Consider the following 56,657-nt stretch of genomic DNA (forward strand, 5'->3'; position numbering starts at 1 on the left):
ACCGGCATTCGCTCCCGTCGACGCCGCGGTCATAGATGTGGCCGCCGACGCGGCATTCGAAGACGGTCTCCGCGATCGGCACGGCGAGCAGGTTGTGCTCGCGGGGTTTGAACGCGCCGAAGCGCTCGGTGAAGGTCCGGAACGCACGCTCGAGCGGCGCCTCGACCGTGACCTCGTGCCGAATCGTGTTCGACGGCAGTGCATTCATGTGTCGCCCCGTTCTGGATTTTCGACAAGTTCCTTGAAGCCGGCCAGCGCCCGCGTCCAAAATCTGTCGAGCTCGGCGCGCATCGCGTCGAGGCCCGACGGGTCCAGGTGGTAGACGCGGCGGGTGCCGTCCGGGCGGTCGTGGACCAGACCAGCCCGCTTGAGGACCTTGAGGTGTTGGGACACCGCGGGCCGGCTCACGGGCAGGTCACGGGCGAGCTCGCCGACCGCGCACGGCCCGTGGGCCAGCCGCTCCACGATCGAACGCCGCGTGCCGTCCGCCATCGCCTCCCAGGCATCGCCAACTCGGTAAGTGGCCACGAACCGTAAGTTACCACTTACCGATCGCCTCGTCGAGACTACGGTTGTTGACGCAAAGTGCGGGTGGAAGCGTCAACTAGCGTAGTCTCGGCGCAGATCAGGTCGACAGGCTGACGCACACCCCGACCGCGCCCGCGCCGAGATGGATCGCCAGCACCGGCCCCATGTCGGCAACGGTGAGCGTCTCGATCTGCGGCAGCCGTTCGGTGAGCGCCGCCCCGATCGCGTCGGCGGCGTCGTGGTTGTCGACGTGGTGCACAGCGATGGCCGCGCGACGGTCGCCGACGACATCGGCCACCTGATCCACCAGCGCGGCGTGCGCCTTCGACGCGGTCCGGATGCGTTGCGCGAGTTCGAGTCTGCCGTCGACGTCGATGCGCAGGAGCGGTTTCAGTGCCAGCGCCGTGCCCAGCCAGGACGACGTCGCGCCGATCCGGCCGCTGCGCCGCAAATTGTCCAGCCTGTGCACCACGATGAACGCCGAACCGCGCGGCACCGTCGCACGCGCGGCCGCCTCCACCGCGTCGAGGTCCGCGCCGGTGCCCGCGCACCGCGCCGCCGCCAGTGCGACGAATCCGACACCCATCGCCGCCGACCGCGAGTTGATCACGCGTACAGCCGATCCGAACTCGCGCGCCGCGGTCACCGCCGAGCTGAAGGTGCTCGACAGCGCCGCCGACAGATGGACCGCGACGATCCCGTCGCCCTCGCTGTCGGCGAGCGCGCGCCGGTAGACCTTGGCGAGTTCCCCCGGCGCGGCACCGGCGGTCGTGACGTGGGCACGCTCGTGGATGTCGTTGGGGATCGTGTCGACCCCGTCGCGCAGATCGTTCTCATCGACCAGCACGTGCAGCGGCACCTGCCGGATGTTCCAGCGCGCCAACTCCTCGGCGGGCAGCCGGCAGGAGGCGTCGGTCACCACCACCACGGCCATGGTCAGCTATCCGGGAGGTCCTGTGGCACACCGGCTTCGGTGAGCGCCTTGAGCATGAGGTCCGCGACGGCCTGATGCGCCTCGAAGTTCCAGTGAATGCCGTCGGGGTTTCCGCGGCCACCGAGCACCTCGTCGGCGACGGCGGCCTCGAGGTCGACCAGCGGGACGCCGTGTTCGGACGCCCATTCGGTGATCGCCCGCACGGTGCCCGCCCTGCCGTGGTGGGCCTTGCCGTAGGTCTCGGCGATGTGCACCGACGGCAACGACGCGACGATCGGGATGCCCGGACGGTTGAAGTCGATCGCCCCGCGGGTCATCTCGAGGTACTCGGCACTCAGATGCGGGGGTAGCGCCGGCCGTGCGACCGGGGACAGCCGCGGCTGCACCCAGCCGTATCCGTCGCGCACCCACCGCCGCAGCCACGGCGGCCGCACGTAGCGGATCAGTTCGCGCAGCGCGGTCGGCAACGGCGACGGCAGCGAATCCATCCCGCCGGTGGCGAAGACCACCGCACCGGCGCGCGGCAGCGCCGCCCATGCCCGCGGATCCTGGGTGGCCGCCCACCACACATCGCGGCACGTCCAGCCGATGCGCCCGATCAGCTCCAGATCCCAGCCGAGTTGTGTGGCAACGAGATTCGGCCAGATCCGGGGATCGTTTGAGGGCAGTCCGCCGGTCGGGCCGTAGTAGGCCAGCGAATCGGCGAAGACCAGCAGCGTCCGCCTAGAGGACGTCATGGCCGACCTGCGCGGACGCGTTCCACACGTCGAGCCGCCAGCGGATGTCGTCGAGTCCGGCGTCGGGCTGCGAATGTCCCGACAGCTGCACCCAGCTCGCGTTGCCCATCCCGCCGAGCACCGGCCAGTTGTCCACCGGCAAGCCCAGCAGATCCGCGGTCAGCGCGGCGATGAGACCGCCATGCGCGACCAGCACGATCGGCCGGTCCGGTTCCAGACCGTCGGCGTCCGAACCCCAATCGCCCTGTCCGGCAACGAGTTCAGCGACCAACGGTCGGCTGCGGGCGGCCACGTCGACGCGGCTCTCGCCTCCGTGCGGCGCCCACCGCGCATCGTCGCGCCAGGCCAACCGAGCCCCGGGGGCGACCTCGTCGACCTCGAGGTGGGTCATCCCCTGCCAGTCACCCAGATGCGTCTCGCGCAGGCGGGTGTCGACCGACACCGGCAACCCCGCGCGCTCGCCCAGTGCGACGGCGGTGTCCAGCGCACGCCGCAGATCCGAGGACACGATGAGCAGCGGCTGCCGTTTGGCCAGGGCCTCGGCCGCGACGACGGCCTGCTCCCGGCCGAGTTCGGACAGTTCGGTGTCGAGCTGGCCTTGCATCCGCCGGCCCGCGTTGAACTCGGTCTGCCCGTGCCGGAGCAGCACCAGCCGCCGCACCCTCACGGGGCGTCCAGTTCCACCGGTACCGTCGGGCAGTCCCGCCACAGCCGGTCCAGTGCGTAGAAGTTGCGCTCGTCGGTGTGCTGGATGTGGACCACGATGTCGACGTAGTCGAGCAGCGTCCAGCGGCCCTCGCGGGTGCCCTCCCGGCGGGCCGGTTTGTGGCCGGCCAGCCGCATCTTCTCCTCCACCTCGTCGACGATCGCGTTGACCTGGCGTTCGTTGCTCGCCGAGGCGATCACGAAGCAGTCGGTGATGACGAGCTGGCCGGAGACGTCGATGACCACGACGTCGTCGGCGAGTTTGGCCGACGCCGCGCGTGCGGCCACGGTCGCCATCTGGATGGCTTCGTCGGTGGCGGTCATGGGGATGTCCTCAGCTTTCGAACGGTAGGTAGAGCCGGCGTTTGGTGACGTACTGCACGACCCCGTCGGGCACCAGGTACCAGATCGGCCGGGCCTCGGATGCGCGCTTGCGGCAGTCGCTCGACGAGATCGCCAGTGCCGGCACCTCTACCAACGACAGCGCATCGTCGGGGAGTTCCCGCAGCGCGGCCGAGATGTGGCTGCCGTCGAGCTCGTAGCCCGGTCGGCTGACCCCGACGAACCGGGCGACGGAGAACATGTCCTCCCAGTTCTGCCACGACAGGATCGAGCCCAGCGCGTCGGCGCCGGTGATGAAGTAGAGGTCGGCGTCGGGATTGGCCGCGTGCAGATCCTGCAGCGTGTCCTTGGTGTAGGTCGGGCCGCCGCGGTCGATGTCGACCCGGCTGACCGAGAACCGGGGGTTGGACGCGGTGGCGATCACCGTCATCAGGTACCGGTCCTCGGGTGCGGTGACCCGGCGGTCATGCTTCTGCCAGGGCTGGCCGGTCGGCACGAACACGACCTCGTCGAGCTCGAACAGATCTGCCACCTCACTGGCGGCAACCAGGTGCCCGTGGTGAATGGGATCGAACGTCCCGCCCATCACGCCCAGCCTGCGTCGCGGTTGCACGAACAGCGAGCTTACGGCAGCGCGGCGCCGGTCAGACCGGTGTGCGGTCGACCGTGAGCACCTCGGAGACCTCGAAGGCAGCGCGGTCGGCGCGGTAGACGTCGCGCGCGTATTCCACGCAGCGGCCGGTCTCGTCCTCGGTGGTGCGGGTCAGCAGCGTGCCCGCCGACCCGGCCCGCACCGCGAGCTGCGAGCTCGAGGCGTCGTCGAGCACGATCGACTCGAGTACCGCCGTCGAACGCGCCAGCCGGATCCCGTAGCGGTCGCGCAACACCGCCCACAGCGACCCCTCCTCCGGGGTGTCGAGAATCCCCGGGGTGAGGTCGGCGGGCAGGAACGTCGTCTCGAGTGCGACGGGGGCGTCGTCGACACTGCGCAGCCGGTGGAAGACGTGCACCGCGGCCCCGTCGGCCAACCCGAGCGCGAGCTGCACCGCCGGCGTGGGGTGCTGACGTTCGGCCCACAGCAGGCGGGCGGCGGGGCGGCGCCCGAGCCGGGACACCTCCTCGGAGAAGCTGCCGATGTGGAACCGCACCCGGGGTTCGGCGACGAACGTGCCGCGCGGCGGTTTGCGGTAGACCACACCCTCGCTCTCGAGCAGGGACAGCGCCTGACGGGCGGTCATCCGGCTGACGCTGTGCTGCTCGGCGAGTTCGCGCTCCGAGGGCAGCAGCGTGTGCGGTCCGAGCTGTTCGGTGGCGATCCGGTCGCGTACCTCCGCCGCGATCGCCAGGTAGCGCGGCTGGTCGCCGCCCTGCGACGGAGCTCTCCTCGCGGCGGCAGGCATGGGAGAAGCGTAGCGCCCGTGGTCCCGGCCACGCCGGTGTGAAGGTTCGGTTACCTGGGTTGACGATGACGTGTGTCACATTCATACTTCGGTTCAACCACATGGTCTATACCAACTGGAGGAGCTATGTCCGGCACGGTCCCCTCCGGCGGTGACGCCGCCGACCTTGCGCAGTTCGGCTACGCACAATCCCTGGAGCGCCGCACCGGCCGCTTCGCATCGTTCGCGGTCGCGTTCGCGTTCGTCTCGATCGCGACCGGCATCTTCACCACCTACGGATCGGTGCTGAACTCCTCGGGTCCCGTCGGCATCTGGACGTGGCCGATCGCGGTCGTCGGCCAGTTGGCCGTCGCGTTCGTCCTCGGCGCGCTGGCCTCCCGGATCCCGGTGACCGGGTACCACTACCAGTGGATGTCGCGGCTGGCGAACCCGATCCTGGGGTGGATCATCGGCTGGATCTCGTTCACGTTCCTGGCCATCGTGGTGTGCGCGGTCGACTACACCATCGCCTCGACGATCCTGCCGGTCCTGCTGCACTACGAGAGCACGGCGACGATCGCGTGGCTGATCACCGCCGCGGTGCTGGTGCTGCAGTTCCTGCTCGTGGCGCTGTCGACGCCGTGGGCGGAACGGGTGAACAACAGCTTCGTCACGCTGGAACTGATCGGCATGGTCGCGCTGACGGTGCTGCTCCTGGTGGTCGCCGCGATCCGCGGCGACATGGACTTCGGCAATTTGTTCAGCAAGGGCGCCGTCCCGGCCGAAGGGTTCTGGAGCTTCGGCGACTGGACCTCGGCGGGCCCGTGGATGCTCGGCTTCCTGCTCGGCGCGTTCACCATCGTCGGTTTCGAGTCGGCCGCCAACCTCGCCGAGGAGACCCACGATCCCGAGCGGGTGGTGCCGCGCGCGATGTGCCAGGCGGTCCTCGCCTCCGGCGTGCTGGGGTTCCTGTTCATCGTCGCGGTCACACTGGCCGCCGGTGACCCGATCGCATTGGCCGAGTCCGGCACGCCGATCGCCGACGTCATCGAGAACACCCTCGGATCGGTGGTGGCCACACTGCTGCTGCTGATGGTGGTACTCGCGATCTTCGCGTGCGGTCTGGTCATCATGATCACCGGCGTGCGGCTCACCTGGGCGATGTCGCGGGACAGGCGGTTCCCCGGCTGGCAGCTGTGGGGTCAGGTGTCGCCGAAGTTCCACACCCCGCTGAAGGCCGCGGTGCTCTACTTCGTCGTCGCACAACTGATCCTCGCGGTTTTCCAGCGTTCGGAGACCGCGCTTTTCACGCTGTTCGGGGCGGCCACGCTGCTGCCCGCGGTGATGTACGCCTCCACCGTCGTGCTCTACCTGCTCAAGCGGAAGTCGTTGCCGGTCAACGGGAAATTCGACCTGGGAGCGTGGGAGATACCAGTGGTGGCGGTCGCGGTGGTCTGGTTGGTCTTCGAGTTGGCGCTGTTCCGCGACTCGAGTTTCAAGGAGGCGTGGACATACGTCATCGTCATGGTCGTGATCGGTGCGGTGTACCTGGGCTACCTGTTGGCGACCCGTGGGCGGCACGGGCTGTCGATGCCCGACATGCACTCGATCGACGCCGAACTCGACCGTGAGGCCGCGAAGGACTGATGACCCACCTGCTCGCCATCGACCAGGGCACGTCGGGCACCAAGGCGATCGTCGCCGACGCATCGGGGGCCGTCGTCTCGGTCGCCGAGGTGGGGCTGCGGCCGCAGTACCTCGCCGGCGGGGCCGTCGAACAGGATCCGGAGGTCCTCTGGCAGTCGGTGGTCGACGCGGGCCGGCAGGCGGTCGCGCAGGCCGGGGTTCCCGTGGCGGCGGTCGCGCTGGCCAACCAGGGCGAGACGGTGCTGGCCTGGGACCGGGACACCGGGCGCCCGCTCACCCCGGCGATCGTGTGGCAGGACCGCAGGGCCGAATCGGTGTGCGCACCCCTGGCCGGCTCGGCGGACCGGATCGCACACAGGACCGGGCTGGTGCTCGACCCGTATTTCTCGGCGCCCAAGATGGCGTGGCTGCGGGCGAATCTGACCCGCGGCGGGGTCGTCACCACCACCGACACCTGGTTGGTGCACCGGTTGTGCGGCGCGTTCGTCACCGACGCCTCCACGGCCAGCCGCTCCCTGCTCACCGCGCTCGACGCCCACACCTGGGACGACGAGCTCCTGGACCTGTTCGGCCTCACCGGCGAGGCCCTGCCCACGATCACCGACTGCGACGAGATGGTCGGCGAGACGGACGTTTTCGGGCCGACGATGCCGGTGGCCGGATTGATCGTCGATCAGCAGGCCGCGCTGCTGGCCGAAAGCTGTCTGGAGCCGGGCGCGGCCAAGTGCACCTACGGCACCGGCGCGTTCCTGCTGGCCCAGCTCGGTGACCGCCCCGCGCTGTCATCGTCGGGGCTGACGACGTCGGTGGCGTGGCGGTTGCGCGGGCGGACCGCCTACTGCGCCGACGGGCAGGTCTACACCGCGGCATCGGCGGTGCGGTGGGCGGTCGAGCTCGGGCTGGTGCCCGCCGCCGACCAACTCGACAGTGCTGCAGCCGAATCCAGCGACGGCGTGCTGTGTGTCCCCGCGCTGGCGGGGTTGGCCGCGCCGTGGTGGGATTCGGCGGCGACGGCGTCCTTCACCGGGATGACTTTGTCCAGCGGGCGGGGTCAGCTGGTGCGGGCGCTGCTGGAGGGCATCGCCGCCCAGGTGACCGCGCTGGCCGACCTGGTGGGCACCGACCTCGGGCGCCCGCTGCACCGATTGCGGGTCGACGGCGGACTGACCCGGTCGGCGGTGCTGATGCAGGCGCAGGCCGACCTCGCGCAGGTTCCGGTCGACGTCTACCCTTCCCTGCACGCCACCGCACTGGGCGCCGCCGCATGTGCCCGCCTGGCGCTCGATCCCGCGCTGACCCCGGCGCAGGCCGTCGGCACCTGGACGCCCACCCAGACCTACGAACCCCGATGGTCGGCCGACCGCGCCGCCGACTACCTCGGCCGGTGGCGGCGCGCGGCCGAATCGACCCTGCACAACCAAGGAGAGACCAAGTGAGCACCCCCGACGTCAGTGACGTCGTCGTGGTCGGCGCCGGCATCGTGGGCAGTGCGATCGCCCGCGCGCTGGCGGGCACCCGTTCGTCGGTGACCCTGCTGGAGGCCCGCGCCGACGTCGGCGACGGCACCAGCAAGGCCAATACGGCGTTGCTGCACACCGGATTCGACGCGAAACCGGGCACCCTCGAGTCGACGCTCGTGGCGCGCGGCTACGAACTCCTGGGCAAGTACGCCGAGCAGACCGGTATCCCCGTCGAACGGACCGGAGCACTGCTGGTCGCCTGGACCGACGAGGAACGCGACGCGCTGCCCGGGCTACGGGACAAGGCCCTGCGCAACGGCTACACCGAATGCGAGATCGTCGACGCCGCACGGGTGTACGACCTGGTGCCCGACCTCGGACCCGGTGCGCTGGCCGGGCTCACCGTTCCCGGCGAGTCGCTCATCTGCACCTGGACCACCAACCTCGCGCTGGCCACCGACGCCGTCCAGCGCGGTGTCCGCCTCATCCGCAATGCCCGTGTGCTGCAGGTTGATTCTGTCGACGGTCACACCACCCTGCGGACGACGGCGGGTGACGTGCACGGCCGCTGGGTGATCAACGCCGCGGGCCTGGGCGCCGACCACCTCGACGAACAGTTCGGCCACCACCGGTTCACGGTCACCCCCCGCCGCGGGGAACTGCTCGTCTTCGACAAGCTGGCCCGGCCGATGGTGCCGCTGATCGTGCTCGCGGTGCCCTCGTCGCGGGGTAAGGGCGTGCTGGTCAGCCCGACCATCTACGGCAACGTGATGGTGGGACCCACCTCGGAGAACCTCACCGACCGCACCGCCACCAACACGAGCGAGGAGGGGTTCGAGTTCCTCATCGACAAGGGACGGGCGTTGATGCCCAAGCTGTTCGACGAGGAGGTGACCGCGAGCTACGCGGGGCTGCGCGCGGCGATCGACTCCGACGACTACCTGATCGACCTCGACGCACCGCACCGCTACGTCCTCGTCGGCGGTATCCGCTCGACCGGTCTGACGTCCGGGATGGCGATCGCCGAGTACGTCACCGAGCTGCTCGCGGGCACCGACCTCGACCTCACCCCGCGCGAGGATCTGCCCGATCCGCCGCGCATGCCCAACATCGGTGAGATCGGGATACGCCCCTACCAGGACGCCGACCGCATCGCCGCCGACCCGGCCTACGGGCGGATCGTGTGCTTCTGCGAACGCGTCACCGCCGGGGAGATTCGCGATGCGTTCGCCTCGCCGATCCCGCCCGCCGACCTCGACGGGCTGCGTCGGCGCACCCGGGTGATGAACGGCCGCTGCCAGGGCTTCTACTGTGGCGCGCACACCCAGACGCTGCTGGAGTCGCGGGCGGCGGTCCGATGACCCCGCCGACGCAGAAGGTGCCCGTGGTGATCATCGGCGGCGGTCCGGCGGGTCTGACCGCGGCCGCGGCGCTCGCCCCGCACGTCGACACCCTCGTCCTGGAACGCGAAGCGCAGACCGGTGGCATCCCCCGCCACAGCGACCATCCCGGCTACGGGATGCGGGATCTGCGGCGGTTCATCTCGGGACCGGCCTACGCCCGCCGGCTCACCGCGCAGGCACTCGACGCGGGCGCGATGCTCGAGACCGAGGCGATGGTGACCGGTTGGGCCGGTGAGCGACTGCTCGAGGTCACCACACCGCGCGGGGTGCGGACGGTGTCGGCCGACGCGGTCGTGCTCGCCACCGGCGCGCGGGAACGCCCGCGCCCGGCCCGGCTGATCCCCGGGGACCGGCCCGACGGGGTGTACACCACCGGGCAACTGCAGAACCTCGTCCACATGCATCACGCGTCGGTCGGCACGCGCGCGGTGGTCGTCGGCGCCGAACTCGTGAGCTGGTCGGCGGTGCTCACGCTGCGGGAGGCGGGCTGCGCCACGGTCGCCATGGTGACCAGGTATCCGAAAGGCGAGGCGTACGCGGCCTTCCGGCTGCCGGGCCGCGCGCTGATGGACGGGCCGGTGCTCACCCGCAGCCGGCTGGTCAGCATCCACGGCAAGGACCGGGTGGACGGCGTGACGGTCGAGGATCTGGGCACCGGCGCACGCACGACGATCGACTGCGACACCGTGGTGTTCACCGGGGATTGGATCCCCGACCACGAACTCGCCCGCACCGGTGGGCTGGTGATGGACGCGGGCACGCGCGGTCCCGTCGTGGATGCGGCGCTGCGCACCAGCGCTCCCGGCGTCTTCGCGGCGGGCAACCTGCTGCACCCGGTCGACACCGCCGACGGCGCCGCACTCGACGGCCGCCACGTGGCCGCCGCGGTCCGCACGTGGCTGCGGCAACGCGACGCACCGGCGGCCGGTGTGCGCATCCGCACCGAGGCGCCCTTCAGGTGGGTCGCCCCGCAACTGGTCTCGCCGAGTGGCGGGACGTCCGCCCGTGGCGATCTGCTGTTCTGGGTCGACGAGTATCGGCGGCTGCCGAAACTGCGCGCGGTACAGGACGGCCGCACGCTGGCGACGGCGCGCACCGCCTGGCCCGCGGCACCGGGCCGCGTCTACCGTGCACCGTGGTCACTGGTCGCCGACGCCGATCCGCACGGCGGCGACGTGACGGTGTCGTTCGCCTGACTTTCCGGCCGCGAGCAGACACAGATTCGTGTGATCCGGCGTGGATTCACGCGAATCTGTGTCTGGTCGCGCTTGTACTGACCTAGACGGGAAGCAGCTGGTCGATCACCGCGGCCAGCTGTTTGGCCGAGCGGCACTCGTGCATGGTGATGATGTCCTCGTACCGCGGCGTCGCCGAGTCGCCGCTGCCCCACAGGTGCCTGGGCTCGGGGTTGAGCCAGTGCGCGTGGCGGCTGGCGTTGACCATCCGCGCCAGCAGATCGGTCTCCGGGTTGCGGTAGTTGTTGCGACCGTCGCCGAGGATCAGCAGCGAACTGCGTGGCGACAACGCGGCCGGGTACTTGTGCATGAACGACACGAACGCGTTGCCGTAGTCGGAGTGGCCGTCGCGGGTGTACACCCCGGCCTCGCGGGTGATGCGCTGGACGGCGACCGCGAGATCGGCCTCGGGACCGAACATCTCGGTGACCTCGTCGGTGGTGTCGATGAACGCGAAGACGCGAACGCGCGAGAACTGTTGGCGCAGTGCGTGAACGAGCATCAGCGTGAACGAGCTGAACCCGGCGACCGAGCCCGAGACGTCGCACAGCACGACCAGTTCCGGGCGCGCGGGATGCGGCTTCTTGAGCACGACGTCGATCGGCACACCCCCGGTCGACATCGATTTGCGCAGCGTCTTGCGCATGTCGATCTCCCCGGCGCGGGCACGGCGCCGCCGCGCCGCCAGCCGGGTGGCCAGCGTGCGCGCGAGCGGGGCGACCACGCGGCGCATCTGACGCAGCTGTTCGCCGGAGGCGCGCAGGAACTCGACGTTCTCGGCCAGCTGCGGCACCCCGTACATCTGCACGTGGTCGCGACCCAACTGCTCGGCCGTCCGCCGTTTGGTCTCCCCCTCCACCATCTTGCGCAGCTGCGAGATACGCCGCGCAGCAATGGCTTTGGCGATCTGCTCCTGGGTGGGCGTCGGCTCGTCGCCGTAGGGGGCGAGCAGCCCGGCCAGCAGCCGGCCCTCCAGATCGTCCAGGCTCATCGCTTTGAGCGCCTGGTACGACGAGTACGACGGTCCTCGGCTGGAGTTGTAGCGGCCGTAGGCCTCGACGATCTGGGCGATCATCGCGGTCAGCCGTTCGTCCATCTCGGCCAGGTCGGGGTTGTCGTTGAGCAGCTTGAGCAACGCCTCGCGCATCGCCTCGACGTCCTCGGGCGGCAGCCCCGGCTCGTCGCTGTCGGTCTCCTCGTCGGCCAGCACCGTCTTGCCGCCGAGTGCGGCCGGGAAGTACAGATCGAACAGTGCGTCGTAGGTGTCGCGGTGATCCGGGCGCCGCAGCACCGCGCACGCGATGCCCTCCCGCAGCGCCTCCCGGTCGCCGAGCCCGAGGACCGTCATCACCTGTCCGGCGTCGACGGTCTCCGACGGACCCACCGAGATGCCCTGTTTGCGCAGCGCCTCGACGAACTCGACCAGGTGGCCGGGGATCCCGTGCGGGGCGAGCGGCTGGGGCGGTCGGACGCGGCGCGGCGGCATCAGTTGAGCCTTAACTCTCCGGCGGCGCGTTGCTGGTCGGACTGGTGTTTGAGCACCACACCGAGCGTGGCGGCGATCATCGCGTCGTCGATGGTGTCCATGCCCAGCGCCAGGACGGTGCGGCCCCAGTCGATGGTCTCGGCCACCGACGGGAGCTTCTTGAGCTGCATCCCGCGCAGCACCCCGATGATGCGCACGAGCTCCGAGGCCAGCCGCTCGGGCAGTTCGGGAACCCGCGACAACAGGATGCGCCGTTCCAGGTCGGGGTCGGGGAAGTCGATGTGCAGGAACAGGCAGCGCCGTTTGAGCGCCTCGGACAGCTCTCGGGTGGCGTTGGAGGTCAGCACGACGAACGGGGTGCGCTCGGCCTTGATGGTGCCCAGCTCCGGCACGGTCACCGCGAAGTCGGACAGCACCTCCAGCAGCAGACCCTCGATCTCGATGTCGGCCTTGTCGGTCTCGTCGACGAGCAGCACCGTCGGCTCGGAGCGGCGGATCGCGGTCAGCAGCGGCCGCGACAGCAGGAACTCCTCGCTGAACACGTCGAGTTTGGTCTGGTCCCAGTCACCGGTCCCCTGATGACCGGCCTGGATCCGCAGGATCTGCTTGGCGTGGTTCCACTCGTAGAGCGCGCGGGCCTCGTCGACGCCCTCGTAGCACTGCAGCCGCACCAGCCCCGACCCGGTGGCCTGCGCGACCGCGCGGGCGAGTTCGGTCTTCCCGACACCTGCGGGCCCTTCGACCAGCAGCGGCTTGCCCAGCCGGTCGGCGAGGAAGACGGCGGTGGCCGTCGCGGTGTCGGCCAGGTAGCCGGTCTCGGCCAGCCGGCGCGCGACATCGTCGATGTCGGCGAACAGCGGCGCCGGGCGTGCGGGGACGCTCAAATCACTTCTCCTGTTTCAGGCAGGGCGGGTGTGGCCGTCTCCCCACACAATCCACTTGGTCGAGGTCAATTCTGGCAGACCCATGGGGCCGCGGGCGTGCAGCTTCTGGGTGGAGATGCCGATCTCGGCGCCGAATCCGAACTGCTCGCCGTCGGTGAACGCCGTCGACGCGTTGACCATGACCGCCGCGGCGTCCACACGTTCGGTGAAGCGTTGTGCGGCAGCGAGATCGGCGGTGACGATGGCCTCGGTGTGCCCGGAGCCGTATTCGTTGACGTGGGCGATGGCGGCGTCGACCCCGTCGACCACGGCCAGCGCGATGTCCATCGACAGGAATTCGGCGCGCAGTTCCTCGTCGGTGGGGTCGGCGTGCACCGTCACCCCGGCGTCGGTCAGCGCCTTGGTCAGCCGCGGCACCGCGACGTCGGCGATGGCGGCGTCGACGAGCACCGATTCGGCGGCGTTGCACACGCTGGGCCGCCGGGTCTTGGCGTTGAGCAGGATGGTCTCGGCCATGTCGAGGTCGGCCGCGGCGTGCACGTAGACGTGGCAGTTGCCGACGCCGGTCTCGATGGTGGGCACCTGGGCGTCGCGCACGACGGCGTCGATCAGACCGGCCCCGCCGCGCGGGATCACCACGTCGACGAGCCCGCGGGCCTGGATGAGATGGGTGACGCTGGCCCGGTCGTGGCTGGGCAGAAGTTGCACCGCGTCGGCGTCGAGTCCCTCGCCGAGCAGCGCCGCCCGCAGTGAGTCGACGAGCGCGGCGTTGGAGTGCGCCGCCGACGAGCTGCCGCGCAGCAGCACCGCGTTACCGGATTTCAGCGTCAACCCGAAGGCGTCGACGGTGACGTTGGGCCTGCCCTCGTAGACGATGCCCACCACACCGAGCGGCACCCGCTGCTGACGCAGCTGCAGCCCGTTGACCAGCGTGTTACCCCGTAACACCTCACCGACCGGGTCGGGCAGGCTCGCCACCTGGCGCAGGCCCGCCGCGACACCGTCGATGCGCTGTGGGTTCAGTGCCAGCCGGTCGAGCATGGCCTCCGGAGTGCCGGCCGCCTTCGCCTTCTCGAGGTCGCGCTCGTTGGCCGCGATGATGAGGTGCGCATCCATCAGGATCCGGTCGGCGGCCGCGCGCAGCGCGCGGTTCTTCGTCTCGGTGGACAGCGTCGCCAGCGCGCGCGAGGCGACGCGGGCCCGGCGGGCGGCGTCGTGGACCTCGGTGCGCAGGTCGACGGCATCGGGGGCGTGCACACTCATCGGTCCAGCGTATCGAAACCGACACGCCCACTTGACGGCGCTGCACGGCCCCGCTGGTTTAGCGTTGGGCCCATGGCGGCGGCGCAAGTCTGCGTGGTGGGCAGTGTGAACGCCGATCTGCGTTTCGCGGTGCCGTCGCTGCCCCGGCCCGGGCAGACCGTGCTGGCGTCGGCGATGTCGTCGGCCCCCGGCGGCAAGGGCGGCAACCAGGCGGTCGCCGCGGCGCGTGCCGGCGCCGACGTTCAGCTGGTGGCGGCGCTCGGCGACGATCCGGCGGCCGGTCTGCTGCGCGCGCACCTGCGGGAGAACGGGGTGGGACTCGACGGCGTGGTGACGGTGCCCGGCCCGAGCGGTTCGGCGGTGGTGATGGTCGACGCGGCCGCCGAGAACGCGATCGTCGTCGCACCCGGCGCCAACGCCCATCTGAGCGTGGCGTCGGCGGCCGTGCGCGGAGTGATCGGAGCCGCGGATGTCGTACTCATCCAGCTGGAGATCCCGCTCGGTACGGCCAACGACGCGGCGCGGGTGGCGCGCGAGGCGGGTGCGGTGGTCATCGTGAACGCCTCCCCCGCCGGCGCACCGCCCCACGAACTGCTGCGGCTCGCCGAGGCGACCGACGTGGTGGTGGTCAACCAGGCCGAGGCGGCCGAATGGCATTGGCCGATACCGCATCTGGTGATCACCCGCGGCCCCCGCGGCGCGAGTTATCTCGGCGACGGGGAACGGTTCGACATCCCGGCGCCCGCGGTGGAAGCCGTGGACACCACCGGCGCAGGCGACGTGTTCGCCGGCGTGCTGGCCGCGCATTGGCGCACCGGACACGAGGACGCACTGCGCCGGGCGTGCACGGCGGGCGCCCTGGCCACGCTGGTCCCCGGCGCCGGGGACTGCGCCCCCACCGCGGAAGCGATCGACGACGCCCTCAGATGACAGAAGAAGATGACAGGAGCGCAATGACCACGACGACTGAGCAGCACACCCCGCGCCCGCCGGACGGCGACTGGCTGGGCACACCGTTTCTGCGGTTCACCCGCGAAGGCGCGTTCGGGGTGTGCACGCTCGACCGGCCCGAGGCGCGCAACGCCATGACCCCGGCGATGTACTTCGGGATCAAGTACGCGGTGAACCACGTCGGCACCGATCCGGACCTCGCGGGCCTGCTGATCACCGGTACCGGTGACGTGTTCGCGCCCGGCGGCGACATGGGCGGCGGCGGTGCGGACAACTGGCTGACCTTCGGTGCGGCGCTGGGTATGGACGCATTGCCGTTCGACACGCTGCGCCAGTCCGCGAAACCCGTCGTGGCGGCGGTCAACGGGCTCTGCCAGGGCGGCGGTCTGCAGATCGCGCTGTGCGCCGACATCGCCGTGGTCAGCGACCGTGCGACGTTCCGGGTGCCCGAGTTGTACCGCGGAATCGCCGACACCTACTACAGCCACATGCTGGCGCGCCTGATCGGGCCGGTGCGCACGCGCGATCTGATGTTCACCGGCCGCACGCTGTCGGCGGCCGAGGCGCTCGACTGGGGCATGGTCGCCCGGGTGGTGCCGCACGACGACCTGGCCGACGCCGCCCGCGAGGTGCTGGCGCAGTGCTGCCGCACCGCACCGCATGCCCGCACGGTGATCAAGTCCAGCCTGGACAACTACATCGGCCTCTACGACCGGATCGGGATGCAGGCCAGCCTGGGCGCGCCCGAGTCGATCGAGGGGTTCATGGCGTTCAAGGAGCGGCGCTCCCCGGAGTGGGTGCACCCCGGGTTGCGGATCGACGGGCGGCTGTAGCCCCGTCGAGACTGCGGTGAGGGCGGCGACACGCCGGTGGACGAGACCCTCACCGCAGTCTCGGCGATCAGTCCTTCGGGATCGCGCTCTCGATCTCGTCGAGCCAGACCCGCGCCGACATGTCCGACGGCGCCCGCCAGTCGCCGCGCGGGGACAGCGAGCCGCCCGCGGACACCTTGGGGCCGTTGGGCAGTGCGGACCGCTTGAACTGGCTGAACGAGTAGAACCGCTGGGCGAACACCTGCAGCCAGTGCCGGATCTCGGCGAGCGTGTAACTGGGCCGCTTGCTGTCCGGATACCCCGGCGGCCAGTCGCCGCGGTCGACGTCGCTCCAGGCGTGCCACGCCAGGAACGCCACCTTCGAGGGCCGGAACCCGTAGCGCAGCACCTGGAACAGTGAGAAGTCCTGCAGCACATAGGGTCCCACCTTGCCCTCGCTGCTCTGGATCTCCTCGTCCTCACCCGCGGGCACCAGTTCCGGGCTGATCTCGGTGTCGAGCACCGACTGCAGCACCTCATTGACCGTGTCATCGAACTGCCCGGACGAGATCACCCACCGGATGAGGTGCTGGATCAGGGTTTTCGGCACGCCGCCGTTGACGTTGTAATGCGACATCTGGTCGCCCACCCCGTAGGTCGACCAGCCCAGCGCCAGCTCCGAGAGGTCACCGGTGCCGAGCACGATGCCGCCGCGCTGATTGGCAAGGCGGAACAGGTAATCGGTGCGCAGACCGGCCTGCACGTTCTCGAACGTGACGTCGTAGACCTTCTCACCGCGGGAGAACGGGTGGTCCATCTCCTTGAGCATCAGCTGTGCCGTCTCGGTGATGTCGATGGTCTCGAACGTCACCCCGAGCGCCTCGGCCAGCCGGGTCGCGTTGCTCTTGGTGCGGTCACCGGTCGCGAAACCGGGCAGGGTGAACGTGAGGATGTCGCTGCGGGGCCGTTCCTCGCGGTCCATCGCCTTGGCCGCCACGATGAGCGCGTGCGTGGAGTCCAGGCCGCCCGAGAGGCCGAGCACGATCTTCGGGTAGTCCAGGGCGCGCAGCCGCTGTTCGAGGCCCGCGACCTGGATGCTGTACGCCTCGTAGCAATCCTGTTCCAGCCGTTCGGGATTCGCGGGCACGAACGGGAACCGCTCCACCTCGCGGTAGAACCCGATGTCGCCGCTCGGCGGGTCGAGCGTGAACTCGACCCGGCGGAACGAGTCCTCGTCGATCAGATGGTGGCGGCGGTTGTCGTCGAAGGTGCCCATGCGCAGCCGTTCGTTGCGCAGCAGCTGCAGGTCGACGTCGGCGATCGACCGGCGCTCCCCCTTGGGGAACCGCTCCGACTGGGCCAGGCAGAGCCCGTTCTCCCAGATCATCGTCTGCCCGTCCCACGACAGGTCCGTCGTCGACTCCCCCTCGCCCGCCGCCGCGTACACGTAGGCGGCCAGGCACCGCGACGATGCTGAGCGGGCGTACAGGCACCGGTCCTCCGACCTGCCGATCGTGATCGGGCTGCCCGACAGGTTGGCCAGGATCGTCGCACCGGCCAGCGCGGCCTCCGCGCTCGGCGGGATCGGCACCCACATGTCCTCGCAGATCTCCACGTGTAGGACGAATCCGGGCAGGTCGACGGCCTCGAACAGCAGGTCCGGCCCGAACGGCACCTCACGGCCACCCAGCCGGATCTCCCCGCGTTCCTCGTCGCCCGCGGCGATCTGCCGCTTCTCGTAGAACTCGCGGTAGTTGGGGATGTAGGACTTCGGGACGACCCCGAGGATCTGCCCGCGGTGGATGACGACCGCGGTGTTGTAGATCCGGTGCCGGTAGCGCAGCGGCGCACCGACGACCAGCACCGGCAGCAGATCGGTCGACTCGGCCACGATGTCGAGCAGCGCGGCCTCGACGGCCTCGAGCAGACCGTCCTGCATGACGATGTCCTCGATCGAATACCCGGTCAGCGTCAGCTCCGGGAACACCGCCAGCGCGGCGCTGTCCTCATGGCAGTCGCGGGCCATCCGCAGCACGGATTCGGCGTTGCCCTTCGGGTCGGCGATGAACGTGTGGTGCGTGCACGCGGCGATGCGCGCGTACCCGTGCCGGTACGCCGAATAGAAATCCATGCCCACATTGTTGCCCGCAATCGTCGCGGGGTATGCAAGCGACATGACCAAGACCGCGGTGCTGATCATCGACATGATGAATACCTACGACCACCCCGACGCCGACAAGCTCGCGCCCAACGTCGAGGCGATCGTCGATCCGTTGGCGAAACTGATCAGCGACGCCCGCGCCCGCGACGACGTCGACCTCGTCTACGTCAACGACAACTACGGGGACTTCAGCGCCGAGTTCAGCGACATCGTGCGCTCCGCCCTCGACGGCGAACGCCCCGACCTCGTGAAACCGATCGTCCCGCAACAGGGTTGCCGGGTGATGACCAAGGTGCGCCACAGCGCCTTCTACGCGACGTCGCTGGCGTACCTGCTCACCCAGCTCAAACCCGAGCGCGTCGTGCTGACCGGCCAGGTCACCGAACAATGCATCCTCTACACCGCCCTCGACGCCTACGTCCGGCACTTCCCGGTGGTCGTCCCCCGCGACGCCGTCGCCCACATCGACGCCGAGCTGGGTGATGCGGCGCTGCGGATGATGGAGCAGAACATGAGCGCCGAGTTGATCGCCGCGGCGGACTGCCTGCACTGACGCGGCGTTCAGCCCAGTGAGTGGAGAACGTCGGCACACGCCTGTTCGCACCGGCGGCATTCCTGCGCGCAGATCCGGCAGTGCTGGTGGTGCTCGGCGTGTGCACCGCACTCGTCGGCGCACGCCCGGCAGGCGGCCAGACAGGCCTGTACCACGGCCAGGGTGAGGTTCGCGTCGTATCCGGTGTGCCGCGACACCACCCGGCTCGTGGTGTCGCACAGGTCGGCGCAGTCGAGGTTGGTCCTGATGCACTTGGTCAGGTTCGCCACCGATTCCTCGCTGAGACACGCGTCCGCGCACGCGGTGCACGTCTGCGCGCAGTCCACGCACGCGTCGATGCACGCCGCCAGCACAGCGGTGTCGATCCGGCCCAGGTTGCCCGGGTAGGTCTGCAGCATCTCGTCGCCTCTACTCATGACGCCGCCCTACCCGGCCGCGGCCCGCCGAAACGGCGAGGTTTCCACCCGGGCCCGAAGGGTAGCCGCCGAGGGTGGCTGATCGGATCACCGAACCCTGGGGCGCGCGGACACCGTACGGTCGCGGGGAACGGTGGCCGCACCGGGTGGACGCACACCTCGCTGATGGGCTCGACGAGGACGCCGTCGGCTGGGTGCAGTCGGCGTCGGTGTTGCACTCCAACGGCGATGGCCTCGACATCGCCGTGCACGACGGCCGGATCGCCGGCGTCCGCGGCAGGCGGAACGACCGGGTCAACCACGGCAGGCTCGACCCGAAGGACATGTTCGGCTGGCAGGCCAACAACTCCGCCGACCGGCTCACCACACCGCTGATCCGGGTCGGCGGCGAACTGGTCGAAACCGACTGGGACACCGCGATGGAACGCATCGTGGCGCGCAGCCGCACCCTGCTCGACACGTTCGGACCGAGTTCGATCGGGTTCTACACCTCCGGACAGCTGTTCCTCGAGGAGTACTACACCCAGGCGGTGGTCGCGCACGGCGCGATCGGCACCAACCACGTCGACGGCAACACCCGGCTCTGCACGGCGACGGCGGCCGAGGCGCTCAAGGAATCGTTCGGCTGCGACGGACAACCGGGGTCCTACACCGACGTCGACCACGCCGATGTCATAGCGCTCTACGGCCATAACGTCGCCGAGACGCAGACGGTGCTGTGGATGCGGATGCTCGACCGGCTCGCCGGCCCGAACCCGCCGCGCATCGTCTGTGTCGATCCCCGCCTGACACCGGTCGCCCGGCACGCCACCGTGCACCTGGCCCCGCTGCCCGGCACCAACGTCGCGCTGATGAACGGGCTACTGCACGAACTCATCCGCAACGACTGGGTCGACCAGGACTACATCGACGCACACACGGTCGGTTTCGAGGAGTTGGACAAACGGGTCGCGGAGTTTCCACTCCAGCGGGTCGCCGAGATCTGCCGGGTGCCCGCCGCACGGGTCGGTGAGGCCGCCGAGGTGATCGGCACCGCCACCGCACTGCTGTCGACGGTGCTGCAGGGTTTCTACCAGTCCCACCAGGCCACCGCGGCGGCGGTGCAGGTCAACAACATCCACCTGGTGCGCGGCATGCTGGGCAGGCCCGGCTGCGGTCTGCTGCAGATGAACGGGCAACCCACCGCCGAGAACACCAGGGAGTGCGGCGCCGACGGCGACCTCGCCGGATTCCGCAACTGGGCGAACGACTCCCACGTCGAAGACCTCGCCCGGCTGTGGCACATCGAGACCCGGCAGATCCCCCACTACGCGCCGCCGACCCACGTGATGCAGATGATGCGCTACGCCGAACAGGGCACGCTGCGGATGCTGTGGGTGAGTGCGACCAACCCCGCCGTATCGCTGCCCGAACTCGACCGCATCCGCGCGATCCTGGCCGACGAACGCCTGTTCCTCGTGGTGCAGGACATCTTCCGCACCGAGACCGCCGAACTCGCCGACGTGGTACTGCCCGCGGCGGCGTGGGGTGAGAAGGTGGGCACGTTCACCAACGCCGACCGCACCGTGCATCTGTCCGAACACGCCGTCGACCCGCCCGGCGATGCTCGCCCCGATCTCGACATCTTACTGGATTACGCACGGCGCATGGACTTCCGCGATGCCGACGGTGAACCGCTACCGCCGTGGACCGATGCGGAGTCGGCGTTCGAGGCGTGGAAGCAGTGCAGCGCGGGCCGCCCGTGCGATTACACCGGCCTCACCTACGCCAGGCTCCGCGGCAGCGGCGGCATCCAATGGCCCTGCACCGCAGAGCATCCCGAGGGCACCGAACGGTTGTACGCCGATGGCCGGTTCTGGGCGCACCCCGACTACTGCGAGGCCTACGGCAAGGACCTGGTGACCGGCGCACCGCTGGAACCGACCGAGTACCGCGCCATGAACCCGCACGGCAGGGCGATCATCAAGGCCGCCGAGTACCTCGAACCCCACGAGCCGCCCGGGGACACTTACCCGTTCGTGCTCATCACCGGACGCACCCTGTACCACTTCCATACCCGCACCAAGACCGCCCGCGCACCGGAATTACAGGCCGCCGCACCGCAACCATGGGTGGAGATGTCGCCTGCCGACGCCCGCCGCGGCGGCATCGCCGAAGGCGACGTGGTCCGGGTCGTCACACCCCGCGGGTCGGTTACCGCCGCCTGCCGCATCAGCGGCATCCGCGACGGGGTGGTGTTCGTCCCGTTCCACTACGGATACTGGGACGTCCCCCAGATTCCTGAATCCGACGGGCACCACCGCGCGGCGAACGAGCTGACCCTGACCGACTGGGATCCGGTGTCCAAACAACCGATCTTCAAGACCGCGGCCGCCCGGGTGCACTGGGTTCGAGCGGGAACCGGTCCGGCGCCTGCGCCGACCCTCACCGCATCCGCACCAGCCGGGGAGGCGACGTGAAACTCGGTCTGGCCCTGCGGGAGGTGCACCGCTCCGAACTGCGCCTGGCCCGGCTGCTCGACGCCATCGCCGCCCGCCACCACAGCGACCACGGCATCCACCACGTCGCGACTGATCTGGCCGTGTGGTCGCGCGAACACGTCGCGCTCACCGCGCAGGCGGGGCGCCGCTACGGGGTGCGGTTGCGCGAACGCCCCCGCACCGCCGCCCTCACCGAACCCGTCCAGGCCTGGCTGAGCGACCGGCTCGCCCGACGCCCCGAGCCGGGGTTGCTGCTGTTGGCCGATCTGCGCCGGCTGCACCGTGTCGCGGCCGGGGTGTCGCTGGACTGGGAGTTGATCGCCCAGGGCGCGCAGGCGCTCAAGGATCAGGAGCTGATCGAGCTGACCCAGCGCTGCCATCCTCAGTCGCTGCGGCAGATGCGCTGGGCGAACGCAATGCTCAAGGAGCTCTCCGCACAGGCGCTGACCAGTTGAGAAGGGGCCCGCTGGTGGTCATGACCGGGTGGTCACGAGCGGGCTCGCGGGTGGCGTCAGACGGTGTAGCCGCCGTCGATGTTCAGGTTCGCTCCGGTGATGTAGCCCGGCGTGAACAGCCGAGGCCGAGTAGGTGAATGCGACCGCGGCACCGTCGGCGGCCAGTCGCCGCACGATGTCCGCGCCTATGCCGCGGGACCCGCCGGTGACCAGTGCTCGCCGTCCGGCCAGGGGTGCTGTGCTCATGTTCAGGGCCTCCGGATAGATGCGAACCGATGTGTTACTTAGTACGTCGCGGTCAAGCCCGCGCGTGTCCGGGGCATTCCGCTTGTGATCGGCGTCACAGCCGAAATCCGTTTCCACACCGCCGCCGCGTGACCCGCGTTCGCACCGATGACCAGCGGAAACGGACCCGACCCCTACTCTGGATCGGGTGGAATCCCCGGAACTGATCGCGCTGCTCGCCGGCCGCCGCGTCGCGGTACTCACCGGTGCCGGCATGTCGACCGACTCCGGCATCCCGGACTACCGCGGACCCGACTCCCCGCCGAGCAATCCGATGACCATCCGGCAGTTCACCTCCGATCCGGTGTTCCGGCAGCGGTACTGGGCGCGCAACCACGTCGGCTGGCGGCACATGGCCGCCACCCTGCCCAACGCAGGCCACCGGGCACTGGCCCGGCTGGAACGCCTGGGCGTGGTCACCGGGTTGATCACCCAGAACGTCGACCTGCTGCACACCAAGGCCGGCAGCCGCAACGTCATCGATCTGCACGGCACCTACGCCCGGGTGATCTGCCTCGACTGCGGTCACACGATGTCGCGCGCGGCGCTGGCCGACCTGTTGGAGGCGGCCAACCCCGGCTTCCTCGAACGGGCCGAAGCGGTCGGCGGCATCGCCGTCGCACCGGACGCCGACGCGGTGATCGGTGATACCGCCAGCTTTCGGATCGTCGACTGCCCGGTCTGCGGCGGCATGCTCAAACCCGACATCGTCTACTTCGGCGAGAGCGTGCCCAAGGAGCGCGTCGAGCGGGCGTTCGCGCTGGTCGACGACGCCGATGTGCTGCTGGTCGCCGGATCGTCGCTGACCGTGTTCTCGGGGTACCGGTTCGTGCGGTACGCCGCGGCGCGCGGGATGCCGGTGGCGATCGTCAACCGCGGCCGTACCCGCGGCGACGACCTCGCCACGGTCAAACTCGACAACGGGTGCTCCCCGATCCTGGCGCTGCTGGCCGACGAACTGCCCGCGCTTGCGTCTTCGGCTTGAATGGGTCCGGTGACGGCACTTCTTCGGCAATTCCGGCCCGGGCCCGGCGCGGTCGACCACCGCTGGGCGTTCGGCATCGGCGACGTGCTCGCGCGATTGGTTCCCGCACCGGATCCGCTGCGTGAACTGCTGCGCCTGCTGAACCACTTCGGCGGGCTCGCGATCGGCGAGGACGACGTCGAGTTCGACGGCGACTCCGTGCAGTGGTCGGACGTCAAGGCGATCGAGACGCACAAGGTGGCGGGTTATCTGCTCTCCGGCGCCCTCGACAAGCAGATCGACAAGCTGCCGCTGCCGTGGTTCCCGTTCCGCGGCCTCGCCCTCAACGCGGCGGGGCAGGCGGCGCTCACGCTGATCGTCGCCACCGCGGACGGACTGCTGCACGGCGCATTCGACGTGGCGATCCCTGCCGAGGTGCACTACCGCGGGCTGCTGCGCGAACGGACGCTCACGCCGGGGATGCTGGCCACCGTGCTGCTCGCGGATCCGGCGGTGCGCAAGGCTCTTGTCGCGACGGCCGAAGCGCACGGGGTGGAGATCCGCCCTGCCGACGACGACGTGCTCGACGCCGCACGCCGACGGGCCCGCCGGGTGCGGGCACTGCTGGACGTGCTGCGGTCAGACCGCGACGAGGTCGTCGGCGTGGACGGCGGGCCTGCGCATCTCGGCGGGTAGCTCCGAGGTCGACCGGCCGAGCATGGTGGCGAGTTCGGTCGCGTCGTAGGCGACGACACCGCGGGCGACCATGGTCTCGTCGGGGGCGCGCAGTTCGACGACGTCACCGCCGTAGAACCGCCCCGACACCGCGGTGATGCCTGCGGGCAGCAGCGAACGACGTTGCCGCACAACGGCGTTGACCGCCCCGTGGTCGAGGGTGAGCGCACCCGTCGACTCCGCGGCGTACCGCACCCAGAACCGTCGCGACGACATGCGTTCGGCGCGCGGGGCGAACACGGTGCCCACCGACGCATCCGACAGTGCGGTCGCGGCGTCGGCGGCCGCGGCCAGCAGCACCGGCACCCCCGCATCGGAGGCCAGCAGCGCCGACGAAAGTTTCGAGGCCATGCCGCCGGTGCCGAGGCTGCTGCCGCGTCCGGCCACCACACCGTCGAGGTCGTCGGGTGCGGCCACCTCGGGGATGAAGCGGGCCGGATTGTCCTTGGGCGCCTTACGCGGATCGCCATCGTAGAGGCCGTCGATGTCCGACAGCAGGATCAGTGCGTCGGCACCGACCAGATGCGCGACCAGCGCCGAGAGCCGATCGTTGTCGCCGAACCGGATCTCGTTGGTGGCGACGGTGTCGTTCTCGTTGACGATGGCCACGGCGTGCAGGGCGCGCAGCCGGTCCAGGGTGCGTTGGGCGTTGGTGTGCTGCGCGCGCATCGAGATGTCGTGCGCGGTCAACAGCACCTGCCCGACGGTGCGCTCGTAGCGCGCGAAAGCTGTACTCCACGAATTGATCAGCGCGACCTGCCCGACGCTGGCGGCGGCCTGTTTGGTGGCCAGGTCGGTCGGCCGCTTGGACAGCCGCAGCGGTTCGATACCCGCGGCGATCGCCCCCGAGGACACGATGACCACATCGGATCCGGCCCGCATCCGCTTCTCGATGGCTTCGACGAGGACGGCCAGTCGATTGGCGTCGAACACCCCGGCCGGGGTGGTCAGCGCGGTGGTGCCGATCTTGACGACGACGCTGCGCGCGGTCCGGATGGTCTCCCGATGAGACGAATTCACTCGTCGCCGCCGGGTTCGTCGGTGGACCGCCGACGCTCCCGCCGGGCGATCTTGCGTTCGGCGGCCGAGACGCGGTCGGTCTGCTCGAGACGGGTGTCGGTGCCGCGCCCGGACATCTGGATGTCCACGCCCGCGGGGGTCTGCGGCTCCCAGTCGAAAGTCATGTCCCCGATGGTGACCGCACAGCCCGGGCGGGCGCCCAAACGCAGCAGTTCGTCCTCGACACCGAGGCGGGCCAACCGGTCGCCGAGGTAGCCGACCGCCTCGTCGTTGTCGAAATCCGTTTGAGCGATCCACCGTTCGGGGCGCGATCCGCGCACCACGAAACCGCCGTCGCCGTCGGGGTGCACGGTGAACCCGGTCTCGTCGACGGCGATCGGACGGATGACGGGCCTGCGCGGAACCACCGGCGGCTGCGCCTCCCGGTAGGTGCGGACCATGTCCCACAGCGCGAAGATCAACGGTCGCAAGCCATCCCGCGCGACCGTCGACACCTCGAACACCGGCCAGCCGAACCGTTGGGCCACGTCCTCGCGGACGAAGTCGGCCAGTTCACGGGCGTCAGGGACGTCGATCTTGTTGAGCACCACCGCGCGGGGCCGTTCGGCGAGATCGCCGAGCGTCGAATCCCCTTGCAGGGTCGGACGGTACGCGGCGAGTTCGGCCTCGAGCGCCTCGATGTCGGAGATCGGGTCGCGGCCGGGCTCCATCGTCGCGCAGTCGACGACGTGCACCAGCACCGCGCAGCGTTCGATGTGCCGCAGGAACTCCAGACCCAGACCGCGGCCCTGCGAGGCGCCGGGGATCAGACCCGGCACGTCGGCGACCGTGAACGTGTTGTCGCCCGCGGAGACCACGCCGAGGTTGGGCACCAGCGTGGTGAACGGATAGTCGGCGATCTTGGGCTTGGCCGCCGAGATGGTCGACACCAGCGAGGATTTACCCGCCGAGGGGAAACCGATCAGGCCGACGTCGGCGACCGTCTTCAGTTCCAGGGTGAGTTCGCGGACCTGCCCCTTCTCCCCCAGCAGCGCGAATCCGGGCGCCTTGCGGGAGCGGGAGGCCAGTGCGGCGTTGCCGAGCCCGCCGCGACCGCCCGCGGCGGCTTCGAAGCGGGTGCCCGCGCCGACGAGGTCGGCCAGCACGCGGCCCTCTTCATCGAGGACGACGGTGCCGTCGGGCACCTTGACCTCGAGGTCGGTACCGGCGGCGCCGTCACGGTTGCTGCCCGCGCCCTGTTTTCCGGAGGGGGCCACGACGTGCGGATGGAAATGGAAATCGAGCAGGGTGTGCACCTGCGGATCGACCACCAGTACGACGCTGCCGCCACGACCGCCGTTACCGCCGTCGGGACCGCCGAGTGGTTTGAACTTCTCGCGGTGCACCGACGCGCAACCGTTGCCGCCGTTGCCTGCCCGCGCGTGGATCACGACACGGTCGACAAAGCGAGGCATGGTGTTTCACTCCTTCGTCGAGAGACAGTGGGGCGCCAAGCTACGAGAATCCGGCGCCCGAACGTCGATCTCGACGCGGGAACTAGACCTCCGGCCGGGCGACCGGAACGATGTTGACGGTCTTGCGACCGCGACGGCTGCCGAATTCGACGGAGCCGGGAGCGGTGGCGAACAGGGTGTCGTCACCGCCACGGCCGACGTTCACGCCGGGGTGGAAGTGGGTGCCGCGCTGCCGCACGATGATCTCGCCGGCCTTGACGACCTGGCCGCCGAAGCGCTTCACACCGAGCCGCTGGGCGGCGGAATCACGACCGTTGCGCGAGCTGGACGCGCCCTTCTTGTGTGCCATGTCTTCTCGCCTCCAGTTACTTGATGCCGGTGACCTTCAGGACCGTCAGCTGCTGACGGTGACCCTGACGCTTGTGGTAGCCGGTCTTGTTCTTGAACTTGTGGATACGGATCTTGGGGCCCTTGGTGTGCTCGAGCACCTCACCGGTGACCGCGACCTTGGCCAGGTCCTCGGCCTTGGTGGTGACGTCGGCGCCGTCGACGACCAGCGCGACGGGCAGCGACACCGAGGCGCCGGGCTCCGAGTCGAGCTTCTCGACCTTGACCACGTCACCAACGGCGACCTTGTACTGCTTGCCGCCGGTCTTGACGATTGCGTAGCTCGCCATCGTGTCCTAGTCCTCTTCCGTATCCGGTGCGCGCACTGCGTACCCAGGGCTTGCGTGCGCGGGTCTGGGGTGCGGGCGTCGATTCGAGCCCGCGGCCGCCGGCGGTCAGCCTGGCGGCAACTGGTCAAGGGTACGTGACCAGCGGGTAAAGGGTCAAACCGCCTACTCGTTGCTGGGCGGACCCGCGGGGCGGGCTGCCGCGCGCCGCCGCGGACGCCGCACGGGCAGCGCGATCACCTCGGGTTCGTCGTCCTCGTCCTCGGAATCCTCGTCGGAGTCATCGTCCTCAGCATCGTCGTCCGAGTCCAGAACGTCGATGTCGTCGTCCTCGTCCTCGTCTTCGTCGTCGTCGAGGTCGATCTCGTCGGAGTCCTCGTCATCGGAGTCCTCGTCGTCGGAGTCCTCGTCGGAGTCGTCGTCGGACTCCTCGAAGTCCTCGTCCTCGTCGCTCAACTCTTCGGCGACCGCGTCGTGGACCTTCTCGGCGGTCTCGTCGTCGCGCTCGTCGATCGGCTGCGTCTCGTCGGACTCGTCGTCATCCTCGTGACGGCCGCCGTTCGCCGCGGCCATCGCCTTGAACATCGGGTGCTCGCCTGCGGGGTGCGGCGGCACCTTGACCACGGGCACTTCTTCGGGCTTGGCGGCGCCCTTCTTGCCGCGCTTGCTGCGCCTGCCGGTGCCCGGCTCGGACTTGCGGCCGCCGCCGTTACCCGACGCGTTGTCGATCGGATCGCCGTGCAGCATGATCCCGCGCCCCGCGCAGTGCGGACACGGCGAGGAGAACGCCTCGATCAGCCCGGTGCCCAACCGCTTGCGGGTCAGCTGCACCAGCCCCAGCGACGTCACCTCGGACACCTGGTGGCGGGTGCGGTCCCGGGCCAGCGCCTCGGTCAACCGGCGCAGCACGAGGTCGCGGTTGGACTCGAGCACCATGTCGATGAAGTCGATGACGATGATGCCGCCGATGTCGCGCAGCCGCAGCTGGCGCACGATCTCCTCGGCGGCCTCGAGGTTGTTGCGGGTCACGGTCTGTTCGAGGTTGCCGCCGGACCCGGTGAACTTGCCGGTGTTGACGTCGACGACCGTCATCGCCTCGGTGCGGTCGATCACGAGCGTGCCGCCCGAGGGCAGCCACACCTTGCGGTCCATGGCCTTGGCGAGCTGTTCGTCGATGCGGTGCACCGCGAACACATCGGGACGGTCGCCGTCACCGGCGGGGTCGTACTTCGACAGCCGCGGCATCAGGTCCGGCGCGACGGACTCGACGTAGGAGTTGATGGTGTTCCACGCCTCGTCGCCGGAGACGATCAGCCCGGAGAAGTCCTCGTTGAACAGGTCGCGGATGACCTTGACGAGCACGTCGGGCTCTTCGTACAGCGCGACGGCGGCACCGGCCTTCTTCTCGGTGATCTCGGCGGCCTTGGCCTCGATCTGTGTCCACCGCTCCTGCAGCCGGTTCACGTCGGCGCGGATGTCGTCTTCCTTCACACCCTCGGACGCGGTGCGGATGATGACGCCTGCGTCCTGCGGGACGACCTCACGCAGGATCTCCTTGAGCCGCTGACGTTCGGTGTCGGGCAGCTTGCGGCTGATGCCGGTCGACGACGCGCCAGGCACGTAGACCAGGTAGCGGCCGGCCAGCGACACCTGGGTGGTCAGGCGCGCACCCTTGTGACCCACCGGATCCTTGCTGACCTGCACGACGACGTAGTCGCCGGGTTTGAGGGCCTGCTCGATCTTGCGGTTCTGCCCGCCGAGACCCGCGGCCTCCCAGTTCACCTCGCCGGCGTAGAGCACACCGTTGCGGCCGCGGCCGATGTCGACGAACGCCGCCTCCATCGACGGCAGCACGTTCTGCACGATGCCCAGGTAGATGTTGCCGACCAGCGACGCCGACGCCGGTGACGTGACGAAGTGTTCGACGACGACCCCGTCCTCGAGGACGGCGATCTGCGTGTACCGGGCGCCTTCGTGCGGGGGTTCGGTGCGGACCTTGTCGCGCACCACCATGACGCGCTCGACGGCTTCGCGGCGGGCCAGGAACTCGGCCTCCGACAGGATCGGCGGACGGCGCCGACCCGCATCGCGGCCGTCCCTGCGGCGCTGACGCTTGGCTTCGAGCCGGGTGGACCCGCTGATGCCCTGGATCTCGTTGTCGTCGCCGTCGCCGGACTTGCCGCCGCGCTCCCGCGGGGGCCGCTCGTGCACGACGGTGTTGGGCGGATCGTCGGGTGAACCGTTGTCGGAATCATCCGACGAACCGGACTTGCGCCGCCGCCTGCGGCGCCGCCGGCGCGAACTGCCGTCGCCGCCGGAGGTGTCGTCGTCGCTGTCGTCGTCGGAGTCGTCCGCGCCGCCCTGGTCGCTGTCGGCCTGATCGTCGGTCTTGGTGTCGGCGCTGTCGGTGCCGTCGCCGTCGCCGTTGTCGTCGCTCTGCTCACCACGGCCCCGGCCCCGGCCCCGGCGGCCGCGGCGGCGGCGCCGCGCGGCGGGACGCTCGGCGTCGCCGTCCTCGTCGCCGTCGGTCGAGGCGGTGTCGTCCTCGTCCTCGTCGTCGTCTTCGTCGTCGTCCTCGTCGGCGGGTCGGAACCGCACCGGCTGGGGTGCGACGAACAGCGGCAGGTAGTCCGCCCGTTCGACCGGCGGGGTCTCGAGGATGGCCCGGGACTCGGGCTCGGCGTCGGCTTGGGGTTCGTTGTCGGTGGCGGCAGCCTCGATCGTGACCTCGACGATCTCCACCGTCTCGACGACCACCTCGGCCGGCACCTCGACGGCCCCGGCGGCCTCGACCGCCTCGCTGGCGAGCACCTCGCGGACCTTCTCGGCCTGGGACTGGTCGACGGTCGAATGCGCGCTACGGGCGCGCCCGTCGAGTTCGGCCAAGGCGTCGAGGACCCGCCTGCTGGTGGTTCCGAGGACCCGCGCAAGCGAATGCACCCTCAGCCGTTCGGGGAGCCTTTCGCGAGGTTGAACGTCCTCTGACGATTCCGGTGAGTCTTGGGCTTGAGTATTTTCACTGTCGGCCACGTATTCTCCTCAAGCCCCCGGGCGCGTCCTACAGACGCGGCCACGCGAGGGCTTCCGCTGTTGTACCCGGTGAGCGTTCCCCGGGCTTGTTGTGGTCTCGCTCCGAGCGGCCCCAGGTCAGAACCCACTCAGTGCCTGGCTGAATGACGGCTGGACGGTCGGCGCCGCACCGCGGTGGCGGTGGTCGCGCACGTCGAAGTCTTCATTCGGGCGACGAACTCTGGTTGAAGTCCGGCTACCCGCGACCAGTATCCCACACGAGACGGCGCCGGCCGACCAGGCGCCGCAGACAGCGTCAGATTCCGGGGAACCAGAGTTCGATCTCGCGGGCCGCGGACTCCGGCGAATCGGAGCCGTGCACCAGGTTGTCCTGCGTCACCAGGGCCAGGTCGCCGCGGATGGTGCCCGGCGCGGCCTTCTCGACGGGATCGGTGCCGCCGGCGATCTGACGGAACGCGGCGATCGCACGCGGACCCTCGACGATGGCGGCCACCACCGGACCGGAGGTGATGAATTCCAGCAGCGAACCGAAGAACGGCTTGCCCTCGTGCTCGGCGTAGTGCTTGCGGGCGAGGTCCTCGCTGACCGTCTTCAGCTCGAGAGCGGCCAGGGTCAGACCCTTCCGCTCGATCCGGGCGAGGATGTCCCCGACCAGTCGCCGCTGCACGCCGTCGGGCTTGATCAAAACCAGGGTCCGCTCAGTCACGGCGGACAGCGTACCGGCCCTGGCTGCCGAAGCGTCAATGCGCAGATCAGTGGTGGTTCTGGGACAGGATCGCCCCGCCCAGCCAGCGGTGCAGGAAGCTGCGGAGCTCGTCGCGGGACCGCGACGGCGGGTTGGGCGCCACGAAGAACGACAGCATGGTGCGCAGCGTGAACTCCACCAGATCGCCCAGCGCGGCGTCGTCGTAGCCGTAGTCGGCCCAGTCGACGTCGAAGCGGTTGATCATCCGCATGCCGATCGCGCGCGCCTCGTCGGAGGCGATGGCCCCGGAGTGGGTGCCGACATACGGCTCGGACAGCAGGATGCCCAGGTGCGGTGTGCGCGCGACCTCGTCCAGCGAGAACAGCACACCCTCGGTCATGGCCTCGGCCGGATCCTTGATGCCGCGAACCGCGCCGGCGAGGCGGTCGAGGAAGTCGTCCACCGAGGCGATCGCCGCGGCCCGCATGAGCGCGTCGGCCGTCGGGTAGTAGCGGTACACCGTCTGGCGGATGACCCCGAGCGAGGCCGCGACGTCGGAGATGCTGATCGCCGTCCCGGTTTTCGCGAGCAGCCCCACCGCGGCCTCGACGATGCGCCGGGAAGCCTCCTCGTCGTCGGCGGGCGGCGCTCCGTTCCACCCTCGCCTCCGCGCCATGGTCAGCAGGATAGTTGACCTTCGGCCGGTCAACATACAATCATACGAAGCACGTATGGTTTGTATGTTCACGAGCGGAGTGCCCTCGATGACCGACCTCATAGTCCGCAAGATGCGGTTCGCATTCGCCGAATCCCCCGTCCCGTTCTGCTGGAACGAGGACAACCCCGCGTTCTCGTCGATGGCCAACGCCGTCTCGTTCCTCGCGGTGGCCTTCGAGAAGATGATCGGCGCGATGATCCCCGAGGCGATGCCGCTGATCGCCGATCCGGCGATCGCCGCGGAAGCCGACGCCTTCGCCCGGCAGGAGGGTCAGCACTCGATGGCCCACCGCCAGCACACCAAGGCGCTGATCAAGCGGTACCCGGGCCTCGAGGAGACCCTCGACGAGGTGATCGCCACCTACGACGCGCTGACCTCCGACACCGAACTGCGCTACCGGCTGGCCTACACCGCCGACCTCGAGGCGACGTTCACCCCGGCGTTCAAACTCATGCTCGACAACGACGCCGCCCTGTTCGCCCCCGGCGACGATCGCGTCGCGTCGCTGTTCCTCTGGCACTTCGTCGAGGAGGTCGAGCACCGCAGTTCGGCGCTGATCATCTACGACGCGGTAATCGAGGACCCCTGGTACCGCATGCGGGTGGCGCCGTCGGTGTTCGCCCACGTGTGGGCCGCCCTCCGCGTCGCCTGTGAAGGCTTCAACAAACACGTACCGCTGGCCGACCGGCGAGTCGACGCGCTGTCGATGTTCGGTATGCAGGCACGCAAAAAGGCCCTGCTGCAACGCTTCCCGCGGCTCGGAGTGCCGTACGACGGGCCCGTCGACAACGCCTTCCGCCGCCTGCCGAAGCGCGAGATGCTGACCGCCTTCACCGGCGTCGTGCGCAGTCAGATCCCGGGGCACGATCCGGCGCACGAGAAGCTGCCCGACCTGGCGCAGGAGTGGTTCGATCGCTACGAAGCCGGTTACGAGGTCACCCGGTGGTACACCGCGGCGAAAGTGAGTGACGCCCATGTCTGATCTGTGCACGCCGACCTTCGCCGATCTGGCCGCCCGGCTCGGCTTCTCCTGCGCGGAGGCGGGCGGCCTGGTCGAGTTCCGCAATCCGTTCGGTCTGGAGAACTGGACACTTCCGGTGCTCGAGGTGCTGGTCATCGCCGGCGCGGTGCTGGCGCTGGTCTACGCGGTCACCCGGTATCGCAGGCACGCCGACCCGACCAACCTGGCGCTGTGGTTCGGGGCGATCGCCTATCTGCTGATCATCGAACCGCCGCTGTACTTCCCGTCCGCGTTCGGCATCGACGAGTACGTCGACACGATGTTCGCGCACAACGTGTTCACGGTCGAGTTCCTGTGGGGGCGTCTGCCGCTCTACATCGTCGCGATCTACCCGATGATGGCGACGGTCTCGTTCGAGATCGTTCGCAGGCTCGGGGTGTTCCGCCGCTACGGCACGTTCGCCGGGGCGCTGTGCGTCGGGTTCGTGCACCACGCGTTCTACGAGATCTTCGACCATCTCGGCCCGCAGCTGCGCTGGTGGGAGTGGACGCTGGAGCACCCGCTCAACCAACCGTTCTTCGACTCCGTCCCGCTGCCGAGCGTGGTGGTGTTCGCGGCGCTGTGGCCGACGTCGCTGGCGTTCTGCGTGCAGTTCTTCGTCGGCCGGCACGTCGATGCGGGCCGGTCGTTCACCGGCGGCCAGGTGGTGCTGCGCACGATCGTGGCCGGTGTGCTGGCCGCGGTCGGGACCTTCGTCCTGCCGCTGCCCGCCACCGTGGCGGGCGGCGTCTCCGGCAGCACCGACGTCGGCGGCGTCGTGTACGCGCTGGAGCTGGTGGCGTTGAGTGCGGTGTCGGCGGTGCTGCTGATCGCGCAGTGGCGCCGGCTGCGGGGCGGCGTGACCGCCGAACATCCCGCCCCGACGCCGATCCTGCGGTATGCGGGCGGGTATCTCGCGGTGATGGCCGTGCTGTGGGTCGCGGCGCTGCCTGCCTACTTCGGCGCGGTCGACGGGGTCACCGCCGACGGCGATCCGGTGGGCAGTCTGTGGTACACCGTGGCCTGCTTCATCGTCGCGACGCTGGCCGTGCTGGCCGCGGCGACCGTGCCCACGAGGTCTACTGACGCGGCTGCTGCCCCGGGAGCAGCCCCCGCTTCTGCCGGCGCAGCACCTCCGCGCGCAGATAGATGATCATCAGCCAGACCACCGCGAAGATGATCCCCATGACGCCGACGCCGGGATAGATCACCCAGCCGGCGATCAGCCCGGCCTGCACCGCGAGGTCGGCCCAGATCGCCCACGGCCGGCCCTGGATCCCGCACATCAGCAGGAGCAGCACCGCGAAACCGATCAGGTACGCCGTCGACGCCGCGGTCAGCCCGCCGCCGACCGACCCGACCACCGGCAGTGCCAGGAGCACGACGATGGCCTCGAGGATCAGCGTGCCCGCCATCACCCCGCGGAAGCTCTTCCACGGGTCGGGCGGGGCCGGGGTCTGCTCGGCCGGCGGCTGATCGGTCACTGCGGGTCCTTGCCGAACAGGGTCCGCGCCGCACCGGCGGTGACGACCGAACCGGTGATGACCATGCCCGCGCCCGACAGCCCGTCGCCCTCGCTGCCCGCCTGCTCGACGACCGCGGTCGCGGTTTCGATGGCATCGGGCAGTGTGGCGGCGCGGATCACGCGTTCGGGACCGAACCGCTCCTCGGCGCGGATCGCCAGCGCCTCGACCTCCAGCGCGCGCGGCGACCCGTTGTGGGTGACGACGATCTGGTCGAACGCCGGTTCCAGCGCGGCGAGGATGCCGTCGACGTCCTTGTCCCCCATCACCGACACCACTCCGACGAGGAAGCGGAAGTCGAATTCGGTCTGCAGCGCATCGGCCAGCGCCGCGGCGCCCGCCGGATTGTGGGCGGCGTCGATGAACACCGTGGGCGCGCTGCGGAGCCGTTCGAGCCTCCCGGGGCTGGTGGCGGCGGCGAATCCGGCCCGCACCGCGTCGATGTCGAGTTGGCGGTCGGCGCCCGCGCCGAAGAACGCCTCGACCGCGGCGAGCGCGAGCGCCGCGTTGTGCGCCTGGTGCTCACCGTGCAGCGGCAGGAAGACCTCCGAGTAGACGCCGCCGAGGCCCTGCAGTTCGAGCAACTGCCCGCCGATGGCGACCTGGCGCGACAGCACGGCGAATTCGGAGTCCTCGCGGGCGACGGCGGCGTCGGCGCGCACCGCCTGCGCGAGCAGCACCTCCATCGCCTCGGGGGCCTGCCGGCCGATCACCGCGACGGTATCGGTGGGCACGAGGTCGTCAGGCTGGCGGGTGATGATGCCCGCCTTCTCCCCCGCGATCTCGGCGATGGTGTCCCCGAGGTAGTCGGCGTGGTCGATGCCGATCGGCGTGATCACCGCGACCGGCGCGTTGACGACATTGGTGGCGTCCCACGTACCGCCGAGCCCGACCTCCACGACCGCGACGTCGACGGGGGCGTCCGCGAACGCGGCGAACGCCATCGCGGTGAGCACCTCGAACTTGCTCATCCGCGGGCCGCCCGCCTTCTCGGACTGTTCGTCGACCATCTGCACGAACGGTTCGATCTCGCGGTAGACCTCGACGTAGCGCGCGGGGGTGATCGGCTCCCCGTCGATCGAGATGCGCTCGACCGCCGACTGCAGGTGCGGGCTGGTGGTGCGGCCGGTGCGGCGGCTCAGCGCGATGAGCAGCGCGTCGATCATCCGGGCCACCGACGTCTTGCCGTTGGTGCCCGCGATGTGGATCGACGGGTAGCCGGACTGCGGGGAGCCGAGCATCTCCAGCAGCGCGCTGATCCGCGCGGTGCTGGGCTCGATCTTGGTCTCCGGCCAGCGGGCGTCGAGCAGGTGCTCGACCTGTAGGAGCGCCGCGACCTCGTCGGGAGTCGGTTCCGGCCGGCTCATTGGGAGGACAACCCGGCCAGGCGGGCGTTGATCCGCTCGACCTCTTCGCGCGCCACCTGCTGGCGGGCGCGGATCTTGTCGACCACCTCGGCGGGCGCCTTGGCCAGGAACGCGTCGTTGCCCAGTTTCGCGGTGGTGCCGTCGAGCTCCTTCTCCGCGGCCGCGAGGTCCTTCTCCAGCCTGCGGCGCTCGGCGGCGACGTCGACGGTCCCGGAGGTGTCGACCTCGACCACGACCGTTCCGCCCGAGAGCCGCACCTCCACCGAGGCCGACGCGGTGAAGCCGTCACCGGCCTCGGTCAGCCAGGCCAGCGCGCGCACCGCGGGCACATGGGCGTCGAGCCCGGCCGCGCCGACGTCGGACAGCCGGGCGGGCACCCGCTGCCGGTCGGCCAGCCCCTGATCGCTGCGGAACCGGCGCACCTCGGTGACCAACTTCTGGGCATCGGTGATCCGTTGCGCCGCAGCGGGATCCGGCGCGAACCCGGACGGCTCCGGCCAGTCGGCGACGACCAGCGACTCCCCACCGGTCAACGTCTTCCAGAGCACCTCGGTGACGAACGGCATCACCGGGTGCAGCAGTTTCAGCAGGGTGTCGAGGACGGCCGCGAGCACCGCGGTGGTGTGTGAAAGACTCTCGCCCAGTTGCACTTTCGCGAGCTCGACGTACCAGTCGCAGAACTCGTCCCACGCGAAGTGGTACAGCGACTCACACGCCCGGCTGAACTCATAGGCGTCGAAGGCCGCGTCGACCTCGGCGCGCACCTCCTCCAGGCGGCCGAGGATCCAGCGGTCGGCGTCGGTGAGCGCCGCGGCGTCGGGCAGTGGCGCGGGTGCGGCCCCGTTCATCAGCGCGAACCGGGTGGCGTTGAACAGTTTCGTCGCGAAGTTGCGGGATGCGCGGGCGTGGTCCTCGCCGATGGCCAGATCGCCGCCGGGGCTGGCGCCGCGGGCGAGGGTGAAGCGGAGCGCATCAGCGCCGAAGGACTCCACCCAGTCGAGCGGGTCGATGCCGTTGCCGCGGGACTTGCTCATCTTGCGCCCGTGTTCGTCGCGGATGAGCCCGTGCAGGAAGACGTTCTCGAACGGCACGTTCGCGGTGCGCTGCCCGTCGAGGGTGATAGCCGGATCGTCGGCGACGAAGGTACCGAACATCATCATCCGCGCGACCCAGAAGAACAGGATGTCGTACCCGGTCACCAGCACGGTGGTCGGATAGAACTTCTCGAGTTCCGGTGTGCGGTCGGGCCATCCCAAGGTGGAGAACGGCCACAGCGCCGAGGAGAACCACGTGTCGAGCACGTCGGGGTCCTGCTCCCAGCCCGCCGGCGGGGTCTCGTCCGGTCCGACGCAGACGGTTTCGCCGTCGGGGCCGTGCCAGATCGGGATGCGGTGGCCCCACCACAGCTGACGGGAGATGCACCAGTCGTGCATGTTGTCGACCCAGGCGAACCACCGCGGTTCCAGGCTGGGCGGGTGAATGACGGTGTGGCCGTTGCGGACCGCGTCGCCGGCGGCCTTGGCCAGCGCCTCGACCTTGACCCACCACTGCAGGCTCAGGCGCGGCTCGATGGGTTCACCGCTGCGTTCGGAGTGTCCGACGCTGTGCAGGTACGGCCGCTTCTCGGCGACGATGCGGCCCTGGTCGGCCAGCGCCTCGCGCACCTTGACCCGCGCCTCGAACCGGTCCATTCCGTCGAATTGCGTTCCGGTGCCCGCGATCCGGCCCTTGGTGTCCATGATCGTCGGCATCGGCAGCGAATGCCGCAGCCCGATCTCGAAGTCGTTGGGGTCGTGCGCGGGGGTGACCTTGACCGCACCGGTGCCGAATTCGGGGTCGACGTGGGTGTCGGCGACGATCACGAGTTCGGTGTCGAGGAACGGGTGCGCCAACGTGCTGCCGACCAGGTGGCGGTAGCGCTCGTCGTCGGGGTGCACGGCGATCGCGGTGTCACCGAGCATGGTCTCCACCCGGGTGGTGGCGACGATGATGTGCGGTTCGTCGTCCGACAGCGAGCCGTAGCGGAACGACACCAGCTCACCCTCGACGTCGTCGTACTTGACCTCGAGGTCGCTGATCGCGGTCTCCAGCACGGGCGACCAGTTGACCAGCCGCTCGGCCTGGTAGATCAGCCCAGCGTCGTAGAGCTTCTTGAAGATCGTGCGCACGGCGCGGGACAGGCCCTCGTCCATGGTGAACCGGTCGCGGCTCCAGTCGACGCCGTCGCCGAGCCTGCGCATCTGCGCGCCGATGGTGCCGCCGGACTCCCGCTTCCAGTCCCAGACCTTGTCGATGAACAGTTCGCGGCCGAAGTCCTCTTTGGTCTTCCCGTCGACCGCCAGTTGCTTCTCGACCAGGGTCTGCGTCGCGATGCCCGCGTGGTCCATGCCGGGCAGCCACAGCACCTCGAAACCCTGCATCCGCTTGCGCCGGGTCAGCGCATCCATCAGCGTGTGGTCGAGCGCGTGGCCCATGTGCAGGCTGCCCGTGACGTTCGGCGGCGGCAGCACGATCGAGTACGCCGGCTTGCCGCTCGCCGGATCGGCGGTGAAGTACCCGGCGTCCACCCAGCCCTGGTAGAGGTCGGCCTCTACCGCACCGGGATCCCACGACTTGGGGAGGGATTCGGCGCTGGCGTCAGGGGTGGCGGTCACCGGTCAATTCTAGGTAGCCGCGCCACTGGCGACCGAACGGGTCCCGACCGGCGCTCAGGCCAGTCGCGACGTCTCCAGCGCGACCCCCGCGCCGGGGAACCGCGCGATCAGCGCGTCGCCGATCGCGGCCGCCGGGGTGAGCACACCGTGCAGGTCGGGCAGCTGATCGTGGTCGAGCGCCAGGGCCAGTCCCGATTCGCCGAGCAGCACCGACGTCGCCTTGTAACCGGGGTCACCCTGCTGTGACATCCGTGCCACGTACCGCGCGCCGGTGGTCGTGGTGGTGTAGGTCTCGACGGTGTAGTGCCCCTTCTCCCGGGTCTGCTCGCTGGGGCCGGTGCCCGGCGCGGGCAGCACCCTGTCGAGCAGCTTGCGCGGTACCCGGTGGAAGTAGCGCGAGCCCAGACCCATGACGGCGGCGCTGCCCGCGGTGGTCAGCGCGGCGGCGACGGGTGCGACGGGCGTGCGGCCGGTGCTCATCACCTCCGAGTACTCGAGCTTGCGGCCGTAGGCGTAGTCGAGCAGCGCGTTGCTGCGACGGACGATGCGGGTGTTGGGCCCGGCCATCGCGAACGCCGCCGTCCAGTACCCGGACAGTTCCGGGGCGATCTCCGCACCGCGCCGCCACCGCATGTCGGGCTGGGCGCCGAGTTCGGGTTCGGCGCTGCGATCCGGCGACAGTGTGTAGGGGTCGGTCATCTGGCGGCGCGCCTCGGGGTTGGTCGAGGCGGTGTTGAGCACTTCGAGGACCGAGGCGATCGTGCCGCCGGATGCGCCGCCGGCGAAGGTGCGCACCACCATGCTGGTGTCGCCGAGCTCGCCCTCCCCGTCCGCGGCCACCGCGCGGTGCAGGGCGTAGACGGTGAGATCCGACGGGATGGAATCGAAGCCGCACGAGTGCACGATCCGCGCACCGGTGTCGACCGCCTGCTTGTGGTAGTGGTCGATGCTGTCGCGGATGAACATCGTCTCACCGGTGAGGTCGGCGTAGTCGGTGCCCGCGGCGGCGCAGGCGGCGACCAGCGGCAACCCGTACTTGGTGTAGGGCCCGACGGTGGTGATGACGACGCGGGTGCGGGCGGCCATCGCGTTGAGCGTCGACGGCTGTGAGGCGTCGGCGCTGATCAACTCCCAGTCGGCGGCTTTCGCGCCCAGCGACTCACGGACCTTGAGCAGTTTGTCCTGTGAGCGGCCCGCCAGCGCGATTCGGGCCTCACCGCCGTGCCTGGCCAGGTAGTCGGCGGTGAGTTTCCCGACGAATCCGGTTGCTCCGTAGACGATGATGTCGAATTCACGCTGCTCTGCGGGGCTCATCCTCCCGACGCTACCCGAGCATTTCGGGGAGCCCGACGTCCTGGCCGAGCACGTGACGGGACAGGAACGCCGTGACCACCTGATACCAGAGCTTGGCGTGCTGGGGGCTGAGCACCCAGTGGTTCTCCGACGGGAAATAGAGGAACCGGTGCGGACCCGTCCCGTCGTCGGCGGCGGGCAGCTTCGATTTGGTGAGCAGTTCGTACCAGAGCCGCAGCGCCTCCCCGATCGGCACCCGGTAGTCCTTGTCGCCGTGGATGACGAGCATCGGCGTCGCGATGTCGGCGACCGACAGGTGCGGTGAATTGCGTTCGGCCATCTCGGGTGTCATCTCGCGCGCCCACCAGTAGGCGCCGTCGGTGGTGGTGCCGAACTGGTCGAGCGCCCAGAGGCTGGCGTGCGTGACGATCGCGTCGAACCGGTCGGTGTGCCCGGCGATCCAGTTCGCCATGTACCCGCCGACCGATCCGCCCATCACCGCGGTACGGGTGCCGTCGATGCGGGGGTCGGCGATCGCGGCGTCGGTGGCGGCCATGAGATCGGTGTAGGGCGACTGCCCCCAAGCGCCCCAGCCGCGCTGGATGAACTCCTGGCCGTAGCCGGTCGACAGTGCGGGGTCGGGCAGCAGGACGGCATAGCCCTGCGCGGCCATCAGCCACGGGTTCCACCGCCAGTGCCAGGCGTTCCAGCTGGCGAGCGGGCCGCCGTGCACCCACAGCAGCAGCGGCGCCGGCTGGTCGGCGTCGGCGCCGTCGGGCAGCACCAGCCACGAGCGCACCGCGGCACCGTCGGGCGCGGTGGCGGTCACCTCGGTGAGGGTGCCGGGGAGCTGCGGGGCGTCGACGGTGGGCAGCACGGTGACGGTGCCGTCGGGGTCGATGCGCACGGGATGCGGTGCCGCGGCGTAGCTGTGCCGGACGGCGTAGACGACGCCGCCGGGCGCGGTGGTGACGTCGGTGTAGGTGTGGTCGTCGTCGGTCAACCGGGTGACCGCACCGGTGTCGGGGTCGACGAGGAAGATCGGTCCGCGGCCGTTGTCGTCGGCGGTGACCACCAGCGTCGAGCCGTCGCGGCTCCACGACACCGACGTCGGCCAGCGGTCCCAGTCCGCCGTCAACTCCCGCGGCTCTTCCCCGAACCGAATGCAGCACAACGTGATTCGCGGTGCCTGCAGCGGTGTGGAGATCGTCTCGCGGGTGAACGCGACCGCGCGGCCGTCCGGGGAGATCGCGGGATTGCCGAGGTCGGCGGCCGGATCGTCGACGATGGTGGTGCGCTGCCCGTCGGCCACCTCGACGCGCACCAGCGTGCCGCGCAGTGCCGCGCCGGCCGACGGGTTCTGCCACGTCACGACGAGGAAGCGGCCGTCGTTGCTGAGGTCGACCCCGGCCTCGCGCAGCCCGCCGCCGGGTGCAGGTGTGAGGTCGCGGCCGTCGGCGGCGTCGAGCAGATGCGGTTGGTCGGGTCCGAGGTCGTGGTCCCAGTAGCGCACGGGGTAGCCGGTGTGCAGGACGGCGGAGACCTTGTTGTCCTTGCGCAGCGCGCGCAGCCTCTTGTCGTCGCCGAGGTCGCCGGCCGAGGCCAGCAGGGGCGCGCCCACCACCGTCACGCCCGCGGCCCTGGCGCACCGCACCGCGGTGACTCCCCCGGGCGGGGCGAGTTCCTCGACCGCCTCCCCGCCTGCGGCGGGGAGGCGCCACAGCGCGGTGGGCGGCTTGTCGTCGTCCTTGGAGGGCCGCGACGCGAGGAACAGCAGATCCCCGCCCGGGGTGAACGCGGGTGCGCGCTCCCCCTTGGCACCGCGGGTCAACCGCCGCGCGGGGCCCGCTCCGGCGGGGTCCAGTTCCCAGATCGCGGTGACGAACGCGGTGCCGGTCTCGTCGAGTTCGCTGATCGTGGTCACCACCCGCGTGCCGTCGGGGGATACCGCCAGCCCGGAGACCCGGGGCAGCGCGAGATAGGCGTCGAGATCGTGGAAGGGGGTCGCCGCGGCGCGGTCCGGGTCGGAAGACATACGAATTTCGTAACACACTGGCGGACACGACTTCACGCGGTGTTTACGCGCCGTGACCGGTGGGACACATCCGCGCGGTTAGCGTTCAAGCGTCGTACACCGTCAGTGCTTCGAGATCACTGCGGATAAACCCGTCGTCCCGAATCCCACCCTGGGGAGGTCCCATTGACACCTGAAGTCGAGGACGCCCTGTCGTCCATGGCCGCAGTCAACAACGAGTTCTTCTACTGGATGTCCATCGCATTGATGATGCTCATCCATGCGGGCTTCCTCGCCTACGAGGTGGGCGCCTCACGCTCGAAGAACGTCCTCGCCACGGCAATGAAGAACCTGCTCGCGTTCGCGACCATAGTCGCGTCGTTCTTCTTCGTCGGCTGGTTCCTCTACAACGCGATGCCCAGCGGGTTCATCGAGTTCAACGACGCCGCCAAGGCCGCGCTGCCCTGGGGCGACAACATGGGCCCGAACGTTCAGGATCCGGCCAGCGGCATCTTCTGGGGTGCGTTCGCGCTGTTCGCCGCGACCACGGGCTCCATCATGTCTGGCGCTGTGCTGGAACGCATCCGGACCAGCGGCTTCCTGGTGTTGACCGTGCTGGTCGGCTCGGTGACGTGGATCATCGGCGCCGCGTGGGGATGGCATGGCGCCGGCTGGATGCTGACGAAGCTCGGGTTCCACGACGTCGGCGCCGCGGGATGCGTGCACATGATCGCCGGGTTCGCCACGCTGGGCGTTCTGATCAACCTCGGTCCGCGCATCGGGCGTTTCCTGCCCGACGGCAAGCCGGTCACGATCCGTCCGCACAACCTGCCGCTGACGATGCTCGGCCTGATGCTGATCTTCACCGGGTTCTTCGGATTCCTGATGGGCTGTGTCATCTACGCCGGCGACGGGTTCGCCACCATCTACGCCAGTCCCACGACGTTGAGCGCGTTCGCGTTCAACACGCTGATGGGCCTGGCCGGCGGCATCATCGGCGCCTACATGACCTCGCGCGGCGAACCGTTCTGGACCATCTCCGGCGGTCTGGCAGGCGTGATCGGTGTCGCCTCCGGCATGGACCTGTACCACCCCGCCCTGGGCTTCATCATCGCTCTCGGCGCCGGTGCGCTGATCCCCTACATCGGAAAGCTGTTGGACAAGTTCAAGATCGACGACGTGGTGGGTGCAGTCGCGGTGCACGGCGGTGTCGGGCTGTACTCGGTTCTGATGGCCGGGATCTTCCTGTCCGGGTATCCCAACACCGACGGCAACCCCTCGATCTCGCTGTGGGGGCAGGCGGTCGGCGCGGTGGTCTTCGCCGCGCTCGGGTTCTTCCCCGCCTATGTGGTGTCGCTGGGCTTGAAGAAGATTGGGCTGCTGCGGATTCCGAAGGAGGTCGAGGAACAAGGCCTCGACCTGAGCGAGGTGCCCGCCACGCCGTACCCGGAGGGCATTCCCGTGACGGTCATGCCCGTCAACGGCGGTAAGGCACTGGTCGGCACGATGGAGGTGAAGTAGATGTTCAGCCCGATCGACAGCTATGAGGATGCCGGGGTGGTGTTCACGTTCGGCGGTTACTCCGTCGGCGTGTGGATCTGCTTCGTGCTGGCCGTGATGTTGTTCATCGGGTTCTTCGTGCGGATGGTCCAGCACGAGAACAAGGCGTACCAGGCCATCATCGAGCACAAGCCGGTCGAACCGGGCCCCGCCGCAGAAGGGGAACCAACGGCCTACTGATCACCGCGTACGCGAAATCCCCCGGATCCGAGAGGATTCGGGGGATTTCGTATGCGCGGCGCGACGATCAGCCCGCGCTCCGGAGCCAGGCCACCGCGCGGTCGCGGTAGCCGCCGATGCCCTTGTAGTCGGCGATGTCGTCGGGCAGTTCGGCCAGCACCGCCGCGGCGCGCCTGCGCCACGGTTCATGCAGGGCCAGATCGGCCAGCGGCAGCAGATAGGTGCGAATGAGAAAGCAGATCGCGCCCGACTCGGGTAGCCGGATCAGGTGCTGCACCTCGACGCGCAGATGGACCAGGGCCCCGAACTGCTCGTCGGACACGGTCTGGACCATCGTGCGGTCCGGACCCCACTCGGGGTACCGCTCGGTCGAGACGTCGAGGCGCCGGCCGATGGTCAACGTCCAGTTGGTGCGCCGGTAGGTCTCCCCGGGCTGCAACCGCATCAGGAACTCGCGGGCCCGCGTGATCACCCCGGTCTCGCGCAACCGCGGCACCGGTCCGTGGATCTCCAGGAACGTCATCCCCACGTCGAACCCGAACGACCAGTCCGCGGCGAACGTGACCACGCCGGCGTCGCCGAACAGATCGCCCTCGCGCTGGTCGAGCAGCACGATGTCCTCCTGGACCTGCCCCGCGATGTAGGCCAGCGGCTCGGCCGGCAGGGAGGCGTCGTCGCCGAACACGAAGTCCTGCACGACCCCGAGCCGGTCGTTGCGCCAGCGCCATCCGGTGCCGTGCCGCTGCAGCGACATGGTGTCGGGATAGGCGGTCGCCATCTCCCGCATCACGGTCAGCATCGCATCCCAGCAGGCGGGCCGCATGTGCGGCAGCACCGCGTACCGACTCGGATCCGCGGCGAGAATCATTGCCCGCTCGGCGAGTTCACGCTCGTACTCGCTGTCGATGTCGATGACTCGGCCGCCCGCCGGTTCGACGTTGGTGCTGTACCGGTACGCGTCGGCCGCGAACGGGAACGGGAACGTCTCGAACAGATCCGGCGCCGAGATCACAGCCCCACCTCCAGCGTGCCGCCGTCGGTTCTCGAGACACAGGCCATCATCGACTCCCCTGCTTCCTTCTCGGCGTCGCTCAGGTACAGGTCTCGGTGCACCACCGCGCCGCGCGTCACCGGGATCCGGCACTCTCCGCACACACCGCGACGGCACAGGTTCGGCACGTCGACGCCGCGGCTTTCCAGCGCCTCGAGCAGGGACACCCCGGCGTCGACGGTGAACTCCTCACCGTTGGACGACAGGCGCACCGGGAACGGCTCGCCCGGGTCGAGCGCATCGGCGCCGAAATGTTCGACGTGGATGCGACTGGGAGGCCACCCGAGTGCGGTCGCGGCGCCGGTCACGACGTCGATGAACGCGGCGGGTCCGCAGACGTAGAGGTGGGTGCCGAGCGGTTGGTCGGCCAGCGTGGTCGTCACCTCGGCGACGAATGCCGCCCGCTCGGTGTGGATCGACACGTGGTCGGTGAGTTCACGCACGGTGTCGATGTAGGCGCCACGACCGGGCCGGTGCAGGTAGAGCAGCCGGGCGTCCCGCCCCCACAGCCGCGCACTGCGCAGATGCGACACCATCGGCGTGATGCCGATCCCGGCCGCCACCAACAGATGCCGTCGGGCGCGCAGCACCGGGGCGAACGCGCTGCGCGGCGCCCGGGCCAGCACGGTGTCGCCCACGGCGAGTTCGTCGTGGATCCAGCGGGACCCGCTCACCACCCCGTCCGCACCGGCACGCAGCACCGAGATCACGTATGCCGCAGGGTCATTCGCATCGCCGGTCAACGAGTACGCGTTGGCAGGAGCGCCGGCTCCCCCGCACTCGACGACGACGTGGCTACCGGGGGTGAACGACGGTAGCGTCCCGCCGTCGGGGTGGGTCAGCGTCAGTGTCCGTATCCCGTCGACCGAGTCGTCGATCTGCGCGACGGTGAGTTTCAGAGCGGTCACGACGCCAGGTACCCGAGGTGCGTGCCCAGGCGGCGCGAGACGTGGTAGTGCACAACGAGTTCGCGATCGCATCCGGCGCAGACCACGACACCTTCCAACTCCACGTCGGCGACCGTCACCGCGCGGCAGTGCGCGCACTGCACCGCACGCCGCGCGACCTCGGTGGCGGCCACGGTCATCTCGTCGTCCGCGACACCTGCCGCGACGGCCGCGGCGCGCACCGTCAGGCAGGTGTGTGCCGGCCCGGCGATCATCAGCCGCCAACCCACCCGAGCGTCGGCGAGATCCCCGCGCAGCGCCGCACACGCGGCGTCGGCGTCCTCCATCTCGTGCACGCGGACGTCCGGTTCCGTTCGGGCGCAGGCAATGTCGTCGTACCATCGGCGCGCCACCTGCATCCCGGCGTCTCCGATGGCGATGATCGTCCACTGCCTGCCGGTCAGGTCGGCGGGCGGGCTGGTCACCTCGACGGCCCAGTCGGGCACGCTGGTCAGTTCGAGCGCGGGTCGCAACGACACCTCCGGTAAACACCGGTTGACAGTGTTGCCCAACAGGAAACCAGCGTCGCGTTTCGTCGGTGTGACCGCGCGGTCTCGTCCGGTTGACGACGCGGTCACGTTAGGTTCGACCGATGGCGCAGCAGATCGTCGTCGTGGGTGCGGGCATCGCCGGTCTGGCCACCGCGGTGGCACTGCAGCGGGCCGGGGTATCCGTCACGGTCGTCGAGGAGAAGTCCGACACCTCGACCGGAGCGGGCATCAGCATCTGGCCCAACGCGTTGGCCGCGCTCGACGCGATCGGACTCGGCGACGCCGTGCGGGCCTCCGGTGGCCGGGTCACCGCGGGCGCCGTGCGGTGGCGCGACGGCACGTGGTTGCGCAGACCGTCGGCCGACCGGATGGTGCGCGCGCTGGGTGAACCGCTGGTGGTCACCCACCGCGCCGACCTGACCGCGATCCTCGCCGGCGCGCTCGCCCCCGGCACCATGCGCAGCGGGGTGGCCGCCCGAGAGATCGTCACCACCGGCGGTGGCGTGCGCGTCACGATGTCCGACGGGTCGGTGTACGAGGCGGACGCGGTGATCGGCGCCGACGGCGTCGGGTCGACGGTCGCCCGCCACCTCAACGGGCCACTGCGGCACCGCTATGCCGGGTACACCGCGTGGCGCGGTGTCGCGGCGTTGCGGCTCGATCCGGAACTGGCGGGCGAGACGTTCGGCGCGGGCACCGAGGTCGGCCACGTACCGCTGGGGGCCGACCACACCTATTGGTTCGCCACCGAGCGCACCGCGGAGGGCGGCGCGTCACCGGAAGGCGAACTCGCGTACCTGCGGCGCAGGTACCGGGACTGGGCCGAGCCGATCCCCGCCCTGCTGGCGGCCACGGGCGGCGTGCTGCGCAACGACCTCTACGACCGCGATCAGGTGCGGGTGTGGTCGCGTGGGCCGGTGACGCTGGTCGGCGACGCCGCCCACCCCATGCGTCCGCACCTCGGTCAGGGCGGATGTCAGGGCCTCGAGGACGCGGCCGTGCTGGCGTGGTTCGTCGCCGACGCCGACGATCTGCCGTCGGCGTTCGACGGGTTCACCCGATACCGCAGGGCCAGGGTGCGTGCTCTGGTGCGGGAGTCGAGGCTCATCGGACGGGTGGTCAACCTGCGCCCCGCGGTGCTGAGCGGTGTGGCCAGCCGGGCGACGGTGGCGATCCCGGAGGCCGTCGTGCGGCGCCACCTCGCGGGCATCGCGGCCCGCTCGGCGTTCCGGCTGCCCCGATGAGCGCCGTGCTGGGCCCCGCTGGCGGATCCGCAGGACAACGAGTTCAGCGCTGAGCCACGGCGCCCAACGGGCGCAGGACCGTCGAGCACAGCTGCTTGAGGTCGACGAGGCCCAGCACGCTGCCGGGGCGGACGGCCGCGCAGCCGGTGGCCGGCCGCGGCGCGGCGGGGGGGGCCACGGTGCGGGGGGTCTGCGGGTGGTTCCAGATCGCGGCGCTGGCGGCGACGCCGCGCGGTCCGCACTTCGGCCACGCCTTGAGGCCCTGGGTGGCGAGCACCCGCTCGGCGACCTGGATCTGCTCGCCCCGCGAGGCGGCGGCCGGGTTGCCGCGGCCGCCGTTGGCGGCCCAGGTGGCGGGTTTGAACTGCAGCCCGCCGTAGTGCCCGTTACCGGTGTTGGTCGACCAGTTGCCGCCGGACTCGCACTGGGCGATCGCGTCCCAGTTCACCGAGTCCGCGCCGGCGGTGGCCGTCGAGAGGAATGTCGGCACCAGCGCGAACGCCGCACCGATGACGGCGAGCCAGAGTCCTCGGATCAAAGCCTTGTGAATGTTCATCGTGCGGTCCTTCCCCGACCGTTTGACACCAGGACCGCGGTGGAAGGACTGCCCGACTCCCGATGCGGCTATCCGGTGTGTCGAGTGACGGACATCACCTGTTAACAGACTTGCGGAAGTTTTAGTCGTTACTTATCTGACGTAAGGGGCCTCTGAGAGCAAAGGGGCGGCACCAAGGGTGGTGCCGCCCCTTTTATGCGTCTCGACGAGCGTCAGCCACGCCCACCGCAGGTCGGCCATGCGCCGATGCCCTGCGACTGCAGCACGTTCTCGGCCACGCGGATCTGCTCTTCGCGCGAGGCGTTGTGCGGCGAACCCGAGCCACCGTTCGACTGCCAGGTGCCCATCGTGAACTGCAGGCCGCCGTAGTAGCCGTTACCGGTGTTGATCGACCAGTTGCCGCCCGACTCGCACGCGGCCACGGCGTCCCAGTTGACGCCGCTGTCCGCATTCGCGGTACCGGCGCCCAGCGCCATCGGGGCCACAGCGATCGCCCCGGCAAAGGTGGCCAGTCCAAGCGTCTTGCGGATGTTCTTCAAAATCGGTCCTTTCGACACGCGCGCGCCATCGACGCCCGACATGCGGGCGCATCGCCTGTAAAACAGGCCCGAAGGGTTGGGCCGCACCGTCTCGGTCAGGTGCGGCAGGGGGAGCTCGACATGCTCCGCCGGGCTCAGGCCCGACGTCCGCTGGGCGTTACGCCGTCCGCGGCCCCGCTTCACGCGCAGGTTCGTGGTTTGGAATTATTTGCTCCGTTCCAGAAGCTGTTTTGGACCGTACAAAGCCGTCGCCGCGATGTCATATCCACCTGAGGGCGATCCGGCGCAGATAACGACTTGATCACGGTGCGTGATCAACCGGTTTATTCGCAGGTCAGCGCGCAATCCCGGCGACGAATCCACAGGCAGTGGGACGCCGGATTCCGTGAGTCAAATCACGGTCATTTTGTGAGCTGGCCCACGCTGAAGCAGGTTTGAGCTGCGCAAATGTGGTCAGAAGCGGCGCCGCAGGCCCGATTCCCAGGGGGTGGCGCCCTATCGGTTCGCTCGGTGCCACGCCCGGGCGCCGGTCAGCCAAGACTGCCCAAACCTGTTCTCGCGCAGAGCATTTCACCATCTCGGCGGTTGCCCGGCCAACATCCCGGCCCGTCGAGAAGCACTGCGCCACAACGGATCACGGCCTGTAAAACCCGTAGCCGCGGCGCGGATCAGCCGGCCTGACGCCCGCGAAAAGCCTCGCGCCGGCCTATTTCCGCTTTTCGGAGGCCTGACCGGCATGTGCGAAAAGGCACCATCGACAGAAGTTGAACACCGACCTTGGCACCAAATGCCCTGGGCGCGAACGGTTCTCGGCCTTGTGAACGCAATCGGCAGCCCCGGCATCCGGGTAACGCACCAACGGCGTATTCCGTTGATCACGAACCGATAAATGGTGAATTCGTGTCCGGTTTGCGCCGAATTGTTGTCGAGAAATACTAACTAATCTCGAGTTGCAGTTTGCTGTCGGCTCAGCGCACCGCGGGCAGGTCCGCCGGGGTGTTCGCGTTGGTGAGGGCCCGCTGTTCGGGCATGACGATCCGCTGGGTGTCGACGCTGTCGACCAACGCCCGCATGCTGCGCTCCCCCGCGGCCACCAGCGTCGCCACGTGACCCGCCAGCGAGGTCCGGTAGAGGCCGGCCAGATAGTGGTCGCGACCGTCCCACGGCAGCACCACGTCGACGCCCAACCGGGCGGCGGGGAAGGCGAGGTCGTCGAGGAAGTCCATCGTCAGATACGGCATGTCGACGGCGCAGACGAACGCCCATTCATGACCGGCCTCGGCGGCCGCGCGCAGGCCGCGACCGGTGGCCAGCAGCGGGCCCACGCCGCGCGCCTCGTCGCGCAGGACCTGCGCGGACAGTTCGGGCAGCGGTTGACCCGGTGCGGCCATCACGAACACCGGAGAGCAGCGGCCACTCACCGTGGCCACCACATGTTCGACGAGGGTGACAGGACCCGACGGTCCCTCGATCGTCACCGTCGCCTTGTCGCGCCCCATGCGGCGGGACGCCCCGCCCGCCAGGACGACAGCCGCCAACGGTAGGGGTGACGTCGCCGCCGGGATCACCTAGGTGACGTTAGTCGACGGTCCAGGTGTCCTTGCCGCGAAGCAGCGATTGCAGCGCCGCCGTGTCGTGCGCCTTGGCCTCGCGCGCCGACTGCACCTGTTCGCGGGCGGCGTCGTCGTAGGTGGGGCGGTTGACCTGGCGGAAGACGCCCATCACCATGTGGTCGAGGTTCTGCTCGCTCAACCGCGACAGCGCGAACGCGTACGCCGGATCGTCGATCTGGGCGTTGTGCACCACGATCTCCTCGGCGGGCACGTCGGCGGTCTTGGCGATCTCCAGGCCGTACCCCGACTTCACGACGCAGTACTCGCCGTCGGCGCCGAAGGTGATCGGCTCACCGTGCCGGACGTTGATCAACCGCTCCTCGGCGCCTTCCTTGCGCAGGGCGTCGAAGGAGCCGTCGTTGAAGATCGGGCAGTCCTGCAGGATCTCGACCAGCGCCGCACCGCGGTGCTGGGCCGCGGCGCGCAGCACCTCGGACAGCCCCTTGCGGTCGGAGTCCAGGGCGCGGCCCACGAACGTGGCCTCCGAGCCCAGGGCCAGCGAGACGGGGTTGAACGGGTAGTCCAACGAGCCCATGGGCGTCGACTTGGTGACCTTGCCGACCTCGGAGGTCGGCGAGTACTGCCCCTTGGTCAACCCGTAGATCCGGTTGTTGAACAGCAGGATCGTGATGTTGATGTTGCGGCGCAGCGCGTGGATCAGGTGGTTGCCACCGATCGACAGGGAATCGCCGTCACCGGTGACCACCCACACCGACAGGTCCGGGCGCGCGAGCGCCAGGCCGGTCGCGATCGTCGGCGCGCGGCCGTGAATGGAGTGGAACCCGTAGGTCTCCAGGTAGTACGGGAACCGGCTCGAGCAGCCGATGCCGCTGATGAACGCGATGTTCTCCCGACGCAACCCCAGCTCGGGCAGGAAGTTGCGGATGGTGTTGAGGATGACGTAGTCACCGCAACCCGGGCACCAGCGGACCTCCTGGTCGCTGGTGAAGTCCTTGCCCTTCTGGGGCTGGTCGGTGGTGGGCACCCCCGCCGTCTTGGACAGCGGCGTCAAGCTCAGGTCGGTTCCAACCAAGTCGGTCATTCGTCAGCTCCCAAACCAGCTCCCACGGTGGCCGCAGCCAGCCGCGCGAACGTGGCCTTCTCGTTTTCCTTGTCACCCAGTGTGCCGTCGATCGCCGCATCGATGATGCCTTCGACCTCGTCCGCCAGGAATGCCATGCCCTCGACCTTGGTCACCGGTTGCACGTCGACCAGGAACTTCGCGCGCAGCAGCAGTGCCAGCTGCCCCATGTTCATCTCCGGCGCGACGATCTTCGGGTAGCGCGCGAGCACATCCCCGAGGTTGGCCGGGAAGGGGTTGAGGTGCCGCAGATGCGCGTGGGCGACCTTGATGCCCTTGCGACGGGCCCGGCGGCAGGCCTCACCGATCGGGCCGTACGAGCTGCCCCAGCCGATCAGGAGCAGGTCGGCGTCCCCGGTCGGATCGTCGACCTCGACGTCGGGCACGTCGATGCCGTCGATCTTGGCCTGGCGCAGCCGCACCATCAGGTCGTGGTTCTTCGGTTCGTAGCTGATGTTGCCCGAACCGTTCGCCTTCTCCAGACCGCCGATGCGGTGCTCGAGGCCGGCGGTGCCGGGCACGGCGAACTGCCGCGCCAGCGTCTCCGGGTCGCGCGCGTAGGGCGCGAACTCCTCACCGGACTGCGCGAAGGTGTGCTCGATCGCCTCATAGCCGGCGATGTCGGGGATGCGCCACGGCTCCGAACCGTTGGCGATCGCACCGTCGGACAGGATGATCACCGGCGTGCGGTAGGTCAGCGCGATCCGCGCGGCGTCGACGGCAATGTCGAAGCAGTCGGACGGCGACCGCGGTGCGAGCACCGCCACCGGCGACTCGCCGTTGCGGCCGTAGAGCGCCTGCAGCAGGTCGGCCTGTTCGGTCTTGGTGGGCAGACCGGTGGAGGGTCCACCACGCTGCACGTCGACGACCACCAGCGGCAGCTCGGTCATCACGCCGAGGCCGATCGCCTCGGCCTTGAGCGCAACACCCGGGCCGGAGGTGCTGGTGACGCCGAGCGCGCCACCGTAGGACGCCCCGAGGGCCGCACCGATGCCTGCGATCTCGTCCTCGGCCTGGAAGGTCAGCACGTTGAAGTTCTTGTGCTTGGACAGCTCGTGGAGGATGTCGCTGGCCGGGGTGATCGGGTAGGTACCCAGCACCACCTGGGTGTCGGCGAGCACGCCTGCGGCGACGAGGCCGTACGCCAGCGCGGTGTTCCCCGAGATCTGCCGGTACTCACCGGACTTGAGCTTCGCCGGGGAGACCTCGTAGGTGGTGGCGAACGCCTCGGTGGTCTCGCCGAAGTTCCAGCCGGCCTTGAGCGCCAGCACGTTGGCGTCGGCCACATCGGGCTTACGGGAGAACTTCTCGCGGATGAAGGCTTCGCTGTGCTCGAGTTCGCGGCCGTACATCCAGGACAGCAGGCCGAGCGCGAACATGTTCTTCGCGCGCTGGCCGTCCTTCTTCGACGCACCGATCTCCTCGACGGCGCCGAGGGTCAGCGTGGTCATCGGGACGGCTTGCACGACGTAGTCGGACAGTTCGTCGGTCTCCAGCGGATTGGCGTCGTAGCCGACCTTGGCCAGATTGCGCTTGGTGAACTCGTCGGAGTTGGCGATGATCAGACCGCCGCGCGGCAGGTCGGAAACGTTCGCCTTGAGCGCCGCCGGATTCATCGCGACCAGCACGTCGGGCCGGTCGCCCGCGGTGAGGATGTCGTAGTCGGCGATCTGGATCTGGAACGACGAGACGCCGGGCAGCGTGCCCTGAGGGGCGCGGATCTCGGCCGGGTAGTTCGGCTGGGTGGCGAGGTCGTTACCGAACAGCGCCGCCTCGGAGGTGAACCGATCACCGGTGAGCTGCATACCGTCGCCCGAATCACCGGCGAACCGGATGACGACTTTCTCGAGCTTCTGCCGCGGTGCGGCACCGTTGCCGTTCAGGCCCATACCCCTGCCTTTCCCACTGTCAGCAGCGGGTCCACCAGTGCACGGGCGCTACGGCGCGCCGTCGGCGGACGACCCACATACGTACGAATAGAAGTTGATGTCACTCTTAGTACCGATTATTGCACCTCTCTTAGGTAAGCCGATACCACACGCCGGTCCATCGTGTCGGGTGGGGTCGCCCGAACGCGCTGCTCAGAGCCGTGAAGCGGCACTTGACGCCGGTTAAGTGTGGTCTTCGTCACTTTTGGAGAACGGCATTCTCCTAAGAAACGGTTACCCGTCGGTAGCTCTCCGCTAGCACCAAAATCTACGGATTCCTGCCCCCGCGGCCGGAGCCGTTGCGGCGTTCGTACCAGCGGAACCGGAGCATGAGGAACTGGCGGTGGGCGCGCCACCCGGCTGAGAGGGGATCACGCCAGGCCGGGGTGCGCGACCAGTCGGAATCAACGTCCATGGGTCAATTGTGCAGATCTACGGCCATCCGGCACGCCGGCGCGGATGTGACGTCGGCATCGAAACGGTGAACAGTCGGTCACCCCCTACGTCTTGAAGCGACCGGCGAACCCGCGCAACGGCAAATCGGCGCTCGTGAGCAGTCCCGGTGGTGCGGCGACGACGGAGGCGATCGCGTTGAGCGCGGGCAGCCCGGTAACGGTCATCCCGATCGAGGCGAACGAATCCGGGTCCGACAGGTCGACGCCGGGCTTCGGGAAGATCATGTGCTTGTTGTAGATGCACGGGTCGCCCTTGATCTGGGTGATGTAGCAGCCCCTGATGTCCCAGTGCGGGTCGGTGTGGGGTGTCATCTGCCACTCGAGGTGGGTCTCCACCCGCGGCACCCCGTCGATCATGCCCTGGTACTTGATGTAGTTGCCGCCCAGCGAGCCCTTCGGCAGCTGGTACCACCCCAGGTCGACGTCCTTGGTGCAGGCGCCGAGTTCGTAGGAGAACTTCACCTCGTCGAGTTCGAGGCCGAAACAGTCGGCCATCATCAGCACGCTGTCGGCGAACACGCGGGTGTATTTCTCGAGCTTGCCCGGGATCTCGGGGTCGTCGACGGGTTGGCCGTAGCCCACCTCGATCCAGGTGTCTCGGCTGTGGTGGCAGGACACGTCGACCGATTCGATGGTGGTGACGTTCTCGATCTCGGCGACGTCAGCTGAACACACCACCCCGAGGATCTGGTTGACCCCGGGATTCATCCCGGTGCCGTAGAACGTGGCACCACCCTTCGCGCAGGCCTCGGCCAACAGCTGCGACACCGGCTTGCCCGACGGATGCGGGTGGTTGTGGTCGCGGTGCCAGCCGGTGATCCAGTCAGCGGTGGTGACGATGTCGATGCCGGCCTCGAGCACCCGGACGTAGAGGTCCTCGTCGGGGAACACGCCGTGAAAAGTCAGCACATCCGGTTTCGCGGCGATGATTTCTTCGACCGATCCGGTGGCGATCACCCCGATCGGGCCGATGCCGGCGATCTCACCGGCGTCACGGCCGACCTTTTCCGTTGTGTAGCAATGCAATCCGACCAACTCGAGATCGGACCGGTGCTGCAGGCGCTTGATCATCTCGGTGCCGACGTTGCCGGTGGCGACCTGGAAGACCCGGATCGGTGCGCTCATTGGTGAAAGCCCTTCTCGTCGGGATAGAACTGCATGGCCCACTTGCGGATCGCGGTGAAACCCTCGTATTCGGCGGTGGCCAGGGCGGGCGGGTCCGAGTAGCGCTGGTGCGACCAGATGTGGATGTCCTGGGCGAACTGGCGGATGACCTCCTCGCCGAAGCCACGCGCCTTCTCCGCCGCCCGGGCGTCATCGCGACCCGGCGTTCGGCCGATGTAGACCATGAAGCGGACGTCGGAGGTGCGGTCGTCGACCGGCGTGACCGCCGAGATGGTGCGGTTGTCGACCATCCCCCAGCTCTTGGTGACCGCGATGCCGAGCCCGCCGTTGATGGCCTCGACCCCGCTGCGCACATCGTCGATCGACTGCCCCTCGTCGCCTTCGAAGGTGATCGTGAAGTCGACGTAGGAGACCGGGGCGGCGAAGTCGTGACGGGTGAAGACCGGGACGATCGGGGTCTGGTGCACGTACTTGAAATGCGCGAAGTCGACGCCGTTTTCGAGCACATACTGCGGATGCATCTCCAGCGACTGCCGGAACAGCCGCTGCTGCGGGTAGTAGTCCGCGGCGCTGCTGCCGTCGTCGAAGGAAGCGAAGACGTCGGGGGCCTCGAAGAACGGCTCCCGGCCCTCGACGTCGTGCCAGACCCAGATGGCGTCGTTGCGTTCGACGACGGGGTAGGTGCGTATCCGCCTGCCCCGGTTGGGCCGGTCCTGATACGGGATGCAGACGTTGCGGCCGTCGGCGTTCCACTGCCACCCGTGAAACGGGCACTGGATCACCTCGTCGACCACGTGACCGCCGTAGCCGAGGTGCGCGCCGAGGTGCTCGCAGTAGGCGTTCATCACGGTGACCCGACCGGACCGGGCCCGCCAGGCGACCATCTCCTCGCCGAAGTACCGCATGGTGCGGACCTCGCCGACGCCGACCTCGTCGGACCACGCCACGCAGAACCATCCGGTCGGCTTCATCGACAACGGCGGCTTGGCCATTGGACGAGAATCACAGAGGGCTCTACGATTCGTCAAGTGGCGGAGGTGACACGGCGCCCCAATCGGCGCGGACAGGCGACCCGCGACGGGATGCTCGACGCCGCGCTGCGCGCGCTGGCCACCGGTGACACCTCCGCCGCGTCGGCCAACCGCATCGCCAAGGACGCCGGCGCCACCTGGGGTGCGGTGAAGTACCAGTTCGGCGACATCGACGGGCTCTGGGCCGCGGTGCTCAGACGGACCGCGGAACGACGCGGGCAGCTCGCCCCATCCGCGTTCGCGCGATCACTGATCGGCCGGACCACCCCTGAGGCGCCGCTGCGCGACCGGGTCGCCGCGATCATCGACGTCCTGTTCGACGGCCTGTCCGCGCCGGACTCCCGCGCCATCGAGACACTGCGCGCGGCGCTGCCCCGCGACGGCGCGGAACTGGAACGGCTCTACCCGCAGACCGCGGCCGAACTCCAGTCGTGGGGGCGCAGCTGGATCGAGGCGTGCCAGACCGCGTTCGCCGACGTGGACGTCGACGCCGACCGCGTCCGCGAGGTCGCGTCGTTCATCCCCGGCGCCATGCGCGGCCTGGTCTCCGAACGCCAACTCGGCTCGTACTACGACCTCGACCTCGCCCGCACGGGGCTGACCAACGCGATCGTCACCTACCTGCAGCCGACACACTGACTGCAGCCTCTTAGGCTGGAGACATGGGTCGGGTCACTGCGCGGCGACGCGTTCACCATGTCACCGCCGGAGACAGCGTCGCGCGGCCGGACACGCTAGTCGTCGAGGAACCACTGGAGATTCGCGTCGGCGGTAGCCCGCTGACCGTGACCATGCGCACCCCGGGCTCCGATGTCGAACTGGCACAAGGGTTTCTGCTCACCGAAGGCGTCATCGGCCACCGCGACGACGTCCTGACCGTGCGCTACTGCCGCGGCGCCGACGTCGACGGTGTCAACACCTACAACGTGCTCGACGTCGCGCTGGCGCCGCACGTGCCGCCGCCGTCGACCGACATCCGCCGCAACTTCTACACCACCTCGTCGTGCGGGGTCTGCGGGAAGGCCTCGCTCGACGCGGTGCAGACGATCAGCAGGTACGCCCCGGGTGACGATCCGTCACAGGTCAGCGCCGAGGCGCTGTCCGCGCTGCCGGACCGGCTGCGCGCGGCGCAGAAGGTGTTCGCCACCACCGGTGGCCTGCACGGCGCCGCACTGTTCACCGCCGACGGGGAGATGCTGGTCGTCCGCGAGGACGTCGGCAGGCACAACGCCGTCGACAAGGTCATCGGCTGGGCGCTGGAGGCGGACCGGATTCCCCTGACGGGGACGGTGCTACTCGTCAGCGGCCGCGCGTCGTTCGAGCTGACGCAGAAGGCCGTGATGGCGGGCATCCCGGTACTCGCCGCCGTGTCCGCGCCGTCGTCATTGGCCGTCGACCTGGCCGGGCAGTCCGGACTCACGCTGGTCGCGTTCCTGCGCGGCGAGTCGATGAACGTCTACACCCGCCCCGACCGCGTCACCCCCTGACCCGAGAATGCACTGAGGGTCGTGAACCTTCGCGGTTCACGACCCTCAGTGCAATCTCGGTGAGTGCTAGGCGCTCTTGTCGCGGCGCTCACTGCGCGACGGCTTACGCGGCACGATCGTCG

Annotated in this window: 54 protein-coding genes and 2 pseudogenes (2 of these 56 cut by a window edge); 18 read left to right on the forward strand and 38 right to left on the reverse strand. The window is 69.4% G+C overall.

Going from position 1 to position 56,657, the window contains the following annotated elements; translation table 11 throughout:
* The 8 genes from AU194_RS25995 to AU194_RS26030 all read right to left on the reverse strand — a co-directional run.
* A protein-coding gene (locus AU194_RS25995; RefSeq protein WP_059092157.1) for an SRPBCC family protein crosses the window boundary here: on the reverse strand, positions 1–208 show its beginning. It extends 266 nt beyond the left edge of the window; 208 of the gene's 474 nt are visible here — the first part of the coding sequence; it begins with the start codon at positions 206–208; the stop codon falls past the left edge of the window.
* Positions 205–528 (reverse strand): helix-turn-helix transcriptional regulator, encoded by a 324-nt coding sequence (locus AU194_RS26000; protein ID WP_059092158.1) that lies wholly within the window; start codon positions 526–528, stop codon positions 205–207. Before AU194_RS26000 ends, AU194_RS25995 begins: the two co-directional genes overlap by 4 nt.
* 97 nt (positions 529–625) lie before the next feature.
* Complete coding sequence (locus AU194_RS26005; RefSeq protein WP_059092159.1) at positions 626–1,462, reverse strand: DegV family protein; 837 nt, start codon at positions 1,460–1,462, stop codon at positions 626–628.
* Positions 1,463–1,464: 2 nt separating this feature from the next.
* On the reverse strand, positions 1,465–2,199 hold the full coding sequence (gene octT / locus AU194_RS26010) for a diglucosylglycerate octanoyltransferase (RefSeq protein WP_059092160.1): 735 nt from the start codon (positions 2,197–2,199) through the stop codon (positions 1,465–1,467).
* Positions 2,186–2,866 carry a glucosyl-3-phosphoglycerate phosphatase gene (gene gpgP / locus AU194_RS26015; protein ID WP_059092161.1) on the reverse strand — a complete coding sequence of 227 codons (681 nt, stop codon included), beginning with the start codon at positions 2,864–2,866 and terminating at the stop codon, positions 2,186–2,188. The genes octT and gpgP overlap by 14 nt, the downstream gene beginning before the upstream one ends.
* Positions 2,863–3,228 (reverse strand): ribosome silencing factor, encoded by a 366-nt coding sequence (rsfS, locus tag AU194_RS26020; RefSeq protein WP_059092162.1) that lies wholly within the window; start codon positions 3,226–3,228, stop codon positions 2,863–2,865. Before rsfS ends, gpgP begins: the two co-directional genes overlap by 4 nt.
* Positions 3,229–3,238: 10 nt before the next feature.
* Positions 3,239–3,841, reverse strand: a complete 603-nt coding sequence (gene nadD / locus AU194_RS26025) for a nicotinate-nucleotide adenylyltransferase (protein WP_255374848.1) — start codon at positions 3,839–3,841, stop codon at positions 3,239–3,241.
* Between the two features lie 49 nt (positions 3,842–3,890).
* Positions 3,891–4,646 (reverse strand): GntR family transcriptional regulator, encoded by a 756-nt coding sequence (locus AU194_RS26030; RefSeq protein WP_059092164.1) that lies wholly within the window; start codon positions 4,644–4,646, stop codon positions 3,891–3,893.
* 126 nt (positions 4,647–4,772) lie between these two features.
* Here AU194_RS26030 and AU194_RS26035 point away from each other — a divergent pair, with 126 nt between their 5' ends.
* From AU194_RS26035 to AU194_RS26050, 4 genes are read left to right on the forward strand one after another with little or no spacing between them, the layout of a single operon-like run.
* A complete protein-coding gene (locus tag AU194_RS26035; protein ID WP_059092165.1) occupies positions 4,773–6,272 on the forward strand; it encodes an amino acid permease in 1,500 nt (499 codons plus the stop codon).
* Complete coding sequence (locus tag AU194_RS26040) at positions 6,272–7,708, forward strand: FGGY family carbohydrate kinase (protein ID WP_059092166.1); 1,437 nt, start codon at positions 6,272–6,274, stop codon at positions 7,706–7,708. Before AU194_RS26035 ends, AU194_RS26040 begins: the two co-directional genes overlap by 1 nt.
* A complete protein-coding gene (locus AU194_RS26045; protein WP_059092167.1) occupies positions 7,705–9,093 on the forward strand; it encodes an NAD(P)/FAD-dependent oxidoreductase in 1,389 nt (462 codons plus the stop codon). The genes AU194_RS26040 and AU194_RS26045 overlap by 4 nt, the downstream gene beginning before the upstream one ends.
* Positions 9,090–10,331 (forward strand): NAD(P)/FAD-dependent oxidoreductase, encoded by a 1,242-nt coding sequence (locus tag AU194_RS26050; protein WP_059092168.1) that lies wholly within the window; start codon positions 9,090–9,092, stop codon positions 10,329–10,331. Before AU194_RS26045 ends, AU194_RS26050 begins: the two co-directional genes overlap by 4 nt.
* A gap of 82 nt (positions 10,332–10,413) precedes the next feature.
* On the opposite strand, the gene AU194_RS26055 is transcribed toward AU194_RS26050, so the two are convergent.
* The 3 genes from AU194_RS26055 to AU194_RS26065 are packed head-to-tail and all read right to left on the reverse strand — an operon-like array spanning position 10,414 to position 14,003.
* Entirely contained in the window at positions 10,414–11,856 is a 1,443-nt protein-coding gene (locus tag AU194_RS26055) for a VWA domain-containing protein (RefSeq protein ID WP_059092169.1), read from the reverse strand.
* A complete protein-coding gene (locus tag AU194_RS26060) occupies positions 11,856–12,740 on the reverse strand; it encodes a MoxR family ATPase (protein ID WP_059092170.1) in 885 nt (294 codons plus the stop codon). Before AU194_RS26060 ends, AU194_RS26055 begins: the two co-directional genes overlap by 1 nt.
* A 15-nt stretch (positions 12,741–12,755) precedes the next feature.
* The gene (locus tag AU194_RS26065; protein ID WP_059092171.1) at positions 12,756–14,003 is read right to left on the reverse strand and encodes a glutamate-5-semialdehyde dehydrogenase; all 1,248 of its coding nucleotides are present in this window, start codon (positions 14,001–14,003) and stop codon (positions 12,756–12,758) included.
* A 72-nt stretch (positions 14,004–14,075) separates the two neighbouring features.
* Here AU194_RS26065 and AU194_RS26070 point away from each other — a divergent pair, with 72 nt between their 5' ends.
* Together AU194_RS26070 and AU194_RS26075 are read left to right on the forward strand one after the other, a co-directional pair.
* Positions 14,076–14,933 (forward strand): ribokinase, encoded by an 858-nt coding sequence (locus AU194_RS26070; RefSeq protein ID WP_059092172.1) that lies wholly within the window; start codon positions 14,076–14,078, stop codon positions 14,931–14,933.
* Between the two features lie 23 nt (positions 14,934–14,956).
* On the forward strand, positions 14,957–15,787 hold the full coding sequence (locus tag AU194_RS26075; RefSeq protein WP_059092173.1) for an enoyl-CoA hydratase/isomerase family protein: 831 nt from the start codon (positions 14,957–14,959) through the stop codon (positions 15,785–15,787).
* Positions 15,788–15,854: 67 nt separating this feature from the next.
* On the opposite strand, the gene AU194_RS26080 is transcribed toward AU194_RS26075, so the two are convergent.
* Positions 15,855–17,897 carry an NAD(+) synthase gene (locus tag AU194_RS26080; protein WP_059092174.1) on the reverse strand — a complete coding sequence of 681 codons (2,043 nt, stop codon included), beginning with the start codon at positions 17,895–17,897 and terminating at the stop codon, positions 15,855–15,857.
* Positions 17,898–17,940: 43 nt separating this feature from the next.
* Here AU194_RS26080 and AU194_RS26085 point away from each other — a divergent pair, with 43 nt between their 5' ends.
* Complete coding sequence (locus AU194_RS26085) at positions 17,941–18,480, forward strand: cysteine hydrolase family protein (RefSeq protein ID WP_059092175.1); 540 nt, start codon at positions 17,941–17,943, stop codon at positions 18,478–18,480.
* Between the two features lie 8 nt (positions 18,481–18,488).
* Here AU194_RS26085 and AU194_RS26090 read toward each other — a convergent pair whose 3' ends face one another.
* Positions 18,489–18,896: a four-helix bundle copper-binding protein gene (locus tag AU194_RS26090; protein ID WP_059092176.1), complete on the reverse strand. Its 408-nt coding sequence runs from the start codon at positions 18,894–18,896 to the stop codon at positions 18,489–18,491.
* A gap of 74 nt (positions 18,897–18,970) precedes the next feature.
* Here AU194_RS26090 and AU194_RS26095 point away from each other — a divergent pair, with 74 nt between their 5' ends.
* On the forward strand, positions 18,971–21,355 hold the full coding sequence (locus AU194_RS26095) for a molybdopterin oxidoreductase family protein (protein ID WP_059092177.1): 2,385 nt from the start codon (positions 18,971–18,973) through the stop codon (positions 21,353–21,355).
* Complete coding sequence (locus AU194_RS26100; protein ID WP_059092178.1) at positions 21,352–21,831, forward strand: hypothetical protein; 480 nt, start codon at positions 21,352–21,354, stop codon at positions 21,829–21,831. The genes AU194_RS26095 and AU194_RS26100 overlap by 4 nt, the downstream gene beginning before the upstream one ends.
* A 108-nt stretch (positions 21,832–21,939) precedes the next feature.
* On the opposite strand, the pseudogene AU194_RS31465 reads toward AU194_RS26100, so the two are convergent.
* Positions 21,940–22,077, reverse strand: a pseudogene (locus tag AU194_RS31465) (SDR family NAD(P)-dependent oxidoreductase); the annotation flags it as partial.
* A 187-nt stretch (positions 22,078–22,264) separates the two neighbouring features.
* On the opposite strand from AU194_RS31465, the gene AU194_RS26105 reads away from it, so the two are divergent.
* Together AU194_RS26105 and AU194_RS26110 are read left to right on the forward strand one after the other, a co-directional pair.
* Positions 22,265–23,101, forward strand: coding sequence for an NAD-dependent protein deacetylase (locus AU194_RS26105; protein ID WP_059092179.1), 837 nt, complete (start codon positions 22,265–22,267; stop codon positions 23,099–23,101).
* 9 nt (positions 23,102–23,110) lie between these two features.
* Positions 23,111–23,776: a hypothetical protein gene (locus AU194_RS26110; protein ID WP_231743583.1), complete on the forward strand. Its 666-nt coding sequence runs from the start codon at positions 23,111–23,113 to the stop codon at positions 23,774–23,776.
* Here the strand turns inward: AU194_RS26110 and proB are convergent.
* From proB to AU194_RS26145, 7 genes are all read right to left on the reverse strand, one after another.
* On the reverse strand, positions 23,720–24,835 hold the full coding sequence (gene proB / locus AU194_RS26115; protein WP_059092181.1) for a glutamate 5-kinase: 1,116 nt from the start codon (positions 24,833–24,835) through the stop codon (positions 23,720–23,722). The two genes, AU194_RS26110 and proB, sit on opposite strands and share 57 nt — an antisense overlap.
* Positions 24,832–26,289 carry a GTPase ObgE gene (gene obgE, locus AU194_RS26120; RefSeq protein WP_059092182.1) on the reverse strand — a complete coding sequence of 486 codons (1,458 nt, stop codon included), beginning with the start codon at positions 26,287–26,289 and terminating at the stop codon, positions 24,832–24,834. Before obgE ends, proB begins: the two co-directional genes overlap by 4 nt.
* Before the next feature lie 82 nt (positions 26,290–26,371).
* Complete coding sequence (rpmA, locus tag AU194_RS26125; protein ID WP_059092183.1) at positions 26,372–26,638, reverse strand: 50S ribosomal protein L27; 267 nt, start codon at positions 26,636–26,638, stop codon at positions 26,372–26,374.
* A 16-nt stretch (positions 26,639–26,654) separates the two neighbouring features.
* On the reverse strand, positions 26,655–26,966 hold the full coding sequence (gene rplU / locus AU194_RS26130) for a 50S ribosomal protein L21 (protein ID WP_059092184.1): 312 nt from the start codon (positions 26,964–26,966) through the stop codon (positions 26,655–26,657).
* 162 nt (positions 26,967–27,128) lie between these two features.
* Positions 27,129–29,993: an Rne/Rng family ribonuclease gene (locus AU194_RS26135; protein ID WP_059092185.1), complete on the reverse strand. Its 2,865-nt coding sequence runs from the start codon at positions 29,991–29,993 to the stop codon at positions 27,129–27,131.
* A gap of 295 nt (positions 29,994–30,288) precedes the next feature.
* A complete protein-coding gene (gene ndk / locus AU194_RS26140; RefSeq protein WP_059092186.1) occupies positions 30,289–30,699 on the reverse strand; it encodes a nucleoside-diphosphate kinase in 411 nt (136 codons plus the stop codon).
* A 46-nt stretch (positions 30,700–30,745) separates the two neighbouring features.
* On the reverse strand, positions 30,746–31,354 hold the full coding sequence (locus AU194_RS26145) for a TetR/AcrR family transcriptional regulator (RefSeq protein WP_059092187.1): 609 nt from the start codon (positions 31,352–31,354) through the stop codon (positions 30,746–30,748).
* Positions 31,355–31,442: 88 nt separating this feature from the next.
* On the opposite strand from AU194_RS26145, the gene AU194_RS26150 reads away from it, so the two are divergent.
* Both AU194_RS26150 and AU194_RS26155 read left to right on the forward strand, forming a co-directional pair.
* Entirely contained in the window at positions 31,443–32,378 is a 936-nt protein-coding gene (locus AU194_RS26150) for a metal-dependent hydrolase (RefSeq protein WP_059092269.1), read from the forward strand.
* Complete coding sequence (locus tag AU194_RS26155) at positions 32,371–33,549, forward strand: hypothetical protein (RefSeq protein WP_059092188.1); 1,179 nt, start codon at positions 32,371–32,373, stop codon at positions 33,547–33,549. Before AU194_RS26150 ends, AU194_RS26155 begins: the two co-directional genes overlap by 8 nt.
* Here AU194_RS26155 and AU194_RS26160 read toward each other — a convergent pair.
* From AU194_RS26160 to AU194_RS26180, 5 genes are all read right to left on the reverse strand, one after another.
* Positions 33,476–33,811, reverse strand: a complete 336-nt coding sequence (locus AU194_RS26160) for a DUF4233 domain-containing protein (RefSeq protein ID WP_369804233.1) — start codon at positions 33,809–33,811, stop codon at positions 33,476–33,478. The two genes, AU194_RS26155 and AU194_RS26160, sit on opposite strands and share 74 nt — an antisense overlap.
* Before the next feature lie 65 nt (positions 33,812–33,876).
* The gene (locus AU194_RS26165; protein WP_059092190.1) at positions 33,877–35,286 is read right to left on the reverse strand and encodes a folylpolyglutamate synthase/dihydrofolate synthase family protein; all 1,410 of its coding nucleotides are present in this window, start codon (positions 35,284–35,286) and stop codon (positions 33,877–33,879) included.
* On the reverse strand, positions 35,283–37,940 hold the full coding sequence (locus AU194_RS26170) for a valine--tRNA ligase (RefSeq protein WP_059092191.1): 2,658 nt from the start codon (positions 37,938–37,940) through the stop codon (positions 35,283–35,285). Before AU194_RS26170 ends, AU194_RS26165 begins: the two co-directional genes overlap by 4 nt.
* 54 nt (positions 37,941–37,994) lie before the next feature.
* On the reverse strand, positions 37,995–39,254 hold the full coding sequence (locus AU194_RS26175; RefSeq protein ID WP_059092192.1) for a trans-acting enoyl reductase family protein: 1,260 nt from the start codon (positions 39,252–39,254) through the stop codon (positions 37,995–37,997).
* Between the two features lie 10 nt (positions 39,255–39,264).
* On the reverse strand, positions 39,265–41,268 hold the full coding sequence (locus AU194_RS26180; RefSeq protein ID WP_059092193.1) for a S9 family peptidase: 2,004 nt from the start codon (positions 41,266–41,268) through the stop codon (positions 39,265–39,267).
* 165 nt (positions 41,269–41,433) lie between these two features.
* Between AU194_RS26180 and AU194_RS26185 the strand changes: the two genes are divergently transcribed.
* Together AU194_RS26185 and AU194_RS26190 are read left to right on the forward strand one after the other, a co-directional pair.
* Complete coding sequence (locus AU194_RS26185; RefSeq protein ID WP_059092194.1) at positions 41,434–42,768, forward strand: ammonium transporter; 1,335 nt, start codon at positions 41,434–41,436, stop codon at positions 42,766–42,768.
* Positions 42,769–42,987, forward strand: a complete 219-nt coding sequence (locus tag AU194_RS26190) for a hypothetical protein (protein ID WP_059092195.1) — start codon at positions 42,769–42,771, stop codon at positions 42,985–42,987.
* Between the two features lie 67 nt (positions 42,988–43,054).
* On the opposite strand, the gene AU194_RS26195 is transcribed toward AU194_RS26190, so the two are convergent.
* From AU194_RS26195 to AU194_RS26205, 3 genes are read right to left on the reverse strand one after another with little or no spacing between them, the layout of a single operon-like run.
* Positions 43,055–43,999, reverse strand: coding sequence for a DUF3445 domain-containing protein (locus AU194_RS26195; RefSeq protein ID WP_059092196.1), 945 nt, complete (start codon positions 43,997–43,999; stop codon positions 43,055–43,057).
* Positions 43,996–44,946 carry a PDR/VanB family oxidoreductase gene (locus AU194_RS26200; protein ID WP_059092197.1) on the reverse strand — a complete coding sequence of 317 codons (951 nt, stop codon included), beginning with the start codon at positions 44,944–44,946 and terminating at the stop codon, positions 43,996–43,998. Before AU194_RS26200 ends, AU194_RS26195 begins: the two co-directional genes overlap by 4 nt.
* Positions 44,943–45,464, reverse strand: coding sequence for a dimethylamine monooxygenase subunit DmmA family protein (locus AU194_RS26205; protein ID WP_369804230.1), 522 nt, complete (start codon positions 45,462–45,464; stop codon positions 44,943–44,945). The genes AU194_RS26200 and AU194_RS26205 overlap by 4 nt, the downstream gene beginning before the upstream one ends.
* A 113-nt stretch (positions 45,465–45,577) precedes the next feature.
* Between AU194_RS26205 and AU194_RS26210 the strand changes: the two genes are divergently transcribed.
* Entirely contained in the window at positions 45,578–46,720 is a 1,143-nt protein-coding gene (locus AU194_RS26210) for an FAD-dependent oxidoreductase (RefSeq protein WP_059092198.1), read from the forward strand.
* A 43-nt stretch (positions 46,721–46,763) separates the two neighbouring features.
* Here the strand turns inward: AU194_RS26210 and AU194_RS26215 are convergent, their stop codons facing one another.
* The 8 genes and pseudogenes from AU194_RS26215 to AU194_RS26245 all read right to left on the reverse strand — a co-directional run bounded on the left by AU194_RS26215 (position 46,764) and on the right by AU194_RS26245 (position 55,009).
* A complete protein-coding gene (locus AU194_RS26215) occupies positions 46,764–47,276 on the reverse strand; it encodes a transglycosylase family protein (RefSeq protein WP_059092199.1) in 513 nt (170 codons plus the stop codon).
* Positions 47,277–47,488: 212 nt separating this feature from the next.
* Positions 47,489–47,716 (reverse strand): annotated as a pseudogene (locus AU194_RS26220) (transglycosylase family protein); the annotation flags it as partial.
* A gap of 1,067 nt (positions 47,717–48,783) precedes the next feature.
* On the reverse strand, positions 48,784–49,383 hold the full coding sequence (mobA, locus tag AU194_RS26225; protein ID WP_082698854.1) for a molybdenum cofactor guanylyltransferase: 600 nt from the start codon (positions 49,381–49,383) through the stop codon (positions 48,784–48,786).
* Between the two features lie 10 nt (positions 49,384–49,393).
* A complete protein-coding gene (locus AU194_RS26230; protein WP_059092202.1) occupies positions 49,394–50,470 on the reverse strand; it encodes a 2-oxoacid:ferredoxin oxidoreductase subunit beta in 1,077 nt (358 codons plus the stop codon).
* On the reverse strand, positions 50,467–52,398 hold the full coding sequence (locus tag AU194_RS26235) for a 2-oxoacid:acceptor oxidoreductase subunit alpha (RefSeq protein WP_059092203.1): 1,932 nt from the start codon (positions 52,396–52,398) through the stop codon (positions 50,467–50,469). The genes AU194_RS26230 and AU194_RS26235 overlap by 4 nt, the downstream gene beginning before the upstream one ends.
* 307 nt (positions 52,399–52,705) lie before the next feature.
* Positions 52,706–52,852 (reverse strand): hypothetical protein, encoded by a 147-nt coding sequence (locus AU194_RS32010; RefSeq protein WP_157576547.1) that lies wholly within the window; start codon positions 52,850–52,852, stop codon positions 52,706–52,708.
* A gap of 85 nt (positions 52,853–52,937) precedes the next feature.
* Positions 52,938–54,017 carry a dihydrodipicolinate reductase gene (locus tag AU194_RS26240; protein WP_059092204.1) on the reverse strand — a complete coding sequence of 360 codons (1,080 nt, stop codon included), beginning with the start codon at positions 54,015–54,017 and terminating at the stop codon, positions 52,938–52,940.
* Positions 54,014–55,009, reverse strand: a complete 996-nt coding sequence (locus tag AU194_RS26245) for a Rieske 2Fe-2S domain-containing protein (RefSeq protein ID WP_059092205.1) — start codon at positions 55,007–55,009, stop codon at positions 54,014–54,016. Before AU194_RS26245 ends, AU194_RS26240 begins: the two co-directional genes overlap by 4 nt.
* Positions 55,010–55,054: 45 nt before the next feature.
* Between AU194_RS26245 and AU194_RS26250 the strand changes: the two genes are divergently transcribed.
* Together AU194_RS26250 and fdhD are read left to right on the forward strand one after the other, a co-directional pair.
* On the forward strand, positions 55,055–55,687 hold the full coding sequence (locus AU194_RS26250; protein WP_059092271.1) for a TetR/AcrR family transcriptional regulator: 633 nt from the start codon (positions 55,055–55,057) through the stop codon (positions 55,685–55,687).
* Positions 55,688–55,710: 23 nt separating this feature from the next.
* Positions 55,711–56,535: a formate dehydrogenase accessory sulfurtransferase FdhD gene (gene fdhD, locus AU194_RS26255; protein WP_059092206.1), complete on the forward strand. Its 825-nt coding sequence runs from the start codon at positions 55,711–55,713 to the stop codon at positions 56,533–56,535.
* A gap of 66 nt (positions 56,536–56,601) precedes the next feature.
* Here the strand turns inward: fdhD and clpX are convergent, their stop codons facing one another.
* Positions 56,602–56,657: the 3' end of an ATP-dependent Clp protease ATP-binding subunit ClpX gene (clpX, locus tag AU194_RS26260; RefSeq protein WP_059092207.1), read on the reverse strand. 1,225 nt of this gene lie beyond the right edge of the window; the window shows 56 of its 1,281 coding nt (coding positions 1,226–1,281); the start codon falls outside the window, past its right edge; its stop codon occupies positions 56,602–56,604.

Origin of the sequence: Mycobacterium sp. GA-2829, assembly GCF_001499965.1 — a bacterium.
GTDB lineage: Bacteria > Actinomycetota > Actinomycetes > Mycobacteriales > Mycobacteriaceae > Mycobacterium.

What these genes read in the sequence shown, in the direction of transcription:
- AU194_RS26090 (WP_059092176.1), bottom strand. Translation starts at nt 18,896, where the DNA reads ATGAGTAGAGGCGACGAGATGCTGCAGACCTACCCGGGCAACCTGGGC.
- AU194_RS26240 (WP_059092204.1), bottom strand. Translation starts at nt 54,017, where the DNA reads ATGAGCGCACCGATCCGGGTCTTCCAGGTCGCCACCGGCAACGTCGGC.
- rpmA (WP_059092183.1), bottom strand. Translation starts at nt 26,638, where the DNA reads ATGGCACACAAGAAGGGCGCGTCCAGCTCGCGCAACGGTCGTGATTCC.
- AU194_RS26070 (WP_059092172.1), top strand. Translation starts at nt 14,076, where the DNA reads ATGGCGGCGGCGCAAGTCTGCGTGGTGGGCAGTGTGAACGCCGATCTG.
- obgE (WP_059092182.1), bottom strand. Translation starts at nt 26,289, where the DNA reads ATGCCTCGCTTTGTCGACCGTGTCGTGATCCACGCGCGGGCAGGCAAC.
- AU194_RS26180 (WP_059092193.1), bottom strand. Translation starts at nt 41,268, where the DNA reads ATGTCTTCCGACCCGGACCGCGCCGCGGCGACCCCCTTCCACGATCTC.
- AU194_RS26145 (WP_059092187.1), bottom strand. Translation starts at nt 31,354, where the DNA reads ATGGCGCGGAGGCGAGGGTGGAACGGAGCGCCGCCCGCCGACGACGAG.
- AU194_RS26165 (WP_059092190.1), bottom strand. Translation starts at nt 35,286, where the DNA reads ATGAGCCGGCCGGAACCGACTCCCGACGAGGTCGCGGCGCTCCTACAG.
- rsfS (WP_059092162.1), bottom strand. Translation starts at nt 3,228, where the DNA reads ATGACCGCCACCGACGAAGCCATCCAGATGGCGACCGTGGCCGCACGC.
- AU194_RS26075 (WP_059092173.1), top strand. Translation starts at nt 14,957, where the DNA reads ATGACCACGACGACTGAGCAGCACACCCCGCGCCCGCCGGACGGCGAC.
- AU194_RS26175 (WP_059092192.1), bottom strand. Translation starts at nt 39,254, where the DNA reads ATGAGCCCCGCAGAGCAGCGTGAATTCGACATCATCGTCTACGGAGCA.
- AU194_RS26065 (WP_059092171.1), bottom strand. Translation starts at nt 14,003, where the DNA reads ATGAGTGTGCACGCCCCCGATGCCGTCGACCTGCGCACCGAGGTCCAC.
- AU194_RS26055 (WP_059092169.1), bottom strand. Translation starts at nt 11,856, where the DNA reads ATGCCGCCGCGCCGCGTCCGACCGCCCCAGCCGCTCGCCCCGCACGGG.
- rplU (WP_059092184.1), bottom strand. Translation starts at nt 26,966, where the DNA reads ATGGCGAGCTACGCAATCGTCAAGACCGGCGGCAAGCAGTACAAGGTC.
- AU194_RS26005 (WP_059092159.1), bottom strand. Translation starts at nt 1,462, where the DNA reads ATGGCCGTGGTGGTGGTGACCGACGCCTCCTGCCGGCTGCCCGCCGAG.
- octT (WP_059092160.1), bottom strand. Translation starts at nt 2,199, where the DNA reads ATGACGTCCTCTAGGCGGACGCTGCTGGTCTTCGCCGATTCGCTGGCC.
- AU194_RS26235 (WP_059092203.1), bottom strand. Translation starts at nt 52,398, where the DNA reads ATGGGCCTGAACGGCAACGGTGCCGCACCGCGGCAGAAGCTCGAGAAA.
- AU194_RS26215 (WP_059092199.1), bottom strand. Translation starts at nt 47,276, where the DNA reads ATGAACATTCACAAGGCTTTGATCCGAGGACTCTGGCTCGCCGTCATC.
- AU194_RS26190 (WP_059092195.1), top strand. Translation starts at nt 42,769, where the DNA reads ATGTTCAGCCCGATCGACAGCTATGAGGATGCCGGGGTGGTGTTCACG.
- AU194_RS32010 (WP_157576547.1), bottom strand. Translation starts at nt 52,852, where the DNA reads ATGGACGTTGATTCCGACTGGTCGCGCACCCCGGCCTGGCGTGATCCC.
- AU194_RS26035 (WP_059092165.1), top strand. Translation starts at nt 4,773, where the DNA reads ATGTCCGGCACGGTCCCCTCCGGCGGTGACGCCGCCGACCTTGCGCAG.
- AU194_RS26230 (WP_059092202.1), bottom strand. Translation starts at nt 50,470, where the DNA reads ATGACCGACTTGGTTGGAACCGACCTGAGCTTGACGCCGCTGTCCAAG.
- AU194_RS26155 (WP_059092188.1), top strand. Translation starts at nt 32,371, where the DNA reads ATGTCTGATCTGTGCACGCCGACCTTCGCCGATCTGGCCGCCCGGCTC.
- AU194_RS26085 (WP_059092175.1), top strand. Translation starts at nt 17,941, where the DNA reads ATGACCAAGACCGCGGTGCTGATCATCGACATGATGAATACCTACGAC.
- AU194_RS26245 (WP_059092205.1), bottom strand. Translation starts at nt 55,009, where the DNA reads ATGGCCAAGCCGCCGTTGTCGATGAAGCCGACCGGATGGTTCTGCGTG.
- AU194_RS26210 (WP_059092198.1), top strand. Translation starts at nt 45,578, where the DNA reads ATGGCGCAGCAGATCGTCGTCGTGGGTGCGGGCATCGCCGGTCTGGCC.
- AU194_RS26080 (WP_059092174.1), bottom strand. Translation starts at nt 17,897, where the DNA reads ATGGATTTCTATTCGGCGTACCGGCACGGGTACGCGCGCATCGCCGCG.
- AU194_RS26160 (WP_369804233.1), bottom strand. Translation starts at nt 33,811, where the DNA reads ATGGCGGGCACGCTGATCCTCGAGGCCATCGTCGTGCTCCTGGCACTG.
- AU194_RS26050 (WP_059092168.1), top strand. Translation starts at nt 9,090, where the DNA reads ATGACCCCGCCGACGCAGAAGGTGCCCGTGGTGATCATCGGCGGCGGT.
- AU194_RS26030 (WP_059092164.1), bottom strand. Translation starts at nt 4,646, where the DNA reads ATGCCTGCCGCCGCGAGGAGAGCTCCGTCGCAGGGCGGCGACCAGCCG.
- AU194_RS26150 (WP_059092269.1), top strand. Translation starts at nt 31,443, where the DNA reads ATGACCGACCTCATAGTCCGCAAGATGCGGTTCGCATTCGCCGAATCC.
- AU194_RS26040 (WP_059092166.1), top strand. Translation starts at nt 6,272, where the DNA reads ATGACCCACCTGCTCGCCATCGACCAGGGCACGTCGGGCACCAAGGCG.
- fdhD (WP_059092206.1), top strand. Translation starts at nt 55,711, where the DNA reads ATGGGTCGGGTCACTGCGCGGCGACGCGTTCACCATGTCACCGCCGGA.